Below are 56493 nucleotides of genomic sequence, written 5' to 3'. Positions count from 1 at the left end.
TCGTCGCCGGTGCCGGGGTCGTCACCGGTGCCAGGGGGCCGCGTGGGTTGCTGCTCGGTCTGCCCGGCTTCGGCGGGGACCTGACCGGGTTCGGCGGGGGTCTGCCCGGGTTCGGCGGACGCCTGCTCGGCTTCGGCAGAGGTCTGCCCGGGTTTCGCGGGGGCCCGCTCAGGCTCCACAGACGTCCGTTCAGGCCCCGTCGAGGCCTGCTCGGGCCCCGCACCGGTCCGCCCCCGTACCTCCGGCGCCTGCTCGGGCCCCGCCGGGGCCTGTTCGGGCTCCTCGAAGGCTGGGCGGGCGTGGTGCCACGGGGCGTCCGAGCTGCGCGGGGCCGTGCTCCGGCGGGCGGGAGGAGCGGCGCTGTCCGGCGCCGCCGGCTCAGCCGCATCCGGTGCCGTCGGTTCCGGAGTCTGGGGTCGCTGAGAGGCCGAGCCCTCCGAGGCGCTGCGGGCGCGGCGCGGACGGGCCGGGGCGGGGCCGGGCTCATGGGCCACCGAGGCCTCGGCGGCCGGGCCCTCCGCTGCCGCAGCCGCCGCGGCCTGGGTCGCGTCGCCCTCGGCCGCCGTCTGCTTGAGCCCCGCGGCGTCCTGGGGTGCCCGCGTCTGGCTCACCGAGCCCTCGTCGGCGCTCCGCATCCGGCGCGGCCGCACACCGGCAGCCCCGGCGGCCCCGGCAGCCCCAGCCGCCCCAGCCGCCTCGCTCGTCGGCTCGGTCGGGGCGGCCTGCGCGGTCTGGCTCGCGGAGCCCTCCGCCGCCGTGCGGGTGCGCCGTACCGGGCGGTCTGCGGCCGCTCCCGCGCGAGCCGCTGGGCGTTCGCCCGGCGCTCGGCCCGCGCCGCGGGCCGGGCGGGCCGGGGCAGGGGGCAGCTGGCCCTTCAGGGGGCCCCACTCGTTGGGGTCCGGCACGCCCGGGGGGAGCATCTGGCGGCGCTTCGGGCCGCCGTGCTCGGATTCGCCGGGCTCCTTGGCGCCGGGCCAGGCCTTGGCGACGCGCGCGGCGAGGACGAAGTCCTTGCGCAGCGGGTGGCCCTCGAAGGTCTCCGGGAGGAGCAGGTGCTCCAGGCCCGGGTGGCCCTCGAACACCACGCCGAACATCTCGTGGGTCTCGCGCTCGTGCCAGGCGGCGCCCGCGTAGACGCCGACGGCGGAGGGCAGCGCAGGCGCCTCGTGCGGGACGGTCGTACGGACCAGGAGGCGGCGGACCGGGCCCAGGGCGACGACATGGGCGGAGACGCGGAAGCCCGTGCCCGGTTCGTCGACCGCGCTCAGCCAGTCGAAGTAGCTGCAGCCCAGGGTCGTACGGGCCGTCTCCAGGGCGGTGAGCCAGGAGGACGGCGGTACGTCCACGGTCAGGAGGTCGTAGGCCTCCTCGGCCGTGGCGTCAGCACCGAAGAGGTCCTCGACCGGGGCGGGCAGCCAGCCGACCGTGCTCATCGGGCATCCCCCTCACCGGCGGGGGCGGGCGCCTTCACCAGGTCGCTGGTCAGGGCGGCCACCGACGGCCGGGAGTCGCCGTACCGCTCCCCCAGCGACTCGCGGGCGATCTTCTCCTGGAGCTTGAGGATGCCCTGGAGCAGCGCCTCGGGGCGCGGCGGGCAGCCGGGGACGTAGACGTCGACCGGGATGATCTGGTCGACGCCCTTCGTCACCGAGTACGAGTCCCAGTAGGGGCCGCCGCAGTTGGAGCAGGCGCCGAAGGAGATGACGTACTTCGGCTCGGGCATCTGCTCGTACAGGCGCTTGACGGCCGGGGCCATCTTGTCCGTGACCGTGCCCGACACCACCATCAGGTCGGCCTGGCGCGGCCCGGGGGCGAACGGGATCACGCCGAGGCGGATGAAGTCGTGGCGGGCCATCGACGCGGCGATGAACTCGATCGCACAGCAGGCGAGGCCGAAGTTGAAGACCCACAGCGAGTAGCGACGGCCCCAGTTCAGGACCACCTTCATCGGCTCGGGGGCCAGGCGGGCGAGCGCGCCCAGCCGCTTCGGCTCCGGGAGTGACACAGGAGTGGGGGTCACGTCCATGTCAGGACGCCCTTCTTGTATGCGTACAGCAGGCCCACGGCGAGGAAGCCGAGGAAGACGAACATCTCCACGAGCGTCGTCGCGCCGTAGCCGGGGGCGGCGAAGACCGTCGCCCAGGGGAACAGGAAGATCGAGTCGACCGCGAAGATCACGTACAGGAAGGCGTAGACGTAGTAGCGGACCTGGGTGTGGGCCCAGCCCTCGCCGACGGGGTCGACGCCGCATTCGTAGGTCAGCAGTTTCTCAGGTGTCGGCACGACCGGGCGCAGCAGGCGGCCCGCGCCGAAGGCGACCGCGACGAACAGCACGCCGACGAGGGCGAGCAGGCCCACCACCGAGTAGGACTGGAAGTAGCCGGCCGCGATGACGTTCGCCGCGGCGGCCGTCGAGTCCCCCAACGTCTCCCGCACCGTCCGACCTCGCTCCCTGACATCATTCGACGATCTGTACGCACGGGAGTCTAGGCCCTGATAAAGAGCTGGTAAGCAGCTCGTCACGCCGTGAGACAGATGACGGCTACGGCCGACGGGTGCGGGGTGGGGTTTTCCCCCGTCGGCGGAGGGCGGCGTACCGCATGGCGCGGAGGGTGCACGGCGCGGCAGGCTGGCCGTTATGACCGCTACCAGCTCAGCCGTCGACCGGGCCGACGGCACCGACCGTCTGCCCCCGGTCCGGCCGGCGTACGACACGCATACGTGGAAGGAGATCCTGTATCTCCTGCTGAACCTGCCGGTGGCGGTGTTCGGCTTCGTCTACGCGATCACCGTGTTGTCCGTCGGCGGGTCCTTGACGATCACCGTCGTCGGCCTGCCGCTGCTGGCGTTCAGTCTGCTGGGCTCCCGGCAGCTGGGGAAGCTGGAGCGGGCCCGCGCGCGGCGGCTGCTCGGGGTGCGGGTGGAGGAGCCGACCCCGCTGCCGCTCGCGAAGAGCGGCGCGCTGACACAGCGGCTGTGGATGGCGCTGAAGGACCCGGTGGGCTGGCGGACGCTGCTGTACGACGTCATCCGGCTTCCCTGGGGCATCCTCACCTTCTGCACCGTGCTGACCTCCCTGTTCGTGCTGTGGCCGGTGCTGCCGTATCTGGCGCGGGGTCTGGCGAACGTGGACCGCTTCCTGGTGCGCGGGCTGCTGTCGCCCTCGGACGAGCTGGAGCGCCGTATCGCCGAGCTGGAGTCGGACCGCGGGGTCGTGGTCGACACGGCCGCCGCCGATCTGCGGCGCATCGAGCGGGACCTGCACGACGGGGCCCAGGCCCGGCTGGTCAATCTGGCCATGGGGCTCGGTCTGGCCAAGGAGAAGCTGCTGGAGGATCCCGACTCGGCGGCGGCGATGGTGGAGGAGGCGCACGGCGAGGTGAAGCTGGCCCTCCAGGAGCTGCGCGACCTCGCCCGCGGCATCCATCCGGCCGTACTCACCGACCGGGGCCTGGACGCAGCCCTGTCCTCGGTCGCCACCCGCTGCACGGTGCCGGTGAAGGTGACCGTGGACCTGCCGGACCGCCCGGCACCGGCCATCGAGGGCATCGCCTACTTCACGGTCTCCGAGCTGCTGCAGAACATCAGCAAGCACAGCGGGGCCCGGTCCGCGTCGGTGGACGTGTGGCGCGCGGCGGACCGGCTGCTCATCCAGGTCCGGGACGACGGCCGGGGCGGCGCCCGCCTGGAGGGCGGCACCGGCATGCGCGGCCTCGCGGAGCGCCTGGGTGCCGTTGACGGCCTGTTCGTCCTCGCCTCCCCACCCGGCGGCCCGACGGTGGTCACGGCCGAGCTGCCGTGGCGGGACCGCACGGAGTAGCCGACGGCTCCTCATGCACGTGCCGGCGACTGCAACGCCCCAAGGGGCGCGGGGAACTGCGCGACCAGCCACAACGAACCCGCACCGAACCGACGACAGAACCCCCGCGGCTGTCCGCGACCGACGGCACCGAGAAACCACCGGCACCCAAAACGACCCGGCCCACCCGCCGGAGGCCATGGTGGGGAAAACCCCCGCCCCAAGACGCCGACGACCTCCATGGCCCGCAAACCCCCGGCGCACGACTCTGGAAGCACGGCTGAACCGCCGCTCACACGACGAGAACGGGACGAGATCGATGGCCATGGAGTACGGACACGGATACGGGCGGGAGGACGAACGGACCCGCACCGGCCATCGGCTGCCCCCCGCCCTGCGGGCACCGTTCGAGGCGCGCAGCTGGCGCGAGTTCGGCTATCTCCTGCTGAGCCTGCCGATCTCGATCGTGCTGTTCACCTGGACGGTGACCATGGCGTCGCTCGGCGCGGGCCTGCTGGTGACCTTCCTCGGCATCCCGGTCCTCGCGGCGGCGCTCGCCGGCTGCCGGGGTTTCGGCGCGCTGGAGCGGGCGCGGGCGCGCGGGCTGCTGCGGCTGGAGGTGGCCGAGCCCGAGCCGCTGCGGATGCCCAAGCCGGGCGCGCTGGCCTGGATGGGCGCGGTGCTCAAGAGCGGCACCTCCTGGCGGAACCTGCTGTACGCGCTGGTGCAGTTCCCGTGGGCGGTGTTCTCGTTCTCGGTGGCGGTGAGCCTGTGGACGACGGGCTGGACGCTGCTGTCGTACCCGCTGTGGTTCTGGGTCTTCCCGGCGTACGCCGGCCAGGGCGGCATCCAGCTGTACGGCGACCAGCACCACAGCGTCTATCTCGACAACCCCTTCGAGATCACCGTGACCGCGCTGGTCGGGTTGCTGTTCACGCTGGCCACGCCGTGGATCGTACGGGCCCTGACGGCGGTGGACGGGCTGCTGGTCCGGGGCCTGCTGGGGCCGTCGCTGCTGTCGGCCCGGGTGGTGGAGCTGGAGTCGGACCGCGGGGTGGTGGTCGACACGGCCGCCGCCGATCTGCGGCGTATCGAGCGGGACCTGCACGACGGGGCCCAGGCGCGGCTGGTCAACCTCGCGATGGACCTGGGGCTGGCGAAGGAGAAGCTGCGGGAGGATCCGCGGGCGGCGGCGCAGATGGTGGACGAGGCGCACGGGGAGGTGAAGACGGCGCTGCAGGAGCTGCGCGATCTGGCCCGCGGCATCCACCCGGCCGTGCTGACCGACCGGGGTCTGGACGCGGCGTTGTCCGCGGTCGCCTCCCGCTGCACGGTGCCGGTGCGGGTGGAGGTCGATCTGCCGGCCCGCCCGGCGCCCGCCATCGAGGGCATCGCCTACTTCACGGTCTCCGAGCTGCTGCAGAACATCAGCAAGCACAGCCGGGCCCGGTCCGCGTCGGTGGACGTGTGGCGCGCGGAGGACCGGCTGATGCTGCAGGTGATCGACGACGGCGTCGGCGGCGCGGACGTCTCCCGCGGCTCGGGCCTGGCCGGTCTCGCCGGCCGCCTGGACGCGGTGGACGGTGTCCTCCTGGTGGACTCCCCGGCAGGCGGACCGACCCGGGTGATCGCGGAACTGCCCTGGCGCACCTGACGCGAGAACCCGTCCCGGCCTTTCCCGCCCCTGCCCCGGGGGCGGGAATTGTGCTGGTGCGGCGAGCGGCGCGTACCGAATGCTGGAATGCTGGACCCCCGTACGAGACCTGCGTAGCGACTTGGGGGGCCAGGAGATCGTGGAGGACAGGGTGCGGGTGGTCATCGCCGAGGACTCAGTGCTGCTCAGGGAGGGCCTGACCCGGCTGCTGACCGACCGCGGGCACGACGTCGTGGCCGGCGTCGGGGACGCGGAGGCCCTGGTGAAGACCGTCGCCGACCTGGACGCCCAGGGCGAGCTGCCCGACGTGGTGGTGGCGGACGTACGGATGCCGCCGACACACACCGACGAGGGCGTACGGGCGGCCGTACGGCTGCGGAAGGCCCACCCGGGGCTCGGCGTGCTGGTGCTGTCGCAGTACGTGGAGGAGCGGTACGCCACCGAACTGCTGGCCGGTTCCAGCCGGGGCGTGGGCTATCTGCTCAAGGACCGGGTCGCCGAGGTGCGCGAGTTCGTCGACGCGGTGGTGCGGGTGGCCCAGGGCGGTACGGCGCTGGACCCCGAGGTGGTCGCGCAGCTGCTCGGCCGCAGCCGCAAGCAGGACGTGCTGGCGGGACTGACCCCGCGGGAGCGCGAGGTGCTCGGGCTGATGGCGGAGGGGCGCACGAACTCGGCGATCGCCAAGCAGCTGGTGGTCAGCGACGGCGCCGTGGAGAAGCACGTCAGCAACATCTTTCTGAAGCTCGGGCTGGCGCCGAGCGAAGGGGACCACCGGCGTGTTCTGGCCGTACTGACCTATCTGAACTCCTGACCCGAAGAACACTGTGTCAGCAGGGCGTCAGCCGGTCCGGCTTCTGTGGGAAGTCCGGGTACCCGGATGGAAGACCGGAGGAGCCGACCGGGGAAGGACGGCCTGACAGCTCAGCGCCATGCCGACTCGACAGCGCCACAGGCCGACTCGAATGTCGTCCATTCTGTGGATCGCTCGGGAAGGCGACCCTAACCGACGTAGGGTTGATCCTGGGATGGTCCGTGGGACGACCACGCCCCGGACAGCCGCCTCGAAGGAGGTCCAGTTCAGTGACCAGCCAGGTCAGCAGCCAGGCGGAGCAGACCGACGGAGCCGTCGTCGGAGAACAGCGCAAACCGGGCGGCGCCAAGGACGTACGGCGCCTGGACCGGGTGATCATCCGGTTCGCGGGGGACTCGGGTGACGGCATGCAGCTCACCGGTGACAGGTTCACCTCGGAGACCGCGTCCTTCGGCAACGACCTCTCCACCCTCCCCAACTTCCCCGCCGAGATCCGCGCGCCCGCCGGCACCCTGCCCGGCGTATCCAGCTTCCAGCTCCACTTCGCCGACCACGACATCCTCACCCCGGGCGACGCGCCGAACGTCCTGGTCGCGATGAATCCGGCCGCGCTGAAGGCGAACATCGGTGATCTGCCGCGTGGCGCCGAGATCATCGTCAACACCGACGAGTTCACCAAGCGCGCCCTGCAGAAGGTCGGCTACGACGTCTCCCCGCTGGACGACGGCTCGCTGGACGGCTACAACCTGCACCCGGTGCCGCTGACCACCCTCACGGTGGAGGCGCTGAAGGAGTTCGACCTCTCCCGCAAGGAGGCCGAGCGCAGCAAGAACATGTTCGCGCTGGGTCTGCTGTCGTGGATGTACCACCGGCCGACCGAGGGCACCGAGAAGTTCCTGAAGTCGAAGTTCGCGAAGAAGCCCCAGATCATGGCGGCGAACATCGCCGCGTTCCGGGCGGGCTGGAACTTCGGCGAGACGACGGAGGACTTCGCGGTCTCCTACGAGGTCGCCCCGGCCGCCAAGGCCTTCCCCCTGGGCACCTACCGGAACATCTCCGGCAACCTCGCCCTGGCCTACGGCCTGATCAGCGCGTCCCAGCAGGCGGACCTGCCGCTGTTCCTGGGCTCGTACCCGATCACCCCGGCATCCGACATCCTGCACGAACTGTCGAAGCACAAGAACTTCGGCGTGCGGACCTTCCAGGCGGAGGACGAGATCGCGGGCATCGGCGCCGCTTTGGGCGCGGCGTTCGGCGGCTCGCTCGCGGTGACGACGACGTCCGGTCCCGGTATCGCGCTGAAGAGCGAGACGATCGGCCTCGCGGTCTCCCTGGAGCTTCCGCTGCTGGTGGTCGACATCCAGCGCGGCGGCCCGTCCACGGGTCTGCCGACCAAGACCGAGCAGGCGGATCTGCTGCAGGCGATGTTCGGCCGCAACGGCGAGGCACCGGTGCCGATCGTGGCGCCGAAGACACCGGCGGACTGCTTCGACGCAGCTCTGGAGGCGGCCCGGATCGCCCTGACCTACCGCACCCCGGTGATGCTGCTGTCCGACGGTTACCTGGCCAACGGCTCCGAGCCGTGGCGGATCCCGGACCTGCACGAACTGCCCGACCTCAGGGTCCAGTTCGCCTCCGGCCCGAACCACACCCTGGACGACGGCACCGAGGTCTTCTGGCCGTACAAGCGCGACCCCGAGACCCTCGCCCGGCCGTGGGCGCTCCCGGGCACCCCGGGCCTGGAGCACCGCATCGGCGGCATCGAGAAGCAGGACGGCACGGGCAACATCTCCTACGACCCGGCCAACCACGACTTCATGGTCCGCACCCGGCAGGCCAAGGTCGACGGCATCGAGGTCCCCGACATCGAGGTCGACGACCCGCACGGCGCACGCACGCTGGTGCTGGGCTGGGGCTCGACGTACGGGCCGATCACGGCGGCGGTACGGCGGCTGCGGGCGGCCGGCGAGTCGATCGCCCAGGCCCATCTGCGCCACCTGAACCCCTTCCCGCGGAATCTGGGTGAGGTCCTGAAGGGGTACGACAAGGTAGTGATCCCCGAGATGAACCTCGGGCAGCTGGCCACCCTGATCCGGGCGAAGTACCTGGTCGACGCCCACTCCTACAACCAGGTCAACGGCATGCCGTTCAAGGCGCAACAGCTCGCCAAGGCTCTGAAGGAGGCCATCGATGACTGACACCGGCAACGGGCTGCTGCAGCTGGTCCCCAAGGCCGAGGCCAAGCAGTCGATGAAGGACTTCAAGTCGGACCAGGAAGTGCGCTGGTGCCCGGGCTGCGGTGACTATGCGATCCTCGCCGCCGTGCAGGGCTTCATGCCGGAGCTGGGGCTGGCCAAGGAGAACATCGTCTTCGTCTCCGGCATCGGCTGCTCCTCCCGCTTCCCGTACTACATGAACACCTACGGGATGCACTCCATCCACGGCCGCGCCCCGGCGATCGCCACCGGTCTGGCCACGAGCAGGCGGGATCTGTCGGTGTGGGTGGTCACCGGTGACGGCGACGCGCTGTCGATCGGCGGCAACCACCTGATCCATGCCCTGCGCCGCAACGTCAACCTGAAGATCCTGCTGTTCAACAACCGGATCTACGGCCTGACCAAGGGCCAGTACTCGCCGACCTCCGAACTCGGCAAGATCACCAAGTCGACGCCGATGGGCTCGCTGGACGCGCCGTTCAACCCGGTGTCGCTGGCGATCGGCGCGGAGGCGTCCTTCGTCGCCCGCACCGTCGACTCCGACCGCAAGCACCTGACCGAGGTGCTGCGCGCGGCCGCCGACCACCCGGGCACCGCGCTGATCGAGATCTACCAGAACTGCAACATCTTCAACGACGGCGCCTTCGACGCCCTGAAGGACAAGCAGCAGGCCCAGGAGGCGCTGATCCGGCTGGAGCACGGGCAGCCGATCCGCTTCGGCGCCGACGGGGCGCGCGGGGTCGTACGCAACAAGGCCACCGGTGACCTGGAGGTCGTCACGGTGACGGCGGAGAACGAGGCGGACATCCTGGTCCACGACGCCCACGCCGCGTCCCCGACCACCGCCTTCGCGCTCTCCCGGCTCGCCGACCCCGACACCCTGCACCACACCCCGATCGGCGTCTTCCGCTCGGTCGACCGGCCGGTCTACGACACGGCGATGGCCGAGCAGCTGGACACCGCGATCGAGCAGAAGGGCAAGGGCGACCTCGCCGCGCTGCTGGCGGGCGGGGACACCTGGACGGTCATCGGCTGAGTACGCCTTCGGCTTGGCTATGAGGCCCGGGACCGGACGTCCCGGGCCTCGTCGTATGCCCGGCGGGCGCTGAGCACGTCGTCCATGCGCCGCTCGGTCCACCGGGCCAGCGCGCGCACCTGCTCCGCCGCCTCGCGGCCCAGCCCGGTCAGGGAGTAGTCGACGCGCGGCGGGATGACGGGCTTGGCGTCCCGGTGGACGAGACCGTCGCGCTCCAGGGTCTGGAGAGTCTGGGTGAGCATCTTCTCGCTCACGCCACGCCCGCCGAGGCTGCTGATCGCCCGGCGCAGTTCGCTGAAGCGATACGGCCGGTCGAGGAGCTGGATCAGCACCAGCACACCCCAGCGGCTGGTGACGTGCTCCAGGACCAGGCGGTGGGGGCACATGGCCTCGCCGTCGCCCTTCCACTCACTTACCGACATGCCCGTACCTTACTTCAAAGTGGGTACTTTCGCTTGGTTAGCGCCCCTCCTAGGGTGAGTGCCGTACGAGAGTCACGGCACCCCCACAAGGAGTTCTGAACCATGAGCATCGTCGTCACAGGAGCCACCGGACACCTCGGCCGGCACGTCGTGGAGCAGCTGCTGGAGAAGGTTCCCGCGGAGCAGATCACCGCCGTCGTGCGCGACGAGGCGAAGGCCGCCGACCTCGCCGCCCGTGGGGTGAAGCCGGCCGTCGCCGACTACAACGCGCCCGAGACCTTCGACGGCCTGTTCGCCGCCGGTGACAAGGTGCTGCTGATCTCGGGCAACGAGTTCGACAAGGGCAGGGTGCAGCAGCACAAGGTCGTCATCGACGCCGCGAAGGCCGCCGGCGTGGCGCTGCTCGCCTACACCAGCGCCCCGGGCAGCCTCACCGCCGCGCTCGCGGACGACCACCGGGCGACGGAGGAGGTGCTCCTCGCCTCCGGCCTGCCGTACGCCCTGCTGCGCAACGGCTGGTACCACGAGAACTACACCGAGAACCTGGCCCCGGTGCTGGAGCACGGCGCGGTCGTCCAGGCCGCCGGCGACGGCCGGGTCTCCTCGGCCGCCCGCGCCGACTACGCCGCCGCGGCGGTGGCGGTGCTGACCGGCGAGGGCCACGAGAACAAGACGTACGAGCTGGGCGGCGACGAGGCGTGGGGCTTCGCCGAGTACGCGGCCGAGCTGAGCCGGCAGACCGGCAGGGAGATCGTCTACAACGCGGTCTCCGTGGAGACCTTCACCGGCATCCTGGCCGGTGCCGGGGCGCCCGGACCGCTGGCCACGATCCTGGCCGGCGTGGACGCCTCGGTCGAGAAGGGCGAGCTGGTGGTCTCCACCGGGGACCTGTCGCGGCTGATCGGCCGTCCCACCACGCCGCTGGCGGAGGCGGTCGCCGCCGCGCTCAAGCGCTGAGCGGGTCATGATCCATCCGGACTGTCATGACCGTATGGCGATACGGCCATGACAGTCGGGGGTTCTCGGCGCTACCTTCGTTCTCGCGTGTCTGATGTGAGAGGGAGGGGCCGGTGGCCGGAAAGTCCAAGGGTGAGCACCGGATAGGTCTGCTGAACGGCTTCGCCGCCTACGGCATGTGGGGCCTGGTGCCCCTGTTCTGGCCGCTGCTGAAGCCCGCCGGGGCGGTGGAGATCCTCGCCCACCGCATGGTGTGGTCCCTGGTCGTCGTCGCCGTCGCCCTGCTCTTCGTACGGCGCTGGGCGTGGGCCGGTGAGCTGCTGCGCCAGCCGCGCCGACTCGGGCTCATCGCCGTGGCCGCCGCCGTCATCACCGTGAACTGGGGCGTCTACATCTGGTCCGTGAACTCCGGCCATGTGGTGGAGGCCTCCCTCGGGTACTTCATCAACCCGCTGGTGACCATCGCGATGGGTGTGCTGCTGCTGAAGGAGCGGCTGCGGCCCGTGCAGTGGGCGGCGGTCGCCACCGGCCTCGCCGCCGTCGTCGTCCTGACCGTCGGCTACGGCCGCCCGCCGTGGATCTCGCTCGTCCTCGCGTTCTCCTTCGCCACCTACGGCCTGGTCAAGAAGAAGGTCGCCCTCGGCGGCCTGGAATCGCTGGCCGCCGAGACCGCGATCCAGTTCCTGCCCGCGCTCGGCTACCTGCTGTGGCTCGGCTCGCACGGCAACGCGAGCTTCCTGGACGACGGCCCCGGGCACGCCGCCCTGCTCGCCTCCACCGGCCTGGTCACCGCGCTGCCCCTGGTCTGCTTCGGCGCGGCGGCGATCCGCGTGCCCCTGTCCACGCTGGGCCTGCTGCAGTACCTGGCCCCCGTCTTCCAGTTCCTGCTCGGCATCCTCTACTTCCACGAGGCCATGCCGCCCGAGCGCTGGGCCGGGTTCGCGCTGGTCTGGCTGGCGCTGATGCTGCTCACGGGCGACGCGCTGCGCTCGGCGAGGCGGACCAGGCAATCGCTCGTGGTGGCACGCGGCGACCGGCCCGAGTCCGCGGCGGTGGAGGCCTGACGGCCGTTGTCAGTGCCGCGCGCTATAAGTGGCGGCCATGTCGACACACACGCCCGCACCACTGCACTGGAAGCTCGTCATCGACGCCGCCGACCCCCACGCCCAGGCCGACTTCTGGGCCGCCGCGCTGCACTACACGGTCGAGGACAACAGCGCCCTCGTCGAGCGGTTGCTGGCGGCCGGGGCGCTGCCGGGCGAGGCGACCGTCGAGCACCACGGGCGCCCCGCCTTCCGTGACCTGATCGCCGTACGGCACCCCGACGACCCGTACGACCCGGAGACCGGCACCGGGCTCGGCCGGCGGCTGCTCTTCCAGCGCGTGCCGGAGCCGAAGACGGTCAAGAACCGGCTCCACCTCGACCTGCACGCCGGCCAGGGCCGGCGCGCCGACGAGGTGGCACGGCTTCAGGCGCTGGGCGCGCGGGTGCTGAACGAGATGAAGGAACCCTCGGGCGAATGGGCGGTGATGGCGGACCCGGAGGGCAACGAGTTCTGCGTGCACTAGGGCTGTCGCCGGTCACGGCTGCGCGGCGCGGGCCGCCCGGTCGGCCACGGCTGCGCGGCGCGGGCCACCCGGTCGGTCACGGCTGCGCGGCGCGGGCCGCCCGGTCGGCCAGGCGGACCATGCGGGCGCGGGCGGACTCCAGCGGGCGCGGGTCGTCGGCGGCGGGACCCGGCTCGGTGGTGAGGTCCGTCCACAGCTCGATGAGGTCGCGGCCCAGCCGCAGTCCCTCCTCGGGATCGCGCACCGCACGCCACGCGGTCGCCGCGCTCTGCACGTTGCCGTACGCGGCCTCCGCGTCGCGCGCCTGCCGGCGCAGCCGGGCGAGGTCCAGGGACTGCCGGCAGGCGCCGACCGGGTCGCCTCCCAAGTAGGCGATGTAGGCGGACAGTTCGCGCAGGTGCAGCACCTCGGCATGGCCGGGGCCCAGCACGGTGGTCGCCTCGGTGACCGTACGGTCGGCGAGCCGCGCCGCCGCCTCGATACGGCCGGAGCGCACGGCCTCGTTGATCCGCGTCATCGGCTCGGTGAGCAACTCGGCCCCCTCCGCGGTCTCGGTCACCGGCTCGTCCCCGAGCACCTCCTCGGCGACGGCGTCGAAGCCCCGGGCGGGGGTGGGCGTCGGAGTGGTGGGGGCGGGCTCGGGCTCGGGGACGTAGACGACGGGCGCCGGGGCCTTCGTGACCGACATGACCGGCGCGGGGCCGAACTGTCCCGTCGGCGCCTGCACGGTCCCGGCCGGCACGGGCGCCGGCTGCTTCACCGGGGGCACCTCCCGCACCCCTTCCGGCGAAGGCACGGCCGCCTGTGAAGTCACGGCCACCTGCGAAGCCACAGCCGCCTGTGGGGGCACCCCCGCGGCGTCCGACTTGGCGGGCGCGGCCACCCGTACCGCCTGCCCCGTGATCCGGCTGGAGCCGTCCGCCGAGACCTCCAGAGGCACCACGCAGCCCGCGAGGTCGTCGCGGATCGTGGCGCGTATGGGGGCACCGAGGCTGATGGCCAGACGCTGGAGGTGGTTGAGGACGGCCTGCTGGATCTCCTCGCCCGGCGCCGCCACCACCGACGTCCCGCCCACCGACGCGCCTCCCGCGCCGAACACCCGGACCGGTACCACCGCCGGATGCGCCACGGGCGGCTGCGCCCGCTTCTTCTCGAAGCTGACTCGAGACATCGGTTTTCCCTCACTCCCCCGGCGTCGCGATCCGGTCGTACGCGTCCTGCCGACCAGTGTGTCGGCTCGCTCCGGTTTCCGCGTCACCGCAGCGTCACAGCCTCGCACCAGCCGCACCCTGGCGCAGGTTGTTTGCGTGTGCATAAAATGCATGCGTCTTTATCCGTTGGTACGACCGCACGCCCCCGGGGGATCCCATGAACCGTCGTTTTCTCTTCGTCCTGGGCAGCGCCCGCGCCGAGGGCAACACCGAACTGCTGGCCCGCGCGGCGGCCGAGCAGTTGCCCGGTGACACCGAACAGCGCTGGATCCGCCTGGCCGAGCACCCGCTGCCCGACTTCGTGGACCTGCGGCACGACAGCGACCACGTACGACCGCCGTCGGACACCGCGACCGGACTGCTGCTGGACGCCACGCTGGCGGCCACCGACATCGTGATCGCCTCGCCGCTGTACTGGTACTCGGTGTCCGGCCTCACCAAGCGCTACCTCGACCACTGGTCGGGCTGGCTGCGCACCCCGGGCGTCGACTTCAAGGCGACCCTGGCCGGGCGCACGCTCTGGGGCATCGCCGCACTCGCCCACGCCGAGCAGTCGGTCGCCGAGCCCTACATCGGAACGCTCAACAACTCGGCCGCCTACATGGGGATGCGCTTCGGCGGCGTTCTGCTGGGCAACGGCAGCGCACCGGGTGACGTACTGAAGGACACCGACGCGCTGGCCCGCGCGAAGACCTTCTTCGCGCAGGACGCCCCCTTCGCGCGTTTCCCGTACGACATCGCCTGAGACGGCCCGGAGGGGATCAGGCGCTGATGTCCTTCGCCGTGAACCGTGCCCAGGCCGCCGAGCCGAACACCGCCGCGTACAGCACCTGGAGGCCGAGGTTCTTCACCAGGTCGTCCCAGTAGACGGGGTCGCGCACCAGGTCGGCGAAGGACAGCCAGTAGTGCGAGAAGAGGTACGGCTGCAGCGCGTGCAACTGGGGTATCTGGTCGAGGATCTGGACCGTGATGAGTATGCCGACGGTGGTCGCCATCGCCGCGATGCCGCTGTTGGTGAGGGTCGACACGAACAGGCCGAGCGCCGCCACGCCGACCAGTGAGGCGGCGACCACCAGGGCGATCAGCAGAGCCCGGCCGAGGCCCTCGGAGTAGCTGATCCGGGTGCCGGATATGGTCGTGAGGTCGCCCAGCGGGAAGAGCAGCGCGCCCACGAGCAGCGCCGAGCCGGCGACGACCAGCGTGGCCAGCACGCAGAAGGCCATCACCGTCGTGTACTTGGTGAGCAGCAGCCGGGTGCGGCCGGCCGGGGCGACCAGCAGATAGCGCAGGGTGCCCGTCCCCGCCTCGCCCGCTATCGCGTCGCCCGCGACCACACCGACCGCCATCGGCAGGAAGAACGGCAGCGTCGCGGCCAGCGCCGTGAACACCAGGAACAGGCCGTTGTTGGTGATCTGCGTCACGAACGCCGGGCCCTGGCCGCTGTGGTCCACCGTCCTGCCGCCCCGCGTCTGGATCTTCACCGCGATCCCCACCAGCACCGGCACCGCGGCCAGTACCCCGAGCAGGGCGAGCGTGCGCCAGCGGCGGAGGGTCGTGACGAGTTCGCTGCGCAGCAGCCCGAACGCCCACAGCGGGCTCGGCCCGCGCATCGCGGATGCGGGGGCCGTCCCGGACCCGGGGACCGTCTCAGCCCGCGACATCGAAGCCCTCCCCCGTCAGTGCCACGAACGCGTCCTCCAGCGAGGCCCGTTCGACCGTGAATCCCCGGACCCGGACTCCCGCCGCGACCAGGGCCGCGTTCACCTCGGCGAGGTCCCGCGCGGGCGGTTCGCCGGTGACCCGGTCGCCGTCGGCGGTGACGTCCCCGACGCCCTGCTCCTTCAGCACGCGGGCCGCCTCGGCCGGATCCGGGGTGGTCACCACCAGCCGGCCGCGCGCCCCGGCCGCCAGGTCGGCCACCGAGCCCTGGGTGATGAGCCGGCCCCGCGCCATGACCGCCGCGTGGGTGCAGACCTGCTCGATCTCGTCGAGGAGGTGGGAGGAGAGAAAGACGGTCGTGCCGTCGGCGGCCAGCTCCCGGATCAGGGCGCGGATCTCGCGCATGCCCTGCGGGTCGAGGCCGTTGGTGGGCTCGTCCAGGACGAGCAGGCGGCGCGGCTGGAGCAGCGCGGCGGCCAGACCGAGGCGCTGTCTCATGCCCAGCGAGTACGCCTTCGCCTTCTTGCCGGCGGCGGCCGCGAGGCCCACCCGGTCCAGGGCGGCGGCGACGCGGGCGTGCCGGGTGCGCGGGTCGGCGGTGGGGTCGGCGGCGTCGTAGCGCAGCAGGTTGTCCCGGCCGGAGAGGAAGCCGTACAGCGCGGGGCCCTCGATGAGCGCGCCGACCTGCGGGAGGACGGACCGGGCCGCCCGGGGCATCGGGCGGCCCAGCACGCGGGCCGTGCCCGCCGTGGGCTCGATCAGGCCCATCAGCATGCGGATGGTGGTGGTCTTGCCCGAGCCGTTCGGACCGAGGAAGCCGAAGACGCTGCCCGCCGGGACGGTCAGGTCGAGGCCGTCGACGGCGAGCTGTCCGCCGCGGTAGCGCTTGGTGAGGCCGCGGGTGGCGATGACGCTCGCCTCCACCTGCCCCGGGGCACGCTTCCCCGCGCTCTCCACCTGCCCCGGGGCACGCTGTCCCGCGTCCCCGGCCTCCCGCTCCGTGGCGGACGGTCCGTCCATCGGCTCCCCCTCGATTTGCGCCTCCCCTGCAGGGTGAACGTGCGGTCACGGTCCGTAGTGCCCGGAAGGGGTCACTTTCCTGCGTTCGCCGCCTTCACCAGGGCGTCCTTGGTCACCGCGCCGGCGTAGACCCTGCCGTCGTCGGTGATCAGGGCGTTGACCAGGCGGGTGGAGTAGACCGTGCCCTTGCCGAACTTGCCGGAGACCTTGTCGCCGAGCGAGCCGAGGAAGCCGCCGAGGTCACCGCCCTGGGAGCCGGTCGGCAGGCCGCCCTTGGCGCCGGTGTCGAAGGTGGCGATGGACGTCCAGCCCTTGCCGAGCACATCGCCGCCGTTCATGCCCTTGGCGAAGTCCTCGCCCGGCTCGGGGGCGTGCCTGCGAGCCGCGGAGTCCTGCTTCTCCTCCGTCACCTTGGCGCCCTTGGGCGGGGTGAAGGCGAAGGTGGAGCCGGCCGGCCGGGCGAAGGTGACCTGGGTGAAGCCCACGTCCAGGACGGCGGCGCCGCCGCTCTTCGGCGTCAGCGTGAACTTCAGCGGCATGCCCGTCTTCGCGTCCACGGCGATGCTGATGGAGCCGACCGTGGTGCCGGACTGCCTGGGCTTGATCAGCAGCTTGTAGGCGTCGCGGCCGGCGACCCGCTCGGTGCCGTCGACCGTGACGGACGTGGTGTCGTCCACCGACTTCAGCGCCTGGTCGGCGAAGTCCTTCGGCGTGGCCGGGGGCTCGGCCTTGTGCTCCTTGCCGGAGTCGGCCGAGGTGCCGTGATACACCTCGTTGGTCTTGCTGTTGTAGCCCCATACGTTCTTGCCGTTGTGGATGAGGCTGTACTCGGAGCCGCTCTCCAGCAGCGACAGCTTCTGCTTCTCGGGGCCGTCGGCGGCCACGCGCAGCGTGTGCGTGCCGGAGACCAGCGAGGTGAGCTGGGACTGCGGGTCGGCGGAGGAGCCGTCGCCGGAGCCCTTGCCGGCGCCGGAGGCCAGGTTGTTCGCCAGGCCGCCGAGGTCGGGCAGGCCGAGGTCGGTGTCGATGCGCACGGTGCCGGACAGCTGCTGCACGTCCGACTTGGCGATCTTCTCGATGAGCTGCTGTGCGGTGATCCTGGGCAGGTCGGGGTCACCGGAGGCGGCGAGCGCCGGGACCAGACCGATCGTGGCCGCCGCGACCCCCACCACGGCGACAGGGACCGCGTAACGGGCCGTCCTGCGGCGTCGGGCCTGCCGCTCCTCGTCCCGAGCGGCGTCCACTGCGTCGTCGGATTCGTACGGTGCCATGTGTGCCTTACCTCCGTCGTCGGCGGCGGCTGTTCTCACGCTGGTCCACCAGAGCCGCCATTCTCACCCGAATCGGTGAGGAGTGGTGATTTCCGTGGTTTCCATCTCACCAAATCGGCCATGAAGAAGCGTCAGACCTCGGAGCCAACTCCGCGTACGCCTGGGGTATGACACGCAGGGGCAGGAACTCCCCCGACCCGTAAGGGTCTCACCGGAACGGAGGGGGCCGTACGGGGGTGTCGGGGGGCGTGGGGGCGTTCGGACGCATAGGGCGTATGGATCCCCGGCGAGGCACGCTGCCGGAAACACGGCGCGACGGACAGCCGGAAGCGTGGCCCGGCCACACGGCCCGGACGCAGCGAGACGCACGGCCCGGAGCGCGACAGACGGACAACCAGATGCGTGCCCGAGTCGCGGCCGGGGCGTGGTGTGCTGTGGCAGGCAGCCGGGTCAGCCGGCGCGGTGGACCACCGCGTCGCACAGCTCCATCAGCGTGGCCTTGGCGTCGCACTCCCGCAGCGGCGCCAGCGCGGCCCGTGCCTCCTCCGCGTACCGCACGGTGTCCCTGCGGGCCTGCTCCAGCGCGGGGTGGGCGCGCAGCGCGGCCAGTGCCTCGGCGTGCCGGGCGTCGTCGCTGAGGTCGGAGTCCAGCAGCTCGCACAGCGCGATGTCCTCGGCCAGGCCGAGGCGGGCGGCCCGCTCGCGCAGCCGGAGCACGGGCAGGGTCGGGATGCCCTCGCGCAGGTCGGTGCCCGGGGTCTTGCCGGACTCGTGCGAGTCGGAGGCGATGTCCAGGACGTCGTCGGCGAGCTGGAAGGCGACCCCGAGCCGCTCGCCGTACTGGGTGAGCACGTCGACGACCGTCTCGTCGGCACCGGACATCATCGCGCCGAACCGGCACGAGACCGCCACCAGCGAGCCTGTCTTTCCGCCGAGCACGTCCAGGTAGTGCTCGACCGGGTCGCGGCCGTCGGAGGGACCGGCGGTCTCCAGGATCTGGCCCGTGACCAGCCGCTCGAAGGCGAGGGCCTGCACCCGGACCGCCTCGGGGCCGAGGTCGGCGAGGATCTGGGAGGCGCGGGCGAAGAGGAAGTCGCCGGTGAGGACCGCGACGGAGTTGCCCCAGCGGGTGTTGGCGCTGTCCACGCCGCGCCGCACGGCCGCCTCGTCCATGACGTCGTCGTGGTACAGCGTGGCCAGGTGGGTCAGCTCCACGACCACGGCCGAGGGCACGATGCCCGGCGCGTAAGGGTCGCCGAACTGGGCCGCGAGCATCACGAGCAGCGGCCGGAACCGCTTCCCGCCGGCTCGCACGAGGTGCTGCGCGGCCTCCGTGATGAACGGGACCTCGCTCTTGGTGGCCTCGAGCAAGCCTTCCTCGACAGCCGCCAATCCGGCCTGGACATCGGCTTCCAGAGCCTGGTCCCGCACGCTCAGCCCGAACGGCCCGACGACGGTCACGAGGGGTCTCCTGTCTGCTGGTGTCTGCTGGCGATTACACGGTTTGTCGATAGGTCGCTGCCATCACTCAAGTCAGCGTATCCGGTCCCTGTTCGATCACCGATAGCGCCCACCCGTCCAGCCTGGGCGGTATCGGATCACGACCGGTATGTTTTTGATCAAGTAATAAGAGCGGACATTCATCGACTTAACAGGAACCTGCACGCTTTGTCGCGAGACGAGGGGCGAGCGGAGTAATGCCTACACCCCAGACAACGACAGGCACCACACCAGGGGTTCCGCCGCGGGTTCCGTCATGGGCTTCGCCACGGGCCTCCGTCGATCCACCCGAATCCATCATGTCCGATTTGAAATACTTTGTTATTTCGTGAAATGGGTCACGGGCAGCCTCCGGCATCGAGGGTCCGCCGGAACCCCTTCTCCCCCGTTCCGTCCGCGAGTTGAGGGTTGGCAACCGCAAAGGATCAAGTACCCCATACGGCACAGACCAAGGTCAAATAGTGCATTGTGTGCATCAGGTACTTGTTTCGGACATGTGCTCTCGCATACGTTCCGGGCCGTCGGGCGGACGCCGAATCCTGCCGCCGCCCGTGTGACCCATCGACGAACTCATTCGTACGGCAGGAGCGGGGGACCCAGGTAAGTCGCCTGACCGGTCGGCACACGCCGCACCGGGACGGCTAGGGGTGAAGCCGTGCCTTCTCGCGAAGGCGCGGCCGGGCACCTCCCCGCCCGAACCCGACAGCTCACCTCGCAGGCGACGGAGAGGACTTCCCCATGCCTTCTGCCGCTCGACACCACCAGCCCCGCACCAACCGCCTCGCTCGCACCCTCGCCGTCGCCGGCACCGGTGCCACCGTCCTCGCCCTGCCGCTCATCGGCGCCACCAGCGCCTCCGCGGCCACCGGCACGACGACCACCAAAACGGCCTCCACCACCGTCGCCGGGTACCCGAACAACCTCGACGGCTGGATCCGCGAGTCCCTCGCGATCATGGCCCAGAAGGGCATCCCGGGCACCTACAACGGCATCTACCGCAACGTCATGCGGGAGTCGTCCGGCAACCCGTACGCCATCAACCTCTGGGACTCCAACGCCGCCAAGGGCATCCCGTCCAAGGGTCTCCTCCAGGTGATCGACCCGACCTTCAACGCGTACCACGTGGCCGGCACCGCCTTCAATCCGTACGACCCGGTCGCCAACATCACCGCGGCCTGCAACTACGCCGCCGCCCGGTACGGGTCCATCGACAACGTGTCCAGCGCGTACTGACCGGTCCCGCCGACCGGCACGGCATCGGCCGCCCGGTGCGCCCACACCTGACGGAGGGGCACACCGGGCGGCCGTCGCTCCTTCCGGAGAAGGTCGTGCACCGGGGACGGCCGCGTACTGATGTGCCGGTCAGTCGGTCGGGAACAGTCTTTCGAGGACGACGGCGATGCCGTCGTCCTCGTTCGACAGGGTGATCTCATCGGCCACCGCCTTCAGTTCGCAATGTGCGTTGGCCATGGCGACCCCGCGTCCCGCCCAGTCGAACATCGGGATGTCGTTGGGCATGTCGCCGAACGCCAGTGCCTCCTCCGCCGCGACCCCGAGCCGCTCGGCAGCCAGCGCGAGACCGGTCGCCTTGGTCACCCCGGACGGCTGAAGCTCCACGGTCCCCGGCCCCGACATGGTGACCGTGGCCAGTGAGCCCACCACCGCGCGCGCCGTGGCCGCCAACTCGTCGTCGGACAGGGTGGCGTGGCGCAGCAGCACCTTGCTGATCGGCGCGCACCACAGGTCGTCGCGCCGGCCGACCTGCACCGCGGGCAGGGTCGGGTGCGGCATCCGGTACCCGGGCTCGATGAGCGTGAGCCCGTCGACCCCGTCCTGGTCGACGGCCGCGTACACCTGCCCCACCTCGGCCTCGATCTTGCCGAGCGCGGTCTCGGCCAGCTCCCGGTCCAGCCGGACCGACCACAGCAGGCGGCCGGTCCCGGCGTCGTACACCTGTGCGCCCTGTCCGCACACCGCGAGTCCCGTGCAGCCGAGGTGCGCCAGCAGCGGCCGTACCCGCGGGGCCGGGCGGCCCGTCACCACCAGGTGCCGGGCCCCGGCCCGCGTCCCCCTCGCGAGCGCGGCGAGCGACCGGTCGGAGACGGTGTCGTCGCCGCGCAGCAGCGTTCCGTCCAGGTCGGTGGCGATCAGTGAATACGTGGGGGAGGCTGCCATGATCAGAGAATACGGATACCGGGCCCCACCGACTCACCTTGTCGTCCTGCGCACTTACGTACTGGTCCACCCCAAGTAGTGCTCCCCCACTCCTCGTTGATAAGGGCGCGCAGGACCGCAGGAGGCCTCAGCGATGAGCCGCCGCCAGGTGTTTCGTCAGGCGCGGTGAGGCGAACTCCGTGCCGCAGACGAAGCGCATCACCGGTCCGTACGACGACGCCGCCGGCAGGCCGGTGAAGTACAGGCCGGGAACGGACGAGACGAAGCCGGGTCCGAGCTTCGGCGTGCCGCGGCTGACCGCGAGCCGGGTGCGCAGTTCGTGGCCGAGGAAGTCCATCGCCGCGATGTCGACGCGGTAGCCGGTGGCGGCGATGACATGGTCGGCGGTGAGCCGCTCGGTGTGCCCACCGTGGGTGCGGACGGTGAGGACGGGGCTGCCGTCCGGTGCCTCGGCGTTCACGACCCGCTCCACGTCCTGCACCTGCACCGCGCGCTCGAAGCGCTCGCGCAGCCACCAGGCGCCGAGCGGTCCGAGGACCCGGCGGACCAGGAAGTGGCGGGTGGCCTCGGGCAGATAGCGGTAGGGGTGCGGGTAGTAGCTGAACGCCCAGAGCGACCAGGCGCGGCCGAACGGAGACTCGGGGCGCAGCTTCGGCTGCTTCCAGGGCGGCGCGCCGAAGGCGACCCGGCCGCGGCCGCGCGCGACGACACGCACGCGTGCGCCCGCCTCGGCGGCGAGCGCCGCCGTCTCCAGCGCGGACTGGCCGGCACCGACCACGATGAGTTCCTTGCCGGCGAAACGGCTCAGGTCGTGGTGCTGGGAGCTGTGCGAGACCGGGCCGGTGGGCGCCGGTCCGTCGGCCGCGGCTCCCGCGAGCTCCGCCGGCAGGTGCGCCAGACCCGACAGGCCGGTGGCGACGACGACCGCGCGTGCGGTGAACGTCTCCCCCGAGTCCAGCTTCAGCTCGAAGCCGCCGCTCTTGTCGCGGTCCACGGAGACGACCCGCACCCGCTCCAGGTCGGGGACGAGCTTGTGCTGGAACCACTCGCCGTAGCCGACGAACGTGTCCACCGGGATGATGTCCTCGTCGGCCACCAGGCGGCGGATGCCGGCCGCGTCGCAGTAGTCGGCGAGGGTGTGGCCGGGCTGCGGGCAGTCGAAATTCGAGGCGGCCGGCGTCGACTTCAGGAGCATGCCCTCGGGCATGTGGTCGCGCCAGCTGACCATGGGGTCGCCGAAGACGCGGACGGGGATACCGCGCGCCCGCAGATGGGCGGCGGTGGACAGGCCGAACGGCCCGGCCCCGATGACTGCAACCGGTCGAGTCACGAAGTCCCTCCCCAGGACATGGTGCGCCACTCTTGGTGTGGCTTTGCCTACTTCGTGGTGGTGCCGCTGCCGCGGCGGTTGGTCCGCCACAGCTGATAGAGGTGCTTCGCGCCCGGGCGCACGAAGCGGGCGAGCATCGTGAGGAACGGCAGCGGGTCGTCACCCGCGAGCCAGGCCAGCTCCGTCCCGCTCGCCTTCGCCGGCGCGTGCGGCGTCGTATAGCCGCTGCGGCGGTAGGCGAGGAGGGCGGGGAGGTCGATGTTCTCCACGATGTAGCGGTGGCCGGCGCGCTGTTCCCCCTCCGGAACGGGGCGGCCGGTCAGGTTCAGATGCATCGCGCGTACGACGTCCACGCCCGACTCGTTCTCGAACAGCCGGAACTGGGCGCCCATGCGCGGGTTGAAGTCGAGGAGCTTGTACTGTCCGTCGCGCCGGTCGAAGCGCAGGTCTAGGTCGATGATGCCGCTGTAGCCGATCTGTTTGATGAAACGTGCGGCGAGGTCGGTGAGTTCCGGGTTGTCGACGACGTACGCGTTCGCCGTCATGCCGGCGTGCGGCGGCCACGAGCGGACCTTGACACCGGTGAACAGCGCGAGGGGGCTTGCGTCCTGGTCGAAGCAGGCGTGCACGATCCAGTCCTCGGCCTCCTCTCGCGGCAGGTACTCCTGGAGGATCACCCCAGGCCGCTCGCCCCAGTCGCGGGCGAGGGTGAGCAGACCCTCGCGGGTGGCGATCCGCGTGGTGCCGTTGACGGCGGGCTGTTTGCGCCGGACGAACGCCTCACGGTTCTTGGCCACCACCGGGAAGCGGGCCGCGTCGGCGAAGGCGACGATGTCCTCGTACGACTCCGGGAACGCCGACGCGGGGCTCGCGATGCCGTGCTCCACACACAGTTCGTGCAGGCCCTGCTTGCTGGCGAGCCGACGCGGCAGCGCGGGGTCCACGCGCGGGAAGAGAAAGGAACCGGCCAGCTCGTCCTGGTGCTCGGCGATCAGCACGGCGGCCTCCTCGTCGGTCGGGACGAGGACGGCGGGGCGGCCGATGCGACGGCCGATCCGCAGCAGGCCCTCGACCAGGTGGCCCGGGTCCTCCGCACCGGTCGTCGGCCACACGAAGGCCTTCTTCAGATAACGGGAGGAGGCCGCGGGCGTGTAGGCGTCCTCGGTGATGGCGTACATGGGCACGCCGAGCCGGCCCAGGCTGCGGATCGCGCCGACGCCGCCGTGGTGCAGCGGATAGTCGCCGAACTTGACGATCAGCCCTGGTACGTCCCGGTCCGCCGCGAACGGCACGCCGACGGTGTCTCCGGCCACGGGTCCCCCCACGTGTCCCCCCAATGGAACGGACCCACCCCGTCCGTGTCCCCAAAGGACGCTAAGCCGGAATTGCCGCCTCCGACAAGACCTATTCGGACATTGCGAACCCTTTAGACAGGGTGCGAGCAACCTTTCGAAGGTCCCGCGACACACATCTTTCGGACACCGCGGCGGCTGCCGCAGAGGGCTCTGCCCAAGACACGCATCACGGCCGTAACGTGTGGCGCGACCACATGGAACGAGCGCCATGCACGGCCCGGATGAGAGTGAGGCAGCACCCCATGCCCCCCTTCGACGTCCCCGAGGGCGACCCCTTCGGCCCGCACAACCTTCCCTACGGCGTGTTCTCGCCCTCCGGCAGCACGGAACGGAGGGTCGGCGTCCGGCTCGGGGACCAGGTCCTCGACGCGGGCGCCGCGGCCGCCGCCCTCGGCTCACCGCACCACGCGCTGCTCGCGCGGCCCACCCTCAACGCACTGCTGGCCGCCGGCCGCCCGGCCTGGTCGGAGGTACGGCGCGCCGTCACGGCCTGGGTCACGGATCCCGCGCACCGCGAGGCCGTCGAGCCGCTGTTCCACCCGCTGTCCGAGGTGACCCTGCACCTGCCCTTCGAGGTGGCGGACTACGTCGACTTCTACGCCTCGGAGAACCACGCCCGCAACGTCGGCCGGATCTTCCGCCCGGACGCCGAGGACTCCCTCACCCCCAACTGGAAGCATCTGCCGATCGGTTACCACGGCCGCTCCGGCACGGTCGTCGTCTCCGGCACGGACGTCGTACGGCCGTCCGGGCAGCGCAAGGCCCCGGCCGACCCGGCGCCGGTCTTCGGCCCGTCGATCCGGCTGGACATCGAGGCCGAGGTCGGCTTCGTCGTGGGTGTGCCGTCGGAGCTGGGCCGACCGGTCGCGCTCGGCGACTTCCGCGAGCACGTCTTCGGGCTGTGCCTGCTGAACGACTGGTCCGCGCGGGACATCCAGGCCTGGGAGTACGTCCCCCTCGGCCCCTTCCTCGGCAAGTCCTTCGCGACCTCGGTGTCGGCGTGGATCACCCCGCTGGAAGCGCTGGAGCACGCGCGCGTGGCGCCTCCGGAGCGCACGCACCCGCTGCTGCCCTACCTGGACGACTCGGCACCCGGTATCGAGCCCGGCGGCTACGACCTGCGGATCTCCGTCGCCATCAACGGCCATGTGGTCTCCGAGCCGCCCTTTTCGACCATGTACTGGACCGCTGCCCAGCAGCTCGCCCACATGACGGTGAACGGCGCCTCGCTGCGCACCGGCGACCTGTACGGCTCGGGCACGGTCAGCGGCCCCGAGGAGGCCCAGCGCGGCTCGCTGCTGGAGCTGACCTGGAACGGCCGCGACCCCCTCGAACTCCCGGACGGCAAGCGGGCCTTCCTGGAGGACGGGGATGTGGTGACCCTGTCGGCCTGGGCCCCCGGCGCGGACGGCCGCCGGGTCGGGCTGGGGGAGGTCAGCGGGCGGGTCGTGTCGGGCTGACCGGCGGCTTGTAGCAGTACGCCGTCCCGGCGTTCGGCCTGTGCGCGGTCACCGGCGTCCTGACGGGGGCCGCCCTGGCGGTTGCCCTGGCGGTCGCTCTGGTGACGCTGCCGGCCGCGGCGGACGACGTACTGGCGGCGGTGCGGCACGCCTTTCGGGAGCGGGAGCCGTAAGGCTTCCGCCCCGGAAACCGGGCAAGCCGGACGCGAGGGAAAACGGACAGCCGCAACCGCCCGACCGATCAACGCCGAGACCTGACTCTCGCCGCCCCGCGCCGTCATACTGAGCGGACACGCACCACGCGAGGCGCCCTCGGCGCATCGCACCGCACCACCCGACACCCGCACAACTCTCCGACCAGGAACCGGAGCCCCGGCATGACCGTCTGCCTGCTCCTGCTGAGCGCCGTCGCCCTGACGGCCGCCCTGCCGGCGCCGCGCGCGCTGACCCGTGCCGCCTGGCCCGAGCGGGAACCCGTGGTCGCGTTGTGGGTGTGGCAGTGCCTGGTCGCCACCGTCCTGCTGTGCTGCCTGGCCGCACTGGTCCTGGGCGCGGCGGCCGTCTTCCACACCGTCCGCGACCGCGTGTTCGCCCCCGCCCCGTCCTCCGTCACCGCCGCCTACGACCTCTCCTCGGCGCCTGTGTGGGCCGCCGCCCTCACCGTGCTGCTGGCCTGCGGGGCCGCCTGGACGACGGCGATGCTGGCGCGGGAGCTCGTCGAGGCCCGCCGCAGCCGTGGCCAGGTCCGCGCGCAGCTGCGGGAACGCGCCCCCGACCTGCCGGCCGGACTCCCGGCGGCACGCGGCCCGATGCTGGTGCTGGAGGACGAGTACCCGGATGCCTGGTGGATGCCCGGACACCCGCCGCAGCTGGTCGTCACCACCGGCGCGCTCCACCGGCTCACCGACCACCAGCTGGACGCCGTCCTCACCCACGAGCGCGGGCACGCGCGTGCCCACCACGACTGGCTGCTGCACCTGTCCACCGCGCTCGCCACGGGCTTCCCGCGCGTGCCGCTGTTCGCCCACTTCTGCGACCAGACGCACCGCCTGGTCGAGCTGGCCGCCGACGACACCGCCTCCCGCCGCTGCGGCCACCTCACCACGGCCCTCGCGCTGATCGAGCTGAACCAGCACCGGGGCGTCCTGTCCTGCGACTCCAGCCGCCGTCTCCTCGGGGAACGCGTGGACCGGCTGCTGGAACCGCCGCCACGGCTGCTGCGCCGGCACCGGGCCCTGACGACGACGGTTGCCGCCCTGGTGCCGCTGCTGCCGCTTCTCATCACGTTCGCGCCGGGACTGACGGCACTGTCCTGACGGCATCGTCCCGGCGGCGCCGCCGGATGGCCGCCGGGTGGCAGATCTTCCCGTCCGGCCAGGAAAACCGGCAGTCAGGGCGTGCGCGGCTCGGGAGCTGTGACGAAGACGCTCACACGTATCGCCCGGGGCCGGCCCGCTAGGTCCAGTCGTCCGGCTCCGGCTCCTCCACCGGTTCCGGCCAGTCGGCGTGCGGCGCGTCACCTGCGGTGGGGGCCGGGTCGTCCAGAGCGGACAGCACGGCCAGCACGCCCTCCCCGTACGTGGCCAGCTTCTTCTCGCCGACGCCGCTCACCGTGCCGAGCTCACGCACCGAACCAGGCCTGCGGGTGACGATCTCCCGCAGGGTGGCGTCGTGGAAGATGACGTACGCCGGCACGCCCTGCTCGCGGGCCTGTTCGGCGCGCCAGGCACGCAGCGCCTCGAAGGCGGGGAGGAGTTCGTCGGGCAGTTCGGCCGCGGCGGCCTTGGCCTTGCGGTCGCCGCCGGAGGCGCCGGCCGACCGGGACCGGGAGGCGGCCGGCTTCTTCGGCTCCTTGCGCAGCGGCACCTCCCGCTCGCGCCGCAGCACGGAGCCGCTCGCCTCGGTGAGCACCAGAGTGCCGTACTCCCCCTCGACCGCGAGCAGCCCCTGCGCCAGCAGCTGCCGGACGACGCCCCGCCACTCGGCCTCGGTGAGGTCCTGTCCGATACCGAAGACGGACAGCTGGTCGTGGTCGAACTGGATCACCTTGCCGGTGCGCTTACCGAGCAGGATGTCCACGATCTGCACGGCACCGAACTTCTGGCCGCGCTCCCGCTGCAGCCGTACCACTGTCGACAGGACCTTCTGCGCGGCGATCGTGCCGTCCCAGGTCTCCGGCGGGGTGAGGCAGGTGTCGCAGTTGCCACAGCCCGCCGCATCGGGGTCCTGGCCGAAGTAGGCGAGCAGCTGGCCACGGCGGCACTGGGCCGTCTCGCACAGCGCCAGCATGGAGTCCAGGTGGGCGGCGGCCCGGCGGCGGAACGCCTCGTCGCCCTCGCCGGACTGGATCAGCTTGCGCTGCTGTATGACGTCGTTCAGGCCGTACGCCATCCAGGCCGTGGACGGCAGTCCGTCGCGGCCCGCGCGGCCGGTCTCCTGGTAGTAGCCCTCGATCGACTTGGGCAGGTCCAGGTGGGCGACGAACCGTACGTCCGGCTTGTCGATGCCCATGCCGAAGGCAATGGTCGCCACCACGACCAGGCCGTCCTCGCGCAGGAACCGGGCCTGATGGGCGGCGCGCATGCCCGCGTCCAGGCCCGCGTGGTACGGCACCGCCTCGATGCCGTTGGCGGTCAGGAACTCCGCCGTCCGCTCCACCGAGTTGCGCGACAGGCAGTACACGATGCCGGCGTCGCCCGGGTGCTCCTCGCGCAGGAAGGCGAGCAGCTGCTTCCTCGGGTCGGCCTTGGGCACGATCCGGTACTGGATGTTGGGCCGGTCGAAGCTGGCGACGAAGTGGCGGGCCGTCGGCAGGTTCAGCCGCTGGGTGATCTCCTGGTGGGTGGCGCGGGTGGCCGTGGCGGTGAGGGCGATGCGCGGGACGTCCGGCCAGCGCTCGCCGAGGAGGGACAGGGTGAGGTAGTCGGGGCGGAAGTCGTGGCCCCACTGGGACACACAGTGCGCCTCGTCGATCGCGAAGACGGAGATCTTGCCGCGCGAGAGCAGGTCGAGCGTGCCCTCCAGACGCAGCCGCTCCGGCGCCAGGTACAGCAGGTCCAGCTCGCCGGCCAGGAACTCGGCCTCGACCATGCGCCGCTCGTCGAAGTCCTGCGTGGAGTTGATGAAGCCGGCGCGCACACCGAGGGCACGCAGGGCGTCCACCTGGTCCTGCATGAGCGCGATCAGCGGCGAGATCACCACACCCGTACCGGGTCTGACCAGGGCCGGGATCTGGTAGCACAGCGACTTTCCGCCGCCGGTGGGCATGAGGACGACGGCGTCGCCGCCCGCCACCACATGCTCGATGACCGCTTCCTGCTCGCCCCGGAAGGCCTCGTACCCGAAGACCCGGTGCAGCGTGGCCAGCGCCTCGCTGTCGGCCGCGCCCGGCCCCTCGGTCACCTGTGGCATCTCGCTGATCCCGCCCGTCGCACCCATCGTCCTGTCCCCCGTCGGTCCCCCGTGTGTCGTTCCTCGACCACTGCCTCAACGATAGGGGGCGGGACCGACAGCCTCGGAGTTGTCCACAGGCTCGGTCCGTTCTTCCGCGTAATCGCACGCTGACGTGAAGCAACAAGCCGCGTTCCCCTGTCGCCGACGCCGACAGCACGACGGCCCGGCACCCCGTGAGGTGCCGGGCCGCTGTGCACGTGGGAGCGTCAGCGTACGAACACTCCCGCCTGGCTCGCCAGGTCCAGGAAGTACTGCGGCGCCACGCCGAGTACCAGTGTCACCGCAACGCCCACGGCGATCGCCGCCATGGTCAGCGGGGACGGGACGGCCACGGTCGGGCCCTCCGGCCTCGGCTCGCTGAAGAACATCAGGACGATCACGCGGATGTAGAAGAACGCGGCGATCGCCGAGGAGATCACACCGACCACGACCAGCGGGGCCGCGCCGCCGTCCGCCGCCGCCTTGAACACGGCGAACTTCCCGGCGAAGCCGGAGGTCAGCGGGATGCCGGCGAAGGCCAGCAGGAACACGGCGAAGACCGCCGCCACCAGCGGGGAGCGGCGGCCGAGACCCGCCCACTTGGACAGGTGGGTCGCCTCGCCGCCCGCGTCGCGCACCAGCGTGACCACCGCGAAGGCGCCGATCGTCACGAACGAGTAGCCGGCCAGGTAGAAGAGGACGGACGAGACGCCGTCCTTCGATGTGGCGATGACACCCGCGAGGATGAATCCGGCGTGCGCGATGGACGAGTACGCCAGCAGCCGCTTGATGTCGGTCTGCGTGATCGCGATGATCGCGCCGCCGAGCATGGTGATGATCGCCACGGCCCACATGACCGGCCGCCAGTCCCAGCGCATCCCGGGCAGGACGACGTACAGCAGACGCAGCAGCGCGCCGAACGCGGCCACCTTCGTCGCCGCCGCCATGAAGCCGGTCACCGGGGTCGGCGCGCCCTGGTAGACGTCCGGCGTCCACATGTGGAACGGGACCGCGCCCACCTTGAACAGCAGGCCCATCACGATCAGGGCGCTGCCGAGCAGCAGCAGTGCGTCGTTGCCCATGGTGTTGGCGAGCGCCGGGTCGACGTTCGTGACCGTGCCGTCGACGACCTGGGCGATGCGCGCGTACGACACCGAGCCCGCGTAGCCGTACAGCAGGGCGATGCCGAACAGCGTGAACGCGGAGGCGAACGCGCCGAGCAGGAAGTACTTGACGGCCGCTTCCTGCGACATCAGCCGCTTGCGGCGGGCCAGCGCGCACAGCAGGTACAGCGGCAGGGAGAAGACCTCCAGGGCCACGAACAGGGTCAGCAGGTCGTTGGCCGAGGGGAAGACCAGCATGCCGGCGATCGCGAAGAGCAGGAGCGGGAACGCCTCCGTGGTGGTGAATCCCGCCTTCACCGCCGCTTTCTCGCTGTCGCTGCCCGGTACGGAGGCGGCCTGCGCGGCGAAGGAGTCGACGCGGTTGCCGTGCGCGGCCGGGTCCAGGCGCCGCTCGGCGAACGTGAACAGGCCGACGAGGCCGGCCAGCAGGATCGTGCCCTGCAGGAACAGGGACGGGCCGTCGACCGCGATCGCCCCCATGGCCGCGATGTGCGCCTTGGTGGTGCCGTAGCCGTCGGCCGCCAGCGCGACCACCGCGGCGAACGCGGCGCACAGTGCGACGAGGGACACGAACACCTGGGCGTAGTAGCGGGACTTGCGCGGGACCAGCGCCTCGATCAGCACCCCGACCAGCGCCGCACCGACGACGATCAGGGTCGGCGACAATTGTCCATATTCGATCTTCGGTGCCGGGATCTTCGCGATCGGGTCGGCCGCGGTTGTCCACAGGCTGTGGACGACTGTTGCGCTCACTTGGCCGCCTCCACCGAGGGCTTGGGGTCGGTCTTGTGTACGTCGGACATGGTCTGCTTGACCGCCGGGTTGACGATGTCCGTGACGGGCTTCGGGTAGACGCCCAGGAAGATCAGCAGAACGATCAGCGGGGCGACGACGACGAGTTCACGCGCGCGTAGGTCGGGCATCGCCGAGACCTCGGGCTTCACCGGGCCCGTCATCGTCCGCTGGTACAGGACGAGGGTGTAGAGCGCGGCGAGGACGATGCCGAAGGTGGCGATGACGCCGATCGCCGGGTAGCGCGTGAACGTGCCGACCAGGACCAGGAACTCGCTCACGAACGGCGCGAGTCCGGGTAGTGAGAGGGTGGCGAGGCCGCCGATCAGGAAGGTGCCGGCGAGCACCGGGGCGACCTTCTGCACGCCTCCGTAGTCGGCGATGAGCCGCGAGCCGCGCCGGGAGATCAGGAAGCCGGCGACCAGCATCAGTGCGGCCGTGGAGATGCCGTGGTTGACCATGTAGAGCGTCGCGCCGGACTGCCCCTGGCTGGTCATCGCGAAGATGCCCATGATGATGAAGCCGAAGTGCGAGATCGACGCGTACGCCACCAGGCGCTTGATGTCCCGCTGGCCGACGGCGAGCAGTGCGCCGTAGACGATGCTGATCAGGGCCAGGACGAGGATGACGGGTGTCGCCCACTTGCTGGCCTCGGGGAACAGCTGGAGGCAGAAGCGGAGCATCGCGAAGGTGCCGACCTTGTCGACGACCGCTGTGATGAGGACGGCGACCGGGGCGGTGGACTCCTGCATCGCGTTGGGCAGCCAGGTGTGCAGCGGCCACAGCGGCGCCTTCACCGCGAACGCGAAGAAGAAGCCGAGGAACAGCCAGCGTTCGGTGCTCGTCGCCATGTGCAGCGAGCCGTTCGCGCGGGCCTGCGCGATCTCCTGGAGGCTGAAGTTTCCGGCCACCACGTAGAGGCCGATCACCGCGGCCAGCATGATCAGGCCGCCGACCAGGTTGTAGAGGAGGAACTTCACGGCCGCGTACGACCGTTGCGTCGCGGCCGCCTTCTCGCCCTGCGCGTGGGCGCGGTCTCCGAAGCCGCCGATCAGGAAGTACATCGGGATGAGCATGGCTTCGAAGAAGATGTAGAACAGGAAGACGTCGGTGGACTCGAAAGAGATGAGCACCATCGCCTCGACGCCCAGGATCAGCGCGAAGAAGCCCTGGGTGGGCCGCCAGCGGCGGCTGCCCGTCTCCAGCGGGTCCGCGTCGTGCCAGCCGGCGAGAATGATGAACGGGATCAGTACGGCGGTCAGGGCGATCAGCGCCACCGCGATGCCGTCGACGCCCAGTTCGTACCGCACCCCGAAGTTCTTGATCCAGGCGTGCGACTCGGTGAGCTGGTAGCGGGCGCCGCCCGGGTCGAAGCGGACCAGGACGGTGACGGCCAGGGCGAGCGTGGCGAGCGAGACGAGCAGCGCCAGCCACTTGGCGGCAGTGCGCCGCGCGGCCGGTACGGCGGCCGTGGCGACGGCCCCTACGGCCGGGAGCGCCGCCGTCGCTGTCAGCAGGGGAAAGGACATCGGTATCAGACCGCCCTCATCAGCAGGGTCGCGGCGACCAGGAGTGCCGCACCGCCGAACATCGAGACCGCGTAGGAGCGGGCGAAGCCGTTCTGGATCCGACGGAGCCGTCCGGACAGGCCGCCGAAGCCGGCCGCCGTGCCGTTGACGACGCCGTCGACCAGGGTGTGGTCGACGTAGACCAGGGAGCGCGTCAGGTGCTCGCCGCCGCGCACCAGGACCACATGGTTGAAGTCGTCCTGGAGCAGGTCACGGCGGGCCGCGCGGGTGAGCAGCGAGCCGCGCGGGGCGACGGCCGGGACGGGCTTGCGGCCGTACTGGGCCCAGGCGATGCCGACGCCGACGACCAGGCAGACCATGGTGGCGCCGGTGACCGTCGCCGCGCTGACCGGGGAGTGGCCCTCGCTGTGTCCGGTGACCGGCTCCAGCCAGTGCAGGAAGCGGTCGCCGAGGTTGAAGAAGAAGCCGCCGGCCACCGATCCCACGGCCAGCACGATCATCGGGATCGTCATGACCTTGGGCGACTCGTGGGGGTGCGGCTCGGCGTGCTCGCCGCGTGTCTCGGCGGCGGGCTCCACGCTCGGTTCGGCCGGGGACGGGGTCGGGGCGTGCCGCCAGCGTTCTTCTCCGAAGAACGTCATCAGCATCACGCGCGTCATGTAGAAGGCGGTGATGGCCGCGCCCAACAGGGCCGCGCCGCCGAGGATCCAGCCCTCGGTGCCGCCCTTGGCGAAGGCCGCCTCGATGATCTTGTCCTTGGAGAAGAACCCGGACAGGCCCGGGAAACCGATGATGGCGAGATAGCCGAGGCCGAAGGTGACGAAGGTGACCGGCATGTACTTGCGCAGGCCGCCGTACCTGCGCATGTCGACCTCGTCGTTCATGCCGTGCATGACGGAACCTGCGCCGAGGAACAGCCCGGCCTTGAAGAAGCCGTGCGTCACCAGGTGCATGATCGCGAAGACATAGCCGATGGGGCCGAGGCCCGCCGCCAGCACCATGTAGCCGATCTGCGACATGGTCGAGCCCGCCAGCGCCTTCTTGATGTCGTCCTTCGCACAACCGACGATCGCACCGAAGAGGAGCGTGACCGCGCCGACCACGGTGACGGCGAGTTGCGCGTCGGGTGCCGCGTTGAAGATGGCGGCGGAACGGACGATCAGGTACACGCCCGCTGTCACCATCGTCGCCGCGTGGATCAGGGCCGAGACCGGGGTCGGGCCCTCCATGGCGTCGCCGAGCCAGGACTGCAGCGGCACCTGGGCGGACTTGCCGCAGGCGGCGAGGAGCAGCGTCAGGCCGATCGCGGTGAGCTTCCCCTCGGAGGTGTCGCCGGTGTGGCTGAGGACCGGGCCGAAGGCGAACGTGCCGAACGTGGTGAACATCAGCATGATCGCGATCGACAGGCCCATGTCGCCGACGCGGTTGACCAGGAAGGCCTTCTTCGCGGCCGTCGCGGCGCTCGGCTTGTGCTGCCAGAAGCCGATCAGCAGGTACGAGGCGAGGCCGACGCCCTCCCAGCCGACGTACAGCAGCAGGTAGTTGTCGGCGAGGACGAGCAGCAGCATCGCCGCGAGGAACAGGTTCAGGTAGCCGAAGAAGCGGCGGCGCCGCTCGTCGTGCTCCATGTACCCGACCGAGTACAGGTGGATCAGTGAGCCGACGCCCGTGATGAGCAGGACGAACGTCATCGACAGCTGGTCCAGGCGGAAGGTGACGTCCGCGTGGAAGCCGCCGACCGGGATCCACGTCCACAGGTGCTGGGTCAGCGTGCGGTGGTCGGTGCTCCTGCCGAGCAGGTCGGCGAAGAGGACGACACCGATGGCGAAGGAGACGAACGAGAGCAGCGTGCCGATCCATTGGCCGACGGCGTCCAGCCGCCGGCCGCCGACCAGGAGGACGGCCGCTCCGAGCAGGGGCGCCGCGATGAGCAGCGCGATCAGGTTCTCCACGATTCTTCCGACCCCTTACAGCTTCATCAGGCTGGCGTCGTCGACCGAGGCCGAGTGGCGGGTACGGAACAGCGACACGATGATCGCGAGGCCCACCACGACCTCCGCGGCGGCGACGACCATCGTGAAGAAGGCGATGATCTGGCCGTCGAGGTTGCCGTGCATCCGGGAGAAGGTGACGAACGCGAGGTTGCAGGCGTTCAGCATCAGCTCGATGCACATGAAGACCACGATGGCGTTGCGCCGGATCAGTACGCCGGTCGCGCCGATCGTGAACAACAGGGCGGCGAGATAGAGGTAATTGACCGGGTTCACTTCGACGCCTCCTCGGGCCGCTTGAACGTCGCCGGTTCGATCGCCGTGCGCTCCAGGCGTTCCGCCGCGCGCTGCTCCAGCGCCCGCAGGTCGTTGAGTGCCTCCGCCGACACGTCACGGATCTGTCCGCGCTCGCGCAGCGTCTTGCTGACGGTCAGCTCGGACGGGGTGCCGTCGGGGAGCAGGCCCGCGATGTCGACGGCGTTGTGCCGGGCGTAGACACCGGGGGCGGGCAGCGGCGGGACGTACGTGCCCTCGCGGACGCGCTGTTCGGACAGCTCGCGCTGGGTCTTGGCGCGCTCGGTGCGCTCGCGGTGCGTGAGCACCATGGCGCCGACGGCGGCGGTGATGAGCAGGGCGCCGGTGATTTCGAAGGCGAACACGTACTTGGTGAAGATGAGGGAGGCGAGGCCCTCCACATTGCCGTTCGCGTTCGCCTGGCCGGTGCCGGCGAACTCCTTCAGAGAGGCGTTCCCGATGCCGGCGAACAGCAGGACGCCGAAGCCGACCCCGCACAGAAGGGCCAGCCAGCGCTGGCCCCTGATGGTCTCCTTCAGCGAGTCCGCGGCCGTGACGCCGACGAGCATCACCACGAACAGGAACAGCATCATGATCGCGCCGGTGTAGACGACGATCTGCACGATGCCCAGGAAGTAGGCGCCGTTGGCGAGGTAGAACACCGCCAGGACGATCATGGTTCCGGCGAGGCAGAGCGCGCTGTGCACGGCCTTCTTCATGAAGACGGTGCACAGGGCGCCGATCACCGCGACGGTGCCGAGGACCCAGAACTGGAACGCCTCACCGGTGGAGGTGGTGTAGACGGCAAGCTGCGGGCTCATGCGTCCACCTCCTGGTCTTCGGGCCGCTCGCCCTGGGAGACGGCGACCTGGCGGACCGTGCCCGGCGCGGCCTGGGTCACCAGGCCCCGGTAGTAGTCCTGTTCGTCGGTCCCCGGGAAGATCGCGTGCGGCGTGTCGACCATGCCCTCCTCGAGGCCGGCGAGGAGCTGTTCCTTGGTGTAGATGAGGTTGGCGCGGCTGGAGTCGGCCAGTTCGAACTCGTTGGTCATCGTCAGCGCGCGTGTGGGGCACGCCTCGATGCACAGGCCGCACAGGATGCAGCGGGCGTAGTTGATCTGGTAGACGCGGCCGTACCGCTCGCCCGGCGAGTAGCGTTCCTCGTCGGTGTTGTCGGCGCCCTCCACATAGATGGCGTCGGCGGGGCAGGCCCAGGCGCACAGCTCGCAGCCGACGCACTTCTCCAGGCCGTCCGGATGGCGGTTGAGCTGGTGCCGTCCGTGGAACCGCGGAGCCGTGGTCTTCTTCTGCTCCGGGTACTGCTCGGTCAGCCGCTTCTTGAACATGGCCTTGAAGGTCACGCCGAAGCCGGCCACGGGGTTCTGGAAACCGGGCTTGGTCTCCTTGGGCTCCTCAGCCATCGGACGCCTCCTTTCCATCCGAAGATCCGTCACTGACAGTGTCCGACCCACCACTGACAATCAGCTCCCGCTCGTGGCGCGGGCGACGCCTCGGCACCGGCGGCAACTCCTGTCCGGGCAGCGGCGGTACGGGGAAGCCGCCCGCCATAGCGTCGAATCCGGCCTCCTCGGCGGCGGGCTGCTCGGCCGCCTTGGCCTTCTCCCGGAACATCTCGACGACGTAGGAGATCACCACCAGGGCGAGGACCGCGCCGACGACCGGTAGGGCGATGCTCGGGAAGTCGTAGTGCTCGTTGCGCAGGGCCCGTACGGTCGCCACCAGCATCAGCCAGGTCACGGAGACGGGGATGAGGACCTTCCAGCCGAGCTTCATCAGCTGGTCGTAGCGGACGCGAGGGAGCGTGCCGCGCAGCCAGATGAAGAAGAACAGCAGCAGCTGGACCTTGATCACGAACCAGAGCAGCGGCCACCAGCCGTGGTTCGCGCCCTGCCAGAAGGAGCTGATCGGCCAGGGGGCGCGCCAACCGCCGAGGAACAGCGTGGTCGACACGGCCGAGACCGTCACCATGTTCACGTACTCGGCGAGCATGAACATCGCGAACTTGATGGACGAGTACTCGGTGTTGAAACCGCCGACCAGGTCGCCCTCGGACTCCGGCATGTCGAAGGGGGCACGGTTGGTCTCGCCGACCATCGTGACGATGTAGAGGATGAACGAGACCGGCAGCAGCAGGATGTACCAGCGGTCGTGCTGCTGGGCCACGATCGTGGACGTCGACATCGACCCCGAGTACAGGAACACGGAGGCGAACGCGGCGCCCATGGCGATCTCGTAGGAGATCATCTGCGCGCAGGAGCGCAGGCCGCCCAGGAGCGGATAGGTGGATCCGGAACTCCAACCCGCCAGCACGATGCCGTAGATGCCGACGGAGGCGATCGCGAGGATGTAGAGCATCGCGATCGGCAGGTCGGTGAGCTGCATCGTGGTGCGCGTGCCGAAGATCGAGATCTCGTTGTCGGCCGGGCCGAAGGGGATCACCGCGATCGCCATGAAGGCCGGGATGGCCGCGACGATCGGCGCCAGGACGTAGACCACCTTGTCGGCGCGCTTGACGATGATGTCTTCCTTGAGCATCAGCTTCACACCGTCGGCGAGCGACTGGAGCATGCCCCAGGGGCCGTGCCGGTTCGGGCCGATGCGCAGCTGCATCCAGGCGACGACCTTGCGCTCCCAGACGATGGAGAACAACACGGTCACCATCAGGAAGGCGAAGCAGAACACGGCCTTGATGACGACCAGCCACCACGGGTCGCGGCCGAACATCGAGAGGTCTTCAGCTGCGAGGTACGGGCTCATGCCTCCACCTCCTTGGGGGCCTGTTCGGCGGATGCCGCCGGACCGATGCGGACGAGTGAGCCGGGCCGTGCCCCGGTGTCGGAGGCGACGCCCGCGCCGACGGAGTTCAGCGGAAGCCAGACCACCCGGTCGGGCATCTCGGTGATCCGCAGCGGGAGTTCGACGGTGCCGGAGGGGCCGGTGACCGCGAGGGCGTCGCCTTCCTTGACGCCCGCCTCGGCCGCCGTCGCCGCCGACACGCGTGCGTGGGCGGCGTGCCGGGTTCCGGCGAGCGCCTCGTCGCCCTCCTGGAGCACGCCCTGGTCGAGCAGCAGCCGGTGCCCGGCGAGTACGGCCTCACCGGCGGCCGGGCGGGGCAGCGCGCCCGCGGACTCCTGGGGGTCCAAGGCGCGCGGGCCGTCCCAGAGGCCGAGCCGGTCGATCTCCGCGCGCGTGGTGCGCAGATCCGGCAGGCCCAGGTGGATATCCATGGCGTCGGCCAGCATCTGCAGCACGCGCGCGTCGGTCGGTGCCAGGCGGCGGGTCATCTGGTCGGGCTTGAGGGCGGCGTCGAAGAAGCGCACCCTGCCTTCCCAGTTGAGGAAGGTGCCCGCCTTCTCGGCGACCGCGGCGACCGGCAGGACGACATCGGCGTGCTCGGTGACCTCGCTGGGCCGCAGCTCCAGCGACACCAGGAAGCCGACGCTGTCGAGTGCCTCACGCGCGCGTGCCGGGTCGGGCAGGTCGGCGACCTCCACCCCGGCGACGACGAGCGCAGACAGTTCGCCGGTGGCGGCCGCCTCGACGATGTGGTGGGTGTCGCGGCCGTAGCGCAGCGGGAGTTCGGCGAGCCCCCAGACGGCGGCGACCTCCTCACGCGCGCGCGGGTCGGTCGCGGGGCGGCCGCCCGGCAGCAGCGACGGCAGCGCTCCCGCCTCCACGGCGCCGCGCTCACCGGCCCGGCGCGGGATCCACACCAGCTGGGCACCGGTCGCGGTGGCGGCGCGTACGGCGGCGGTGAGGCCGCCGGCGACCGAGGCGAGCCGCTCACCGACGACGATGACCGCGCCCTCGCTGCGCAGGGCCTCGGCGGCGCGGGTGCCGGGCTCCTCCAGGCCGACGCCGCTCGCGAGGGCGTCCAGCCACTCGGTCTCGGTGCCGGGCGCGGCCGGCAGCAGGGTGCCGCCCGCCTTCTCAAGGCCCCGGGTGGCGTGTGTGGCCAGCGCGAACACCTTCTGCTTGTGCCTGCGCCAGGCCTTGCGCAGCCGCAGGAAGACGCCGGGCGCCTCCTCCTCCGACTCGAAGCCGGCCAGCAGGACCGCGGGCGCCTTCTCCAGGGAGGTGTACGTGACGCCCGTACCGTCGAGGTCACGGCCGTGGCCTGCCACCCGGGCGGCCAGGAAGTCGGTCTCCTCGCCGCTGTGCACGCGCGCGCGGAAGTCGATGTCGTTCGTGTCGAGCGCCACGCGCGCGAACTTGCTGTACGCGTAGGCGTCCTCGACGGTCAGCCGGCCGCCGATGAGAACGCCAGCCCGGGAGCGTGCGGCGGTCAGGCCCCGCGCGGCCGCCTCCAGGGCTTCCGGCCAGGACGCGGGCTCCAGAACGCCGTCGGCGTTACGGACGAGCGGGGTGTCGAGGCGGTCCTTGGCTTGCGCGTACCGGAACGCGAAGCGTCCCTTGTCGCAGATCCACTCCTCGTTGACCTCGGGGTCGTTCTCGGCGAGCCGCCGCATGACCTTGCCGCGCCGGTGGTCGGTGCGGATGGCGCAGCCGCCGGAGCAGTGCTCGCAGACCGACGGCGAGGAGACGAGGTCGAAGGGGCGGGAGCGGAAACGGTAGGCCGCCGAGGTGAGCGCGCCGACCGGGCAGATCTGGATGGTGTTGCCGGAGAAGTACGACTCGAACGGGTCGCCCTCGCCGGTGCCGACCTGCTGGAGCGCGCCCCGCTCGATCAGCTCGATCATCGGGTCGCCCGCGATCTGGTTGGAGAACCGGGTGCAGCGGGCGCACAGTACGCACCGCTCGCGGTCGAGCAGCACCTGGGTGGAGATCGGCACGGGCTTTTCGTAGGTGCGCTTCTTGCCGTCGAAGCGGGACTCGGCGTTGCCGTGCGACATGGCCTGGTTCTGCAGCGGGCACTCGCCGCCCTTGTCGCAGACCGGGCAGTCCAGCGGGTGGTTGATGAGCAGCAGCTCCATCACACCGTGCTGGGCCTTCTCGGCGACCGGCGAGGTGAGCTGGGTCCTCACCACCATGCCGTCGGTGCAGGTGATGGTGCAGGACGCCATGGGCTTGCGCTGGCCCTCGACCTCGACGATGCACTGACGGCAGGCGCCGGCGGGGTCGAGCAGGGGGTGGTCGCAGAACCGGGGGATCTCGATGCCGAGCTGCTCGGCGGCCCGGATGACCAGGGTGCCCTTGGGCACGCTGATCTCGACGCCGTCGATCGTCAGCGTGACGAGGTCTTCCGGCGGGACCGCCGCCTCGCCCCCACCCGTGGGAGCACTGGTGGTCACGGTCATGCGTTCACCTCCGGGCGATCCGCCCAGGCCGTCGACTTGGCCGGGTCGAAGGGGCAGCCCCGGCCCGTGATGTGCTGCTCGTACTCCTCGCGGAAGTACTTCAGCGAGGAGAAGATCGGGGACGCGGCGCCGTCACCGAGGGCGCAGAACGACTTGCCGTTGATGTTGTCGGCGATGTCGTTGAGTTTGTCGAGGTCGGACATGACGCCCTTGCCGGCCTCGATGTCCCGCAGCAACTGCACCAGCCAGTACGTCCCTTCGCGGCAGGGCGTGCACTTGCCGCAGGACTCGTGGGCGTAGAACTCGGTCCAGCGGGTCACCGCCCGCACCACGCATGTCGTCTCGTCGAAGCACTGCAGCGCCTTGGTGCCCAGCATCGAGCCCGCGGCGCCGACGCCCTCGTAGTCCAGGGGGACGTCGAGGTGCTCGTCGGTGAACATCGGCGTCGAGGAGCCGCCCGGCGTCCAGAACTTCAGGCGGTGGCCGGGCCGCATGCCGCCGCTCATGTCGAGGAGCTGGCGGAGCGTGATGCCGAGCGGGGCCTCGTACTGGCCGGGGCTCGCGACATGGCCGCTGAGCGAGTAGAGCGTGAAGCCCGGGGACTTCTCGCTGCCCATCGACCTGAACCAGTCTTTCCCGTTTTTCAGGATCGCGGGAACCGACGCGATCGACTCGACGTTGTTCACAACAGTCGGACAGGCGTAGAGGCCTTCCACCGCAGGGAAGGGGGGACGGAGCCGCGGTTGACCACGGCGGCCTTCGAGCGAGTCCAGCAGTGCGGTCTCCTCACCGCAGATGTACGCGCCGGCGCCCGCGTGCACGGTGAGCTTCAGGTCCAGCCCGCTGCCCAGGATGTTCTCGCCGAGGTAGCCCGCCGCGTAGGCCTCGCGCACGGCCTCGTGCAACCGCCGCAGAACGGGGACGACTTCACCACGCAGATAGATGAAGGCATGCGACGACCTGATGGCATAACACGCGATCACAATGCCCTCGATGAGGCTGTGCGGGTTCGCGAAGAGGAGCGGGATGTCCTTGCAGGTCCCGGGCTCCGATTCGTCGGCGTTGACAACTAGATAGTGCGGTTTTCCATCACCCTGCGGAATGAACTGCCACTTCATTCCGGTCGGGAACCCCGCGCCGCCGCGGCCACGCAGACCGGAGTCCTTGACGTACGCGATCAGGTCGTCCGGTGACATGGCGAGCGCCTTGCGGAGCCCCTCGTACCCCTCGTGCCTCCGGTAGACGTCCAGAGTCCAGGACCGGTCCTCGTCCCAGAAGGCCGACAGCACGGGTGCGAGCAGCTTCTCGGGGCTCGTGTCCTTGACCTCGGGTACCACGGTCATCACTCCCCCTCCTCGGCGGTAGGCCCTGCCGGGTGCGCGGGGTCGGAGGCCGATGTCTCCAGCGGCGCGTCATGGGAACTGAGGTGTTCGGCCGGCGACGGCTCGTGCACCCTGTCCTGCGGTTCCTCATGCGGACCTCCGCGCGGATGGACCACGCGCGCGGGTGCGGCCTCTCCCCTTGCCAGGCGAAGGCCCACCAGCGACGCGGGTCCCGCACCACCGCCCTCCTCGACGGCCCCGGGCCGCTCGTCGGGGAAGCCGGCCAGGATCCGCGCGGTCTCCTTGAACGTGCACAGCCGCGCCCCGCGCGTGGGCTGTACGGGCCGTCCCGCGCGCAGATCGTCGACCAGGCGCTTGGCGCTGCCCGGCGTCTGGTTGTCGAAGAACTCCCAGTTGACCATCACGACCGGCGCGTAGTCGCAGGCCGCGTTGCACTCGATGTGCTCCAGGGTGACCTTGCCGTCGTCGGTGGTCTCGCCGTTGCCGACGCCCAGGTGCTCCTGGAGGGTCTCGAAGATCGCGTCGCCGCCCATCACCGCGCACAGTGTGTTGGTGCAGACGCCGACCTGGTAGTCGCCGGAGGGCCCCCGCCGGTACATGGTGTAGAAGGTGGCGACGGCGGTGACCTCGGCCGTGGTCAGGTTCAGCATGTCCGCGCAGAACTGCATTCCGGTGCGCGTGACATGGCCCTCCTCCGACTGCACGAGGTGGAGCAGCGGGAGCAGGGCGGACCGGGAGTCCGGGTAGCGCGCGATGACCTCGCGCGCGTCCGCCTCCAGCCGGGCCCGGACGTCGTCCGGGTAGGCGGGCGCGGGCAGTTCGGGCATGCCCAGGCTGACGCCCCGCTCCGAAGAAGAGGTGGTCACCGGTCGACGCCTCCCATCACGGGATCGATGGACGCGACGGCGACGATGACGTCGGCGACCTGGCCGCCTTCGCACATCGCCGCCATGGCCTGCAGGTTGGTGAAGGACGGGTCGCGGAAGTGGACCCGGTAGGGGCGGGTGCCGCCGTCGGAGACGGCGTGCACGCCGAGTTCGCCCTTGGGGGACTCGACGGCCGCGTACGCCTGTCCCGGCGGGACGCGGAAGCCCTCGGTGACGAGCTTGAAGTGGTGGATCAGGGCCTCCATGGAGGTGCCCATGATCTTCTTGATGTGGTCGAGGGAGTTGCCGAGTCCGTCCGGTCCGAGGGCGAGCTGGGCGGGCCAGGCGATCTTCTTGTCGGCGACCATGACCGGGCCGGGCTGGAGCCGGTCCAGGCACTGCTCGACGATCCTGAGCGACTGGCGCATCTCCTCCAGGCGGACCAGGAAGCGGCCGTAGGCGTCGCAGCTGTCGGCGGTCGGGATCTCGAAGTCGTACGTCTCGTAGTCGCAGTACGGCTGCGTCTTGCGCAGGTCGTGCGGCAGGCCGGTGGAGCGCAGGATCGGGCCGGTGGCGCCGAGGGCCATGCAGCCGGCCAGGTCGAGGTAGCCGATGTCCTGCATGCGGGCCTTGAAGATGGGGTTCCCGGTGGCGAGCTTGTCGTACTCCGGGAGGTTCTTCTTCATCTTCTTCACGAACTCGCGGATCTGGTCCACCGCGCCGGGCGGCAGGTCCTGGGCGAGTCCGCCGGGGCGGATGTACGCGTGGTTCATCCTCAGGCCCGTGATGAGCTCGTAGAGGTCGAGAATCATTTCACGATCACGGAAGCCGTAGATCATGATCGTGGTGGCGCCGAGCTCCATGCCGCCGGTGGCGATGCACACCAGGTGGGAGGACATCCGGTTCAGCTCCATCAGGAGCACTCGGATGATCTTGGCGCGCTCGGTGATGTCGTCCTCGATGCCGAGGAGTTTCTCGACCGCGAGGCAGTAGGCGGTCTCGTTGAAGAAGGACGTCAGGTAGTCCATGCGCGTGACGAAGGTGGTGCCCTGCGTCCACGTGCGGTACTCGAGGTTCTTCTCGATGCCGGTGTGCAGATAGCCGATGCCGCAGCGGGCCTCGGTGACCGTCTCGCCCTCGATCTCCAGGATCAGGCGGAGCACCCCGTGGGTGGAGGGGTGCTGGGGACCCATGTTGACGACGATGCGTTCGTCGTCGGCGCGGGTCGCGGACTGGACGACCTCGTCCCAGTCGCCACCGGTGACCGTGTATACGGTGCCCTCGGTGGTCTCGCGCGCCGAGGCGGCCGACGCGGCGGATGCTGACTGCGTGCTCACGAGTACGACCTCCGCTGGTCCGGAGCCGGGATCTGGGCGCCCTTGTACTCGACGGGGATGCCGCCGAGGGGGTAGTCCTTGCGCTGCGGATGGCCCTGCCAGTCGTCCGGCATCATGATCCGCGTCAGGGCCGGGTGACCGTCGAAGACGATTCCGAAGAAGTCGTAGGTCTCGCGCTCGTGCCAGTCGTTCGTCGGGTAGACGGAGACCAGCGACGGGATGCGCGGGTCGCTGTCGGGGGCGCTGACTTCGAGGCGGATCAGCCGGTTGTGGGTGATCGAGCGCAGGTGGTAGACGGCGTGCAGCTCGCGGCCCTTGTCCTGCGGGTAGTGGACGCCGCTGACGCCGGTGCACAGTTCGAAGCGCAGGGCCGGGTCGTCGCGCAGGGTGCTGGCGACGCGGAGCAGGTGCTCGCGTTCGATGTGGAAGGTGAGCTCGCCGCGGTCGACGACCGTCTTCTCGATGGCGTTGTCCGGGAGGAGTCCCTGTTCCTCCAGGGCGCCCTCCAGTTCGTCGGCGACCTCGTCGAACCAGCCGCCGTAGGGGCGGGTCGCCGGTCCCGGGAGTCGGACCGAGCGGACCAGGCCGCCGTAGCCGGAGGTGTCGCCGCCGTTGTTGGCGCCGAACATGCCGCGCTGGACGCGGATCTCCTCGCCGCCCTGGCCTCGCTGGCCGGGGAGGTTGGAGGCGGAGAGGTCCTTCTCGGGGTTCACCCCGTTCGCGGACCCGTGCACGCCGCCGTTGCCGTTCGCGTCGCTCACCGCAGCAGCCCCTTCATCTCGATCGTGGGCAGGGCCTTGAGCGCCGCCTCCTCCGCCTCGCGGGCGGCCTCCTCGGCGTTGACGCCGAGCTTGGCGGACTGGATCTTCTGGTGGAGCTTGAGGATCGCGTCCATCAGCATCTCGGGGCGGGGCGGGCAGCCCGGCAGATAGATGTCGACCGGGACGATGTGGTCGACGCCCTGGACGATCGCGTAGTTGTTGAACATGCCGCCCGAGGAGGCGCAGACGCCCATGGAGATCACCCATTTCGGGTTGGGCATCTGGTCGTAGACCTGCCGGAGCACCGGCGCCATCTTCTGGCTGACCCGGCCGGCGACGATCATCAGGTCGGCCTGGCGCGGTGAACCGCGGAAGACCTCCATGCCGAAGCGGGCCAGGTCGTACCGGCCGGCGCCGGTGGTCATCATCTCGATGGCGCAGCAGGCGAGGCCGAAGGTGGCCGGGAAGACGGACGCCTTGCGCACCCAGCCCGCGGCCTGCTCGACGGTGGTCAGCAGGAAGCCGCTCGGCAGCTTTTCTTCGAGTCCCATGTCCTATGGCCCCTCAGTCCCATTCCAGGCCGCCGCGCCGCCATACGTACGCGTACGCGACGAAGACGGTGAGCACGAAGAGCAGCATCTCCACGAGCCCGAAAATCCCCAGGGCGTCGAAGGTGACGGCCCAGGGGTAGAGGAAGACGATCTCGATGTCGAAGACGATGAAGAGCATCGCCGTCAGGTAGTACTTGATGGGGAAGCGCCCGCCGCCGGCCGGCGTGGGGGTGGGCTCGATACCGCACTCGTAGGCCTCGAGCTTGGCGCGGTTGTACCGCTTCGGACCGATCAGCGTGGCCATGACCACGGAGAAGATCGCAAAGCCTGCCCCGAGGGCTCCCAGTACGAGGATGGGCGCATACGCGTTCACCGCTCCTCGCTCCTCTCAGTCGGCGCTGACTGCTGGCGGTTGCACTGGTGCACTGCGCTCACTTCCGCCTCACCGGTCCCAAGAGCCCCGCCGTCCCGGGCGAAGATCGAGAACATGTGAAGCAGGTCACAAGCCCAGTTGCCACGCATCTTATGCCCGCCACTCTGTGATCTGCGACACGGGGTATTGCACGAGCTTTGTGATCTCCACCACCTGACGAAGGATCATGAAGTCGGATGATGAGTGATCTTCATACGCGAAGCGTTCAGTTGATCACGAGAAGTGACATTCTTGCTTGTCATCGCAGGCCGGAGGGTGCGTCTCCATATCAAGAGAGTTCCGCTGCATGCAAATTGGTGCTGGACGCGGGTGCCTGATAGAGGAGCGCGTTCACACATCAGGGGGAGGTGTGGGGTGCGATGTGGACGCGGATCCGGACGCGTGCACTCGTTCACGAGCTCCCCGCGCACGGGACGCCGCGTTTCCGGTGACCGTTCCGTGACCTCCGCCACATCGATGAGGGGTCCCTGAGAACCGGGCTTGGCCAATGACCGCAACCAGTGGTAGGCGTGGGGCAATTCGGACGTAATGATCAAAGACCGTGATCAAGCCCTTGATCACGGGCGTCCGCAATGTCCGTTACGGCGTCAATAAAGAGCGACGCGCCCGGGATTTCAGGTCTCGATTGAGCAACTGTGGCGCAGCACACGTTTCTTGAAGATATGAAGGAGCCCCTGATACCGGTTGTTCCCATGTCCCACACCGCTCACATACGCAGCCACCGGAAGCCCCGCCGCAGCGCGTCGACCCTCGCGATGCGGGCCGGAGTTGCCGGTGGCGTCCTCAGCACCCTGGCAGTCGCCGGGGCGTCCGGCTCGGCGAACGCGGCCGAGCCGGTGACGCAGACCCTCGAACTGCCCACCCTGACGGCCGACCTGGCCGCTCAGGCCGCCAAGTCCGCGGACGCCACCCAGCAGGCCGCCGCGAACTACCAGCTGCAGGCCGAGCGTGACGCGGCCGCCGCAAAGGCCGCGAAGCAGGCCAAGGCGGACCTCGCGGAGGCCAAGCAGAAGGCCGCCGAGGCCAAGAAGAAGGCCGAGGAGGCCCGCAAGGCCGCCGCCGAGCGTGCCTCGCGCAGCGCGGCGCGCACGACGCTCGCCGCCGCGGACACCGGCAGCACCTCCACGAGCACGGCGACCGGTTCGGCCGCGGCCGTCATCTCCTTCGTGAAGGCGCAGATCGGCAAGTCCTACGTCCTGGGCGCCTCCGGCCCGAGCGCCTACGACTGCTCCGGCCTGGTGCAGGCCGCCTTCAAGCAGATCGGCGTCAGCCTGCCGCGCGTCTCCCAGGACCAGTCGACCGCCGGCACGCAGGTCTCGCTGAGCAACCTGCAGCCGGGTGACATCCTCTACTGGGGCAGCGCGGGCAGCGCGTACCACGTGGCGGTGTACGTCGGCGACGGTATGTTCGTCGGCGCGCAGAACCCGTCCACCGGCATCGTCGAGAAGCCGCTGTCGTACGACCCGCCGACCGGCGCCGTGCGGGTGCTCTGAGCGCACCCGCACGCCTCTCCACGCGCATAGGGCCGCAGCCGCTCGGGGGCAGCGGCCCTTGCGTCGTTCCCGGGGCGTCACAGGCCCCTCCCTGACATGCTCTGCTCGGGCCGCCGTCCGGCGGTCCGTCCATGAGCGAAGGAGACCGCGTCGTGCCACGCGTGTTCGTACAGGGAAGGCCCGCCGACTACTACCCCCGCCACGCCCCCGAGGCCGGCCGCGGTGCGGTGCGCCGGATCACCGAGGTCGGCGAGGAGGTCCTGCACAAGCCGTGCCGGGACGTCACGGAGTTCGGGCCCGACCTCGCCGCACTCGTCGACGACATGTTCCGCACGCTGTATGTCGCCGAAGGGGCGGGACTCGCAGCGAATCAGGTAGGGGTCGATCTGCGGCTGTTCGTGTACGACTGCCCCGATGACGACGGAGTCCGGCATGTCGGACACATGGTCAATCCGGTGCTCGAAACACCCACGAGTGGGCGGCGGTTGCTGGACGAGGGTGAGGGCTGTCTGTCGGTTCCGGGTGCCGTGATGGCCGTACCGCGGCCGGACCGGGCCGTCGTGCGCGGGCAGGACAAGGACGGCAACCCGATCGCCATCGAGGGCACGGGGTACTTCGCGCGCTGCCTCATCCACGAGACCGACCACACCAACGGGTACCTCTACCTGGACCGGCTCTCCAAGTGGGAGAAAAGGGACGCGCTGCGGCAGATGGCGGACCGGCGGGACGAGGTGTTCGCCCGCCGGGCCGCCCGCGCCGAGGAGCTGAGCCCGGCCCAGAAGAGGCTCACGCCTTCGGGGCCACCTTGCTCAGGCCGTTGATGATGCGGTCCATCGCGTCGCCGCCCGTGGGGTCGGTGAGGTTCGCCAGCAGCTTGAGGGTGAACTTCATCAGCATCGGGTGGGTGAGACCGCGCTGGGCCGCGATCTGCATGACCTTCGGGTTGCCGATGAGCTTCACGAAGGCACGGCCGAGCGTGTAGTAGCCGCCGTAGGTGTCCTTGAGGACGCGCGGGTAGCGCTGCAGGGCGATCTCGCGCTGGGCGGGCGTGGCCCGCGCGTGGGCCTGGACGATGACGTCGGCGGCGATCTGGCCGGACTCCATGGCGTAGGCGATGCCCTCGCCGTTGAAGGGGTTCACCAGGCCGCCGGCGTCACCGACGAGCAGCAGGCCGCGCGTGTAGTGGGGCTGGCGGTTGAAGGCCATGGGGAGGGCGGCGCCGCGGATCGGGCCGGTCATGTTCTCGGGGGTGTAGCCCCAGTCCTCGGGCATGGAGGCGCACCAGGCCTTGAGGATCTCGCGCCAGTCCAGCTCCTTGAAGGAGGCGGAGGTGTTCAGGACGCCGAGGCCGACGTTCGAGGTGCCGTCGCCCATGCCGAAGATCCAGCCGTAGCCGGGCAGCAGCCGGTCCTGGGGGCCGCGGCGGTCCCACAACTCCAGCCAGGACTCCAGGTAGTCGTCCTCGTGACGGGGGCTCTCGAAATACGTCCGGACCGCGACGCCCATCGGGCGGTCCTCGCGGCGGTGCAGGCCCATCGCGAGGGACAGGCGGGTGGAGTTGCCGTCGGCGGCGACGACGAGCGGCGCATGGAAGGTGACCTCGCGCTTCTCCTCGCCGAGCTTGGCGGTGACGCCGGTGATACGGCCGGTGCGGTCGTCGATGACCGGGCCGGAGACGTTGCAGCGCTCGTACAACCGCGCCCCCGCCTTCTGGGCGTTGCGGGCGAGCTGCTCGTCGAAGTCGTCGCGCTTGCGGACCAGTCCGTAGTTCGGGTAGGCGGCGAGTTCCGGCCAGTCCAGCTGGAGGCGGGAGCCGCCGCCGATGATGCGCAGGCCCTTGTTGCGCAGCCAGCCGGCCTGCTCGGAGATGTCGATGCCCATGGCGACGAGCTGCTTGACCGCGCGCGGGGTGAGGCCGTCGCCGCACACCTTCTCGCGCGGGAACTCGGTCTTCTCCAGGAGCAGGACGTCGAGGCCGGCCTTGGCGAGGTGGTACGCGGTCGTGGAGCCGGCCGGCCCCGCGCCCACGACGATCACATCGGCGGTGTTCTCGGAGAGGGGCTCGGTCTCGACGGTCACGGCGGGATCTCCCCAAGTTCGAAATCTGTGTGCCGACCGGCACTGGACATGGGCAGTCTATTCAGCAGAATTGATCACCCGGCTGAAGGGCTGCCCTGTGAACCGACCTCTCCCCGCGGTACGGCTGCGCGTTCCCACCCATGAGGACGCGATCGCCTGGCACCGGGTCTTCGACGACCCCGAGGTCATGGAGTTCTACGGCGGCAGACCGGCCGCGCTGTCGGTCTACGAGGAGCTCACCGCGCGGCAGCGGCGGCACGACGCCGAACTCGGCTTCTGTCTGTGGACCATGCTGGACGAGTCCGGTGAGGTCATCGGCTTCACCGGAGCGCAGCCCTGGCAGCCGGACTGGGGCCCGGTCGGCGAGATGGAGATCGGCTGGCGGCTGGGCCGCGCGCACTGGGGCAAGGGGTACGTCACCGCGGCCGCGCGCGAGACGCTCCGGCGGGTGGGGGCGGCCGGGGTCAAGGAGGTGGTGGCGATGGTCCGGCCGGGCAACGAGCGGTCGATCGCGGTGACCCGACGGCTCGGCATGCGCCCGGCGGAGACCTATCCGCATCCCACCCTGGACGAAGACGCCCTGTGCTTCCGACTGGACGTCGAGCACGTAGAGTAGTCGTCTGTCACAGAAAGCCACCGGCGCCTTCCAGCCGGGGCGCGCGGGAGTTACCCTTCCAGTACCGCTGGGGGTGACATCTGTGCGCATAACACCCAAAACACCCGAAGTGCGAGTTCCACGGCTGGTCGGACTGATGGCCGTGGACGCGCGCGAAACGGCCCAGGCGCAGGGCCTGTTCCTCAACGCGCCGGACCGCCCGGACTTCCACCTCGCGGTCGTCGACTACGTCGTACGCCAGTACCCGCAGCCCGGCGCCGAGGTGCCCCGGGACTCCATGGTGTACGTGTGGTTCGACTTCGGTGAGGGAGAGGGCGGCGGAGGCGTGCGCGAGCCACGCATCCCACGGCCGCCCAGGGGCGGGCTGCAACGCGAGCTCGGTGAGCCCGGGGACGCCTTCGAGACGATCAACCGCTAGGCCCCGCAGGAAGGCCTCAGCTCTCCTTGAAGCCGCGGTGCAGCGCGACCACACCGCCGGTGAGGTTGCGCCAGGCCACCTTCGACCAGCCCGCCTTGCGCAGCCGTTCGGCGAGGGCGGGCTGGTCGGGCCAGGCGCGGATGGACTCGGCGAGGTAGACGTACGCGTCCGGGTTCGAGGAGACCGCCCGCGCGACCGGCGGCAGCGCCCGCATCAGGTACTCGGTGTAGACGGTCCGGAAGGGCGCCCAGGTCGGGTGCGAGAACTCGCAGATGACCACCCGCCCGCCGGGCCGGGTCACCCGGTACATCTCCCGCAGCGCCGCGTCCGTGTCCTGGACGTTGCGCAGCCCGAAGGAGATCGTCACGGCGTCGAAGGTGTCGTCCTTGAACGGCAGCCGCGTCGCGTCGCCGGCCGTGAACGGCAGCCAGGTGTGCTTCTTCTTGCCGACCTGCAGCATCCCGAGCGAGAAGTCGCACGGGACGACGTACGCGCCCGTGCGTGCGAAGGGCAGCGAGGAGGTGGCCGTACCGGCGGCCAGGTCGAGGACCTTCTGCGCGGGGCGCGCGTCGACCGCCTTCGCCACCTCCTTGCGCCACACCCGGTCCTGGCCGAGCGACAGCACGTCGTTCGTCAGGTCGTACCGTTCCGCCACGTCGTCGAACATCGAGGCGACTTCGTGCGGCTGCTTGTTCAGGGAAGCGCGGGTCACCCGCTCATTGTGGCAGCAGGGGGTACGGCACTCCGGAAGCGCCCTCGCCTACGCCCGCGCGGCGCACGCCCGGCCCGGTCGGCGAAGGTCCCGCGCCCGTCCGGTGCCCCGGGATCAGCGGCCCCGGTACACCAACCGCCCGCCGATCACGGTCGCCACGCAGGTTCCAGCGCCGCGACGGACCAGTTCGGCACGGTTCGCGACGTCGAACACGGCGAAGCGGGCGGGCCCGCCCGGGACGAGCCGCGGCAGCAGGATCAGCGGGGTCGGGGACAGCGCTGCGGGGCCCGGAAGGCGGTCGGGCCGCTGCCCCACCGCGAGCCCGGCCCTGCGAACCGCGTCGACCACGGCCCGCGACCGCAGTTCCCCGGCCACCGCCACCGTGCCGTGTGCCAGCATCCGCTGCACCCCGCGTCGCGCACTCGCGCCGAGGCGTGCGGGATCGCCGCGGAGGATCTCCCGGGCGCGCTCCCCGCCGATGGGCTCGGTGCCGAGGACGTCGGCCTCGCGGGGGTCGGGGTGGTAGGTGGCCTCCAGCAGCTCCGGACCGTACGGGTTCAGCAGCCCCGGGGTGAGGATCCCGGGCCACCGCCGCACCTTGGCCCGGGGCTCGGCGGCGGCCAGTTCCTCGTACGGGCCGACGGCGGCGACGGACGCCCCGTCGACCAGTACGGCCGTCTCGGGAGACCGATCGGCCACGTGAAGTGTCAGCACAGCGCGCCTAGTTGGACGCCAGCAGCTTCAGTTCGGGGTGGGCCGTGCCGCCTTCGATCGCCGTCGAGGAGATGTGGGACATCACCCGCTCGTCGACGGGGTCGTTCGCCGGGTCGTCGTGGACGACCAGGTGCTCGTACGTCGTCGAGCGCTGCGCCGGGACCCGCCCCGCCTTCCTGATCAGGTCGATGATCTCCAGGCGGTTGGAGCGGTGCTTGGCGCCGGCCGAGGAGACCACGTTCTCCTCCAGCATGATCGAGCCGAGGTCGTCGGCGCCGTAGTGCAGCGACAGCTGGCCGACCTCCTTGCCGGTGGTCAGCCAGGAGCCCTGGATGTGCTGGACGTTGTCGAGGAAGAGGCGGGCGATCGCGATCATCCGCAGGTACTCGAAGAGGGTGGCCTGGGTGCGGCCCTTCAGGTGGTTGTTCTCGGGCTGGTAGGTGTACGGGATGAAGGCGCGGAAGCCGCCCGTACGGTCCTGTACGTCCCGGATCATCCGCAGGTGCTCGATGCGCTCGGCGTTCGTCTCACCCGTGCCCATCAGCATGGTCGAGGTGGACTCCACGCCCAGCCGGTGCGCGGTCTCCATGATCTCCAGCCAGCGCTCGCCGCTCTCCTTCAGCGGGGCGATGGCCTTGCGGGGCCGCTCGGGGAGCAGTTCGGCGCCGGCGCCGGCGAAGGAGTCGAGGCCCGCCTCGTGGATCCGGGTGATGGCCTCCTCGACCGACACACCGGAGATACGGGCCATGTGCTCGACCTCGGACGCGCCCAGCGAGTGGATCACCAGCTGGGGGAAGGCCTCCTTGATGGCCCGGAAGTGCTTCTCGTAGTACTCGACGCCGTAGTCCGGGTGGTGGCCGCCCTGGAACATGATCTGGGTGCCGCCCAGCTCGACCGTCTCCGCGCAGCGGCGCAGGATGTCGTCGAGGTCGCGGGTCCAGCCCTTCTCCGTGTCCTTGGGGGCCGCGTAGAAGGCGCAGAACTTGCACGCCGTGACGCACACGTTCGTGTAGTTGATGTTCCGCTCGATGATGTACGTCGCGATGTGCTCGATGCCTGCGTACTTGCGGCGGCGTACGGCGTCGGCGGCGGCGCCCAGCGCGTGCAGCGGCGCGTCCCGGTAGAGGTCGAGCGCCTCTTCCGGGGTGATCCGCCCACCGGCAGCGGCACGGTCGAGGACAGACTGGAGGTCGGCCTTCTCGGTCACCAGGGCGTCCCTTTCAGGGAGATTGCGGACGGGACCGACTCAGCCTACGCCAGCGGTTTCACCGCAGGGACGTCAGGCCGCGTACGCACCGATCAGCAGTCCGGTGAGGGCCCCGGCGAGCAGGAACGGGCCGAACGGGATCGCCGTCCTGCGGCCCGCGCGTCGTACGGCGACGAGGGCCGCGCCGTACAGCGCGCCGAGCAGGAAGCCGGCGAAGGCGCCGAGCAGGACGGTGGACCAGCCGTACCAGCCGAGTACGGCGCCGACGCCGACGGCCAGTTTCACGTCGCCGAAGCCCATGCCGGCCGGGTTGATGCGGTACAGCGCGTAGTAGCCGGCACCGAGCGCGAGGGCTCCGTACAGCGCGGTGAGCCAGTGGCCGGCGTGCTCGGGCAGCAGTGCGACAAGGCCCAGCAGGGCGAGAGCGGCCGCGGCGAGGGGCAGCGTCAGCGGGTCGGGCAGCCGCTGCACCCGGAAGTCCACCACGGCCAGCAGCACGCCGACCGGCGCGAGCAGCAGCCAGACCGCGAGCTCCGGCCGGGTGCCGGTGGCGGCGGCGAGAGCGGCGCAGGTCAGGGCGGTGACAAGGGAAGCGGTGAGGGCGGCGGCGGGGGGTACGTCCGTACGGCGGGCCGCCGCTCCGCAGGCGCCGCATGCGATCCGGCCGATCCAGCCGCGGATCGGATGGCCGTCCGGGCAGCGGTCCCGCCAGGGCTCACCGGACGGTACGGCGAAGCGGTAGGCGGCGCGGGGCAGTGCCGCGCCCACGAGCGCGCCCCACACCGCGGCGACGACCACCAGCGCCCCTGTGCTCATGCGGTCCCTCCGCTCCCCGTCGCGCTCACCGGGCCCGTGAGCACGTACGACTTCCCATCTTCCCTAGGAGGAGGGGTTGTACGTCTTACCGGCACCGGGGCAAGGGATTTGAGCGCGGATCGGCGCGGGGCGCTGGTCCCCTACGGCGCCAGCAGGTCCACCTTCACGTCCGCCGGGAAGCCGGTAGTCGGGCCGACGCGGCGGGCGAACTCGGCGACCGCCTCCAGTTGGGGAGTGCCGAAGCTGAAGTCGAGGGTGGTGAAGTACTGGGCCAGGGTGGCCTCGTCGAAGGCCTCCCAGCGGGCCGCCTGTTCGGCGACCTTGCCGACCTCCTCCAGGGAGAGGTTGCGGGAGGCGAGGAAGGCCTCGTGGACCTCACGGGTGATGAGCGGCTCGCGGTCGGCGTAGTCGCGGCGGGCCGCCCAGACCGCGAAGACGAACGGCAGACCGGTCCACTCCTTCCAGAGCGCGCCGAGGTCGTGCACTTCGAGGCCGAAGCGCGGGCCGTCGAGCAGATTCGCCCGCAGCGCCGCGTCGCCGATGAGGACGGCGGCCTCGGCCTCCTGCATCATCAGACTGAGGTCGGGCGGGCAGGTGTAGTAGTCGGGCTGGACGCCGTAGCGCTCGGCGAGCAGGAGTTGGGCGAGGCGGACCGAGGTGCGGGAGGTCGAGCCGAGCGCGACCCGGGCGCCGTGCAGGCGGTCGAGCGGGACCTGCGAGACGATCACGCAGGACATCACCGGGCCGTCGCAGCCGACGGCGATGTCCGGGAAGGCGACCAGGTCGTCGGCGTTGCGCAGGAACTCGACCAGGGTGACGGGGCCGATGTCGAGATCGCCGCGCACGATCTGCTCGCTGAGCTTCTCCGGGGTGTCCTTGGTGAGCTCGAAGTCGAGGAGAGTGCCGGTTCTCGCGAGCCCCCAGTACAGGGGCAGGCAGTTCAGGAACTGGATGTGGCCGACGCGCGGCCGGGTGCGAGCATTGTCCACATCGCGAGACTAGACCCCGTGCTGTACGGTGCCGGGACCGACCCCACCGTGACCGTGCCGTCAAATGGCGCAGTGGATGTTCAAACATCCGGGTGAAGTGATCTTGACCTCTATTGCTTTCGGCTGCCCGGATGCTAGGCTTGCCGCAAGTTGCAGTTTGGTTTCCCTTGCAGTACAGAGCCTGCGGAGCATGTGACCGCGGGCTCTCGTCGTTTTCAGACGAATGCAGTTGTGCAGCACCGTTTCGCACTTGCAGGTTCTGGAGCAGGGCAACCCTTTTGAGCCCAAGGAGGGCTTATGGCTACCGGAACCGTGAAGTGGTTCAACGCCGAAAAGGGCTTTGGCTTCATCGCCCAGGAGGGCGGCGGCCCCGACGTCTTCGTTCACTACTCCGCGATCAACGCCTCCGGCTTCCGCTCCCTCGAGGAGAACCAGCAGGTGAGCTTTGACGTGACGCAGGGCCCGAAGGGCCCGCAGGCGGAGAACGTCACCCCCGTCTGATCACTGCCTGATCGCAGAACCTGAGAGAAGTACCCAAGGAGCCCCACGCCGTTCCGGCGCCGGGGCTCCTGCCTTTGCCCCGCCTTTCCCTCCCCGGCTGTCGATGAATTCTGTACGAATTCTCTACGTGTGCTGCATGACGAGGACGAAGGTCGTACCCGGTTCCAGCGCCTCGTACGAGTGCGCCACGTCGCCTCGATAGGTCAGGTAATCGCCGGGCTCCAGCTCGACCTCCTGCTCGGCGGGGCCCGCCTTCATCCGGCCCGAGCCCACGATCAGATGCTCGACCGTGCCAAGGATGTGCGGATCCGACATACGGACCGCCCCCGGCTCGGCGCGCAGCCGGTAGATGTCCCGCCGGGCCCCCGGAGGGCTCGCGGACAGCAGGGTGGCGACAAAGTTCGCCTGCTCCGAGGCGACCTCCGGGCCCTCGCCCGCACGGATCACCTGGACCTGCGGCGCCGGCGGCTCGACCAGCGCGCTGAACGGCACCCCCAGCGCGACCGCGAGCGCCCAGAGCGTCTCCACGTTGGGATTCCCGCTCGCCGCCTCCAGCTGGGACAGCGTGGACTTCGCGATCCCCGCGCGTTTGGCCAGCTCGGACAGGGAGAGCCCGGCGCGGGCGCGCTCGCGTTTGAGCGATGCGGCGATCCACTCCAGAGGAAGCCGGGCGGGGGTCCCGGGAGACGGCTCGGTCATCTTCGTTCGCTCCATCGGTACGATCGTTCGGCTTGACGGACAGGCCCGCTGCGTTCCATTGTAGAAAACATGCGTTCGGTACAGCGAACAGTCGATGACATGGATGACATGTCCCTGGTACGCGACAGCTCGCTCGTCTGGCTCGCCAGCGGCGTCGTCGGCGTCTCCTTCGGCGCCGTGTCCGTGGCCGGCGGCCTCCCGGTGTGGGTGCCGGTGGCGATGTCCCTGGTGGTGTACGCCGGCTCGGCCCAGTTCAGTGCGGTGGGCGTGCTGCTCGCCGGGGGCGGGCCGATCGCCGCCGCGGCGACGGGACTGCTGCTCAACACCCGTACGGCCGCTTTCAGTCTGGCGGTCGCGGACATCCTCGGCACCGGCCGTGCGAGCCGTCTCGTCGGCGCCCATCTGGTCACCGACGAGACGGTCGCCTTCGCTCTCGCCCAGTCCGATCCGGTACGGCAGCGGAGGGCGTTCTGGATCTCCGGGCTCGGTCTGTTCGCCGTGTGGAACATCGGGGTGCTGGCGGGCGCGCTCGCCGGGGGCGCGCTGGGGGACACCGCGCGGTACGGACTCGACGCCGCGTTCCCCGCGGTTCTGGTGGCGCTGGTGCTGCCTCAGCTGCGGGCGGACGCGGTGGTACGGCGGTGCGCGCTGGTCGGGGCCGCGGTGGCTCTGGCGGTCACGCCCGCAGTGCCCGCGGGGGTGCCGGTGCTGCTCGCTCTGGCCGGGCTCTTCCTGCACCGCCGTCAGCCCGTGGAGGCCGCTGCCTAATGCTGAAGTCAAGCCACGAGGCTGAGTTGTGGTCGGTCCTGGTAGGGCCGGCGGTCACGCAGGATGGCGTAGAGCACGTTGACGCGGCGTCGGGCGAGGGCGATGAGCGCCTGGTGATGTCGCTTTCCCTCTGCTCGCTTGCGGTCGTAGAAGGCCCGGGACGGTGGGTGGTTCGGCATCGCGCAGAAGGCCGACTGGTAGAAGATCCGCTTGAGGGCCTTGTCACCGCCGGTCGCGCTGCGCGAGTAGCGGATCTTCCCGGACTGGCTGAGCACGGGTGCCAGGCCGGAGGCGGCGGCGAGGGC

At 70.5% G+C, this 56493-nt stretch carries 53 protein-coding genes and 1 riboswitch (1 of these 54 only partly in view); of the genes, 18 read left to right on the top strand and 35 right to left on the bottom strand.

Features of this window, described 5'->3' with window-relative positions; all coding sequences use genetic code 11:
• The 3 genes in view from ACZ418_RS04810 to ACZ418_RS04800 are tightly spaced (each overlapping or abutting the next) and all read right to left on the bottom strand, a layout consistent with a single transcriptional unit that may run on beyond the window.
• Nucleotides 1–1433: the 5' portion of an NADH-quinone oxidoreductase subunit C gene (locus tag ACZ418_RS04810; protein ID WP_468357036.1), read on the bottom strand. It extends 133 nt beyond the left edge of the window; 1433 of the gene's 1566 nt are visible here — the first part of the coding sequence; its start codon is at nucleotides 1431–1433; the stop codon falls past the left edge of the window.
• Nucleotides 1430–2026 carry an NADH-quinone oxidoreductase subunit B gene (locus tag ACZ418_RS04805; protein WP_468357033.1) on the bottom strand — a complete coding sequence of 199 codons (597 nt, stop codon included), beginning with the start codon at nucleotides 2024–2026 and terminating at the stop codon, nucleotides 1430–1432. Before ACZ418_RS04805 ends, ACZ418_RS04810 begins: the two co-directional genes overlap by 4 nt.
• Nucleotides 2017–2436: an NADH-quinone oxidoreductase subunit A gene (locus ACZ418_RS04800; RefSeq protein WP_468357030.1), complete on the bottom strand. Its 420-nt coding sequence runs from the start codon at nucleotides 2434–2436 to the stop codon at nucleotides 2017–2019. The genes ACZ418_RS04805 and ACZ418_RS04800 overlap by 10 nt, the downstream gene beginning before the upstream one ends.
• A 202-nt stretch (nucleotides 2437–2638) precedes the next feature.
• Between ACZ418_RS04800 and ACZ418_RS04795 the strand changes: the two genes are divergently transcribed.
• The 5 genes from ACZ418_RS04795 to ACZ418_RS04775 all read left to right on the top strand — a co-directional run bounded on the left by ACZ418_RS04795 (nucleotide 2639) and on the right by ACZ418_RS04775 (nucleotide 9516).
• On the top strand, nucleotides 2639–3820 hold the full coding sequence (locus ACZ418_RS04795; RefSeq protein WP_468357027.1) for a sensor histidine kinase: 1182 nt from the start codon (nucleotides 2639–2641) through the stop codon (nucleotides 3818–3820).
• Nucleotides 3821–4118: 298 nt separating this feature from the next.
• On the top strand, nucleotides 4119–5453 hold the full coding sequence (locus ACZ418_RS04790; RefSeq protein ID WP_468357024.1) for a sensor histidine kinase: 1335 nt from the start codon (nucleotides 4119–4121) through the stop codon (nucleotides 5451–5453).
• 151 nt (nucleotides 5454–5604) lie between these two features.
• Nucleotides 5605–6264, top strand: coding sequence for a response regulator transcription factor (locus tag ACZ418_RS04785; RefSeq protein ID WP_365723093.1), 660 nt, complete (start codon nucleotides 5605–5607; stop codon nucleotides 6262–6264).
• A gap of 269 nt (nucleotides 6265–6533) precedes the next feature.
• Entirely contained in the window at nucleotides 6534–8462 is a 1929-nt protein-coding gene (locus ACZ418_RS04780; protein ID WP_468357021.1) for a 2-oxoacid:acceptor oxidoreductase subunit alpha, read from the top strand.
• Complete coding sequence (locus tag ACZ418_RS04775) at nucleotides 8455–9516, top strand: 2-oxoacid:ferredoxin oxidoreductase subunit beta (RefSeq protein WP_468357019.1); 1062 nt, start codon at nucleotides 8455–8457, stop codon at nucleotides 9514–9516. The genes ACZ418_RS04780 and ACZ418_RS04775 overlap by 8 nt, the downstream gene beginning before the upstream one ends.
• A 17-nt stretch (nucleotides 9517–9533) precedes the next feature.
• Here the strand turns inward: ACZ418_RS04775 and ACZ418_RS04770 are convergent, their stop codons facing one another.
• The gene (locus ACZ418_RS04770) at nucleotides 9534–9938 is read right to left on the bottom strand and encodes a winged helix-turn-helix transcriptional regulator (protein WP_468357016.1); all 405 of its coding nucleotides are present in this window, start codon (nucleotides 9936–9938) and stop codon (nucleotides 9534–9536) included.
• 102 nt (nucleotides 9939–10040) lie between these two features.
• Between ACZ418_RS04770 and ACZ418_RS04765 the strand changes: the two genes are divergently transcribed.
• The 3 genes from ACZ418_RS04765 to ACZ418_RS04755 all read left to right on the top strand — a co-directional run bounded on the left by ACZ418_RS04765 (nucleotide 10041) and on the right by ACZ418_RS04755 (nucleotide 12464).
• Nucleotides 10041–10895 (top strand): SDR family oxidoreductase, encoded by an 855-nt coding sequence (locus ACZ418_RS04765; RefSeq protein WP_468357013.1) that lies wholly within the window; start codon nucleotides 10041–10043, stop codon nucleotides 10893–10895.
• 113 nt (nucleotides 10896–11008) lie between these two features.
• A complete protein-coding gene (gene rarD, locus ACZ418_RS04760) occupies nucleotides 11009–11959 on the top strand; it encodes an EamA family transporter RarD (RefSeq protein ID WP_468357010.1) in 951 nt (316 codons plus the stop codon).
• 37 nt (nucleotides 11960–11996) lie between these two features.
• Nucleotides 11997–12464, top strand: a complete 468-nt coding sequence (locus tag ACZ418_RS04755) for a VOC family protein (RefSeq protein ID WP_468357007.1) — start codon at nucleotides 11997–11999, stop codon at nucleotides 12462–12464.
• 76 nt (nucleotides 12465–12540) lie between these two features.
• On the opposite strand, the gene ACZ418_RS04750 is transcribed toward ACZ418_RS04755, so the two are convergent.
• Nucleotides 12541–13635, bottom strand: a complete 1095-nt coding sequence (locus ACZ418_RS04750) for a hypothetical protein (protein WP_468357004.1) — start codon at nucleotides 13633–13635, stop codon at nucleotides 12541–12543.
• A gap of 197 nt (nucleotides 13636–13832) precedes the next feature.
• Between ACZ418_RS04750 and ACZ418_RS04745 the strand changes: the two genes are divergently transcribed.
• Nucleotides 13833–14420 (top strand): flavodoxin family protein, encoded by a 588-nt coding sequence (locus ACZ418_RS04745; protein WP_468357001.1) that lies wholly within the window; start codon nucleotides 13833–13835, stop codon nucleotides 14418–14420.
• Nucleotides 14421–14436: 16 nt separating this feature from the next.
• Here ACZ418_RS04745 and ACZ418_RS04740 read toward each other — a convergent pair whose 3' ends face one another.
• The 4 genes from ACZ418_RS04740 to ACZ418_RS04725 form a co-directional block, all read right to left on the bottom strand.
• Nucleotides 14437–15336: an ABC transporter permease gene (locus ACZ418_RS04740; protein WP_468356998.1), complete on the bottom strand. Its 900-nt coding sequence runs from the start codon at nucleotides 15334–15336 to the stop codon at nucleotides 14437–14439.
• Nucleotides 15323–16354: an ABC transporter ATP-binding protein gene (locus ACZ418_RS04735; protein ID WP_468356995.1), complete on the bottom strand. Its 1032-nt coding sequence runs from the start codon at nucleotides 16352–16354 to the stop codon at nucleotides 15323–15325. The genes ACZ418_RS04740 and ACZ418_RS04735 overlap by 14 nt, the downstream gene beginning before the upstream one ends.
• Nucleotides 16355–16425: 71 nt before the next feature.
• Nucleotides 16426–17625 (bottom strand): LolA family protein, encoded by a 1200-nt coding sequence (locus ACZ418_RS04730; protein ID WP_468356992.1) that lies wholly within the window; start codon nucleotides 17623–17625, stop codon nucleotides 16426–16428.
• Nucleotides 17626–18075: 450 nt separating this feature from the next.
• On the bottom strand, nucleotides 18076–19086 hold the full coding sequence (locus tag ACZ418_RS04725) for a polyprenyl synthetase family protein (RefSeq protein WP_468356989.1): 1011 nt from the start codon (nucleotides 19084–19086) through the stop codon (nucleotides 18076–18078).
• Nucleotides 19087–19677: 591 nt separating this feature from the next.
• Nucleotides 19678–19859, top strand: a riboswitch (cyclic di-AMP (ydaO/yuaA leader).
• A 4-nt stretch (nucleotides 19860–19863) separates the two neighbouring features.
• Between ACZ418_RS04725 and ACZ418_RS04720 the strand changes: the two genes are divergently transcribed.
• Nucleotides 19864–20358 (top strand): transglycosylase SLT domain-containing protein, encoded by a 495-nt coding sequence (locus ACZ418_RS04720; RefSeq protein ID WP_468356986.1) that lies wholly within the window; start codon nucleotides 19864–19866, stop codon nucleotides 20356–20358.
• A gap of 129 nt (nucleotides 20359–20487) precedes the next feature.
• On the opposite strand, the gene ACZ418_RS04715 is transcribed toward ACZ418_RS04720, so the two are convergent.
• The 3 genes from ACZ418_RS04715 to ACZ418_RS04705 all read right to left on the bottom strand — a co-directional run bounded on the left by ACZ418_RS04715 (nucleotide 20488) and on the right by ACZ418_RS04705 (nucleotide 23922).
• Nucleotides 20488–21300, bottom strand: a complete 813-nt coding sequence (locus ACZ418_RS04715; RefSeq protein ID WP_468356983.1) for an HAD family hydrolase — start codon at nucleotides 21298–21300, stop codon at nucleotides 20488–20490.
• Between the two features lie 127 nt (nucleotides 21301–21427).
• Nucleotides 21428–22630 (bottom strand): FAD-dependent oxidoreductase, encoded by a 1203-nt coding sequence (locus ACZ418_RS04710; protein ID WP_468356980.1) that lies wholly within the window; start codon nucleotides 22628–22630, stop codon nucleotides 21428–21430.
• A 47-nt stretch (nucleotides 22631–22677) separates the two neighbouring features.
• Complete coding sequence (locus ACZ418_RS04705; RefSeq protein ID WP_468358841.1) at nucleotides 22678–23922, bottom strand: carboxylate--amine ligase; 1245 nt, start codon at nucleotides 23920–23922, stop codon at nucleotides 22678–22680.
• A 305-nt stretch (nucleotides 23923–24227) separates the two neighbouring features.
• Between ACZ418_RS04705 and fahA the strand changes: the two genes are divergently transcribed.
• Nucleotides 24228–25445 carry a fumarylacetoacetase gene (gene fahA, locus ACZ418_RS04700; protein ID WP_468356977.1) on the top strand — a complete coding sequence of 406 codons (1218 nt, stop codon included), beginning with the start codon at nucleotides 24228–24230 and terminating at the stop codon, nucleotides 25443–25445.
• A gap of 377 nt (nucleotides 25446–25822) precedes the next feature.
• Nucleotides 25823–26761: a M56 family metallopeptidase gene (locus tag ACZ418_RS04695; RefSeq protein ID WP_468356974.1), complete on the top strand. Its 939-nt coding sequence runs from the start codon at nucleotides 25823–25825 to the stop codon at nucleotides 26759–26761.
• Nucleotides 26762–26900: 139 nt separating this feature from the next.
• On the opposite strand, the gene recQ is transcribed toward ACZ418_RS04695, so the two are convergent.
• The 15 genes from recQ to ACZ418_RS04620 form a co-directional block, all read right to left on the bottom strand.
• The gene (gene recQ, locus ACZ418_RS04690) at nucleotides 26901–28883 is read right to left on the bottom strand and encodes a DNA helicase RecQ (RefSeq protein WP_468356971.1); all 1983 of its coding nucleotides are present in this window, start codon (nucleotides 28881–28883) and stop codon (nucleotides 26901–26903) included.
• Between the two features lie 221 nt (nucleotides 28884–29104).
• On the bottom strand, nucleotides 29105–30754 hold the full coding sequence (gene nuoN, locus ACZ418_RS04685) for an NADH-quinone oxidoreductase subunit NuoN (protein WP_468356968.1): 1650 nt from the start codon (nucleotides 30752–30754) through the stop codon (nucleotides 29105–29107).
• Nucleotides 30751–32322: an NADH-quinone oxidoreductase subunit M gene (locus ACZ418_RS04680; protein WP_468356965.1), complete on the bottom strand. Its 1572-nt coding sequence runs from the start codon at nucleotides 32320–32322 to the stop codon at nucleotides 30751–30753. The genes nuoN and ACZ418_RS04680 overlap by 4 nt, the downstream gene beginning before the upstream one ends.
• A 5-nt stretch (nucleotides 32323–32327) precedes the next feature.
• Nucleotides 32328–34274: an NADH-quinone oxidoreductase subunit L gene (gene nuoL / locus ACZ418_RS04675; protein ID WP_468356962.1), complete on the bottom strand. Its 1947-nt coding sequence runs from the start codon at nucleotides 34272–34274 to the stop codon at nucleotides 32328–32330.
• A 15-nt stretch (nucleotides 34275–34289) separates the two neighbouring features.
• Nucleotides 34290–34589, bottom strand: a complete 300-nt coding sequence (gene nuoK / locus ACZ418_RS04670) for an NADH-quinone oxidoreductase subunit NuoK (protein WP_023547474.1) — start codon at nucleotides 34587–34589, stop codon at nucleotides 34290–34292.
• Entirely contained in the window at nucleotides 34586–35428 is an 843-nt protein-coding gene (locus ACZ418_RS04665; protein ID WP_468356959.1) for an NADH-quinone oxidoreductase subunit J, read from the bottom strand. The genes nuoK and ACZ418_RS04665 overlap by 4 nt, the downstream gene beginning before the upstream one ends.
• Nucleotides 35425–36027: an NADH-quinone oxidoreductase subunit NuoI gene (nuoI, locus tag ACZ418_RS04660; RefSeq protein WP_468356956.1), complete on the bottom strand. Its 603-nt coding sequence runs from the start codon at nucleotides 36025–36027 to the stop codon at nucleotides 35425–35427. Before nuoI ends, ACZ418_RS04665 begins: the two co-directional genes overlap by 4 nt.
• Nucleotides 36020–37384, bottom strand: coding sequence for an NADH-quinone oxidoreductase subunit NuoH (gene nuoH / locus ACZ418_RS04655; RefSeq protein ID WP_468356953.1), 1365 nt, complete (start codon nucleotides 37382–37384; stop codon nucleotides 36020–36022). Before nuoH ends, nuoI begins: the two co-directional genes overlap by 8 nt.
• Complete coding sequence (locus ACZ418_RS04650; protein ID WP_468356951.1) at nucleotides 37381–39885, bottom strand: NADH-quinone oxidoreductase subunit G; 2505 nt, start codon at nucleotides 39883–39885, stop codon at nucleotides 37381–37383. The genes nuoH and ACZ418_RS04650 overlap by 4 nt, the downstream gene beginning before the upstream one ends.
• The gene (gene nuoF, locus ACZ418_RS04645) at nucleotides 39882–41228 is read right to left on the bottom strand and encodes an NADH-quinone oxidoreductase subunit NuoF (protein ID WP_468356948.1); all 1347 of its coding nucleotides are present in this window, start codon (nucleotides 41226–41228) and stop codon (nucleotides 39882–39884) included. Before nuoF ends, ACZ418_RS04650 begins: the two co-directional genes overlap by 4 nt.
• Nucleotides 41228–42094 carry an NADH-quinone oxidoreductase subunit NuoE gene (nuoE, locus tag ACZ418_RS04640; RefSeq protein ID WP_468356945.1) on the bottom strand — a complete coding sequence of 289 codons (867 nt, stop codon included), beginning with the start codon at nucleotides 42092–42094 and terminating at the stop codon, nucleotides 41228–41230. Before nuoE ends, nuoF begins: the two co-directional genes overlap by 1 nt.
• Nucleotides 42091–43431 carry an NADH-quinone oxidoreductase subunit D gene (locus ACZ418_RS04635; RefSeq protein ID WP_468356942.1) on the bottom strand — a complete coding sequence of 447 codons (1341 nt, stop codon included), beginning with the start codon at nucleotides 43429–43431 and terminating at the stop codon, nucleotides 42091–42093. The genes nuoE and ACZ418_RS04635 overlap by 4 nt, the downstream gene beginning before the upstream one ends.
• Nucleotides 43428–44192 carry an NADH-quinone oxidoreductase subunit C gene (locus tag ACZ418_RS04630; RefSeq protein ID WP_468356939.1) on the bottom strand — a complete coding sequence of 255 codons (765 nt, stop codon included), beginning with the start codon at nucleotides 44190–44192 and terminating at the stop codon, nucleotides 43428–43430. Before ACZ418_RS04630 ends, ACZ418_RS04635 begins: the two co-directional genes overlap by 4 nt.
• Nucleotides 44189–44743, bottom strand: a complete 555-nt coding sequence (locus tag ACZ418_RS04625) for a NuoB/complex I 20 kDa subunit family protein (RefSeq protein ID WP_143628055.1) — start codon at nucleotides 44741–44743, stop codon at nucleotides 44189–44191. The genes ACZ418_RS04630 and ACZ418_RS04625 overlap by 4 nt, the downstream gene beginning before the upstream one ends.
• A gap of 13 nt (nucleotides 44744–44756) precedes the next feature.
• A complete protein-coding gene (locus ACZ418_RS04620; protein ID WP_003992243.1) occupies nucleotides 44757–45116 on the bottom strand; it encodes an NADH-quinone oxidoreductase subunit A in 360 nt (119 codons plus the stop codon).
• 752 nt (nucleotides 45117–45868) lie between these two features.
• Between ACZ418_RS04620 and ACZ418_RS04615 the strand changes: the two genes are divergently transcribed.
• Both ACZ418_RS04615 and def read left to right on the top strand, forming a co-directional pair.
• On the top strand, nucleotides 45869–46669 hold the full coding sequence (locus ACZ418_RS04615; protein WP_468356935.1) for a C40 family peptidase: 801 nt from the start codon (nucleotides 45869–45871) through the stop codon (nucleotides 46667–46669).
• Between the two features lie 152 nt (nucleotides 46670–46821).
• The gene (gene def / locus ACZ418_RS04610) at nucleotides 46822–47490 is read left to right on the top strand and encodes a peptide deformylase (protein WP_468356932.1); all 669 of its coding nucleotides are present in this window, start codon (nucleotides 46822–46824) and stop codon (nucleotides 47488–47490) included.
• On the opposite strand, the gene ACZ418_RS04605 is transcribed toward def, so the two are convergent.
• Nucleotides 47456–48748 carry a geranylgeranyl reductase family protein gene (locus tag ACZ418_RS04605; RefSeq protein WP_468356929.1) on the bottom strand — a complete coding sequence of 431 codons (1293 nt, stop codon included), beginning with the start codon at nucleotides 48746–48748 and terminating at the stop codon, nucleotides 47456–47458. The genes def and ACZ418_RS04605 overlap by 35 nt on opposite strands.
• 97 nt (nucleotides 48749–48845) lie before the next feature.
• Between ACZ418_RS04605 and ACZ418_RS04600 the strand changes: the two genes are divergently transcribed.
• Nucleotides 48846–49364, top strand: a complete 519-nt coding sequence (locus tag ACZ418_RS04600; protein WP_468356925.1) for a GNAT family N-acetyltransferase — start codon at nucleotides 48846–48848, stop codon at nucleotides 49362–49364.
• A gap of 109 nt (nucleotides 49365–49473) precedes the next feature.
• Nucleotides 49474–49782, top strand: coding sequence for a PASTA domain-containing protein (locus tag ACZ418_RS04595; RefSeq protein WP_388619384.1), 309 nt, complete (start codon nucleotides 49474–49476; stop codon nucleotides 49780–49782).
• A gap of 16 nt (nucleotides 49783–49798) precedes the next feature.
• On the opposite strand, the gene ACZ418_RS04590 is transcribed toward ACZ418_RS04595, so the two are convergent.
• From ACZ418_RS04590 to ACZ418_RS04570, 5 genes are all read right to left on the bottom strand, one after another.
• Nucleotides 49799–50494 carry a demethylmenaquinone methyltransferase gene (locus ACZ418_RS04590; protein WP_351802361.1) on the bottom strand — a complete coding sequence of 232 codons (696 nt, stop codon included), beginning with the start codon at nucleotides 50492–50494 and terminating at the stop codon, nucleotides 49799–49801.
• Nucleotides 50495–50608: 114 nt separating this feature from the next.
• A complete protein-coding gene (locus ACZ418_RS04585) occupies nucleotides 50609–51208 on the bottom strand; it encodes a hypothetical protein (protein WP_468356921.1) in 600 nt (199 codons plus the stop codon).
• Between the two features lie 7 nt (nucleotides 51209–51215).
• Nucleotides 51216–52415 carry a cyclic dehypoxanthinyl futalosine synthase gene (gene mqnC / locus ACZ418_RS04580; RefSeq protein WP_468356917.1) on the bottom strand — a complete coding sequence of 400 codons (1200 nt, stop codon included), beginning with the start codon at nucleotides 52413–52415 and terminating at the stop codon, nucleotides 51216–51218.
• Nucleotides 52416–52487: 72 nt separating this feature from the next.
• Nucleotides 52488–53231: a prepilin peptidase gene (locus tag ACZ418_RS04575; protein ID WP_468356914.1), complete on the bottom strand. Its 744-nt coding sequence runs from the start codon at nucleotides 53229–53231 to the stop codon at nucleotides 52488–52490.
• Nucleotides 53232–53371: 140 nt separating this feature from the next.
• The gene (locus ACZ418_RS04570; protein ID WP_468356911.1) at nucleotides 53372–54220 is read right to left on the bottom strand and encodes a menaquinone biosynthetic enzyme MqnA/MqnD family protein; all 849 of its coding nucleotides are present in this window, start codon (nucleotides 54218–54220) and stop codon (nucleotides 53372–53374) included.
• A gap of 297 nt (nucleotides 54221–54517) precedes the next feature.
• Between ACZ418_RS04570 and ACZ418_RS04565 the strand changes: the two genes are divergently transcribed.
• Nucleotides 54518–54721 (top strand): cold-shock protein, encoded by a 204-nt coding sequence (locus tag ACZ418_RS04565; protein ID WP_003992177.1) that lies wholly within the window; start codon nucleotides 54518–54520, stop codon nucleotides 54719–54721.
• A gap of 123 nt (nucleotides 54722–54844) precedes the next feature.
• Here the strand turns inward: ACZ418_RS04565 and ACZ418_RS04560 are convergent, their stop codons facing one another.
• Nucleotides 54845–55435, bottom strand: a complete 591-nt coding sequence (locus ACZ418_RS04560; protein ID WP_468356908.1) for a helix-turn-helix domain-containing protein — start codon at nucleotides 55433–55435, stop codon at nucleotides 54845–54847.
• 54 nt (nucleotides 55436–55489) lie between these two features.
• Here ACZ418_RS04560 and ACZ418_RS04555 point away from each other — a divergent pair, with 54 nt between their 5' ends.
• Nucleotides 55490–56188: an AzlC family ABC transporter permease gene (locus tag ACZ418_RS04555; protein WP_468356905.1), complete on the top strand. Its 699-nt coding sequence runs from the start codon at nucleotides 55490–55492 to the stop codon at nucleotides 56186–56188.
• A gap of 8 nt (nucleotides 56189–56196) precedes the next feature.
• Here ACZ418_RS04555 and ACZ418_RS04550 read toward each other — a convergent pair.
• Nucleotides 56197–56493: transposase (locus tag ACZ418_RS04550; RefSeq protein ID WP_468356902.1), on the bottom strand; the 297-nt coding region annotated here is incomplete at its 5' end.

It is taken from the genome of Streptomyces sp. NPDC030820 (assembly GCF_055572075.1).
Note: the sequence above shows the minus strand (reverse complement) of the source record. Positions and strands in the feature narration are given on the sequence as shown.

Bases quoted from the DNA above. Each gene is read 5' to 3' on its own strand.
- ACZ418_RS04560 (WP_468356908.1), bottom strand. From the start codon at position 55,435: ATGGAGCGAACGAAGATGACCGAGCCGTCTCCCGGGACCCCCGCCCGG.
- ACZ418_RS04805 (WP_468357033.1), bottom strand. From the start codon at position 2,026: ATGGACGTGACCCCCACTCCTGTGTCACTCCCGGAGCCGAAGCGGCTG.
- ACZ418_RS04555 (WP_468356905.1), top strand. From the start codon at position 55,490: ATGCGTTCGGTACAGCGAACAGTCGATGACATGGATGACATGTCCCTG.
- nuoI (WP_468356956.1), bottom strand. From the start codon at position 36,027: ATGGCTGAGGAGCCCAAGGAGACCAAGCCCGGTTTCCAGAACCCCGTG.
- ACZ418_RS04765 (WP_468357013.1), top strand. From the start codon at position 10,041: ATGAGCATCGTCGTCACAGGAGCCACCGGACACCTCGGCCGGCACGTC.
- fahA (WP_468356977.1), top strand. From the start codon at position 24,228: ATGCCCCCCTTCGACGTCCCCGAGGGCGACCCCTTCGGCCCGCACAAC.
- nuoF (WP_468356948.1), bottom strand. From the start codon at position 41,228: ATGACCGTGGTACCCGAGGTCAAGGACACGAGCCCCGAGAAGCTGCTC.
- ACZ418_RS04575 (WP_468356914.1), bottom strand. From the start codon at position 53,231: ATGAGCACAGGGGCGCTGGTGGTCGTCGCCGCGGTGTGGGGCGCGCTC.
- ACZ418_RS04625 (WP_143628055.1), bottom strand. From the start codon at position 44,743: ATGGGACTCGAAGAAAAGCTGCCGAGCGGCTTCCTGCTGACCACCGTC.
- recQ (WP_468356971.1), bottom strand. From the start codon at position 28,883: ATGGGTGCGACGGGCGGGATCAGCGAGATGCCACAGGTGACCGAGGGG.
- ACZ418_RS04750 (WP_468357004.1), bottom strand. From the start codon at position 13,635: ATGTCTCGAGTCAGCTTCGAGAAGAAGCGGGCGCAGCCGCCCGTGGCG.
- ACZ418_RS04745 (WP_468357001.1), top strand. From the start codon at position 13,833: ATGAACCGTCGTTTTCTCTTCGTCCTGGGCAGCGCCCGCGCCGAGGGC.
- ACZ418_RS04565 (WP_003992177.1), top strand. From the start codon at position 54,518: ATGGCTACCGGAACCGTGAAGTGGTTCAACGCCGAAAAGGGCTTTGGC.
- ACZ418_RS04730 (WP_468356992.1), bottom strand. From the start codon at position 17,625: ATGGCACCGTACGAATCCGACGACGCAGTGGACGCCGCTCGGGACGAG.
- ACZ418_RS04735 (WP_468356995.1), bottom strand. From the start codon at position 16,354: ATGGACGGACCGTCCGCCACGGAGCGGGAGGCCGGGGACGCGGGACAG.
- ACZ418_RS04650 (WP_468356951.1), bottom strand. From the start codon at position 39,885: ATGACCGTGACCACCAGTGCTCCCACGGGTGGGGGCGAGGCGGCGGTC.
- ACZ418_RS04680 (WP_468356965.1), bottom strand. From the start codon at position 32,322: ATGTCCTTTCCCCTGCTGACAGCGACGGCGGCGCTCCCGGCCGTAGGG.
- ACZ418_RS04795 (WP_468357027.1), top strand. From the start codon at position 2,639: ATGACCGCTACCAGCTCAGCCGTCGACCGGGCCGACGGCACCGACCGT.
- ACZ418_RS04665 (WP_468356959.1), bottom strand. From the start codon at position 35,428: ATGAGCCCGCAGCTTGCCGTCTACACCACCTCCACCGGTGAGGCGTTC.
- ACZ418_RS04740 (WP_468356998.1), bottom strand. From the start codon at position 15,336: ATGTCGCGGGCTGAGACGGTCCCCGGGTCCGGGACGGCCCCCGCATCC.
- ACZ418_RS04615 (WP_468356935.1), top strand. From the start codon at position 45,869: ATGTCCCACACCGCTCACATACGCAGCCACCGGAAGCCCCGCCGCAGC.
- ACZ418_RS04695 (WP_468356974.1), top strand. From the start codon at position 25,823: ATGACCGTCTGCCTGCTCCTGCTGAGCGCCGTCGCCCTGACGGCCGCC.
- ACZ418_RS04770 (WP_468357016.1), bottom strand. From the start codon at position 9,938: ATGTCGGTAAGTGAGTGGAAGGGCGACGGCGAGGCCATGTGCCCCCAC.
- ACZ418_RS04790 (WP_468357024.1), top strand. From the start codon at position 4,119: ATGGCCATGGAGTACGGACACGGATACGGGCGGGAGGACGAACGGACC.
- ACZ418_RS04720 (WP_468356986.1), top strand. From the start codon at position 19,864: ATGCCTTCTGCCGCTCGACACCACCAGCCCCGCACCAACCGCCTCGCT.
- ACZ418_RS04715 (WP_468356983.1), bottom strand. From the start codon at position 21,300: ATGGCAGCCTCCCCCACGTATTCACTGATCGCCACCGACCTGGACGGA.
- nuoH (WP_468356953.1), bottom strand. From the start codon at position 37,384: ATGAGCCCGTACCTCGCAGCTGAAGACCTCTCGATGTTCGGCCGCGAC.
- ACZ418_RS04755 (WP_468357007.1), top strand. From the start codon at position 11,997: ATGTCGACACACACGCCCGCACCACTGCACTGGAAGCTCGTCATCGAC.
- ACZ418_RS04775 (WP_468357019.1), top strand. From the start codon at position 8,455: ATGACTGACACCGGCAACGGGCTGCTGCAGCTGGTCCCCAAGGCCGAG.